Raw genomic sequence first — 57671 nt, 5'->3', positions numbered from 1 at the left:
GCGAGCGGTCACGCGCGAGAAACACATTCTCCCCATTGGGAAACTGTCCGGCGCGAAGCGTATCACCCCAGCGGGCCAGGAACTTGCCACGGTTTATACCCTGCCAGGCCTTGACGCCGGAGGACTCGTCCGTACCACTGGAAACACCTTCGTAATGCACAACCACGGACGCAGGCTGCATGTAGACCTTGAGACCATGTGCCCGGACGCGGAACGCGATGTCTGTGTCTTCGTAATAGGCCGGCGCAAAGTGGTCATCGAAACCGTTGAACTCACGGAAGAGCTCTGCGCGCATCATGATCGAGGCGCCGGAAACGTAATCCGCCTCCTTCAAATAACAGTACTGCGGCTTGGTTGGGTCATCCAATCGGCCGAAGTTCCAAGCGCTGCCGTCTGCCCACACGATGCCGCCGGCCTCCTGCAGCCGTCCGTCCGGGTAGATGAGCTTCGATCCGACCAGGCCCGCATCGCTGCGTTGACTGAAGACGTCTACCAGCGCATCCAACCAGCCCGGCGTCACTTCGGTGTCATTGTTCAGCAGACAGATGTACTGACCGCGGGCCAGCGTAAGCGCTTGGTTGCACGAACGCAGGAAGCCAAGATTGACTGGATTGTGGTGGTATCGAAGGCCAGGAATCAGCGCAAGCTTTTCGATCTCTTTATCGCCAGACGCGTCTTCGAGAATGAGAACCTCGAATGAGACGTTTGCACCGGCCTTGGCGATGGACGCAACGCACGCCAAGCTTTGTGCGTAATTTCCATAGGTAGGGATGACGACGGAAACAACAGGCGCGCTTTCGCTCGTGAAGCTTACGGTGCGAAGCGTTTCCTCGGGATTCTGCTGCACCTGTTCAAATGCAAGACCCTCAGGCGGTACAACGCGAGCCTCTTCCTCCTGGCGGAGAAGAAGCCGTTTGACGAGCGGCACGAAAGGCTTCGCCAAGGGATGACGCGCCATGCCGGATTCACGAAGCGACCTGATCACCATGCTCCATTCGCCACGCAGAACCCGCGCTGCAAATCGAACAGGTCTGGTGATCTTCCACGACCGCGAGCTGATGAGGTTATCTGCAAACTTCTGCAGCGCATCAAGCTCTGCCTGGTAGCGCCCGATCAGCTCGGCCACTTTGTGCATGTCTTCGGACGAGGTCACCCCTGCGCGCGGCGACAAGGCGCCGACCTTACTCATGAGTCGCCCGATCTCCTCACGGTGTGTTTGAAGCTCCTCATGGCCGGCATCAGTCAAATCGCTTACAAGGTGTCGCTCTGCCTGTAGCTCATTGCGCTTTTCCCAGAGCTCTGTGAGCGCTTTTTCAAGATTTTTCGCATGCTCCCGCTCACGAGTCAGGTCCGCGGTCAGTTCGGCGACTGCTTTTTTGAGCCCCGCTTCCTGCTCAGCCCCCACACGAAGCGTCTCGCGCAGCATCGCCGTCTGCTCTGACAAACGCGCCGATTCGTCCCGCGCATCACTCAATGCGCTCAACAAGCGGTCACGCTCAATCCCTGTCTGGGTCGACACTTCTAGCTTCTTATTCAGAGCTGCGATTTCTTCGTCTTTCCGGCTGGACAGATTGCTGAGCTCGGCATAGTCCTCGCGCGCACGCTTGATCGACTCCTGCAGCGCCTCCAAGCCGCCCTTCTCCACAGCCAGTTGATGTTGCAGCATGCCCGCAACGTCTTTCTCCCGCTGCAGTGAAGCCATGAGTTCAGCTTCGGCGCCCTCGCTCTTGGCCAGCCTTTCAATCAAGTTCTGGAGGTTGGTCCGGAGATTTTCCTCATTGACCCTCTTCAGCCCCAGCAACTCCTGGTGCTGCTGCAGTGAACTGCGCAGCGATATTTCCTCGCTCCTGTGATGCGCAAGCGTCTCGGACGCCAGGCGCAGCGCACTCCTGAGAGCGCCTTCGTCCTGCGGCCCCGGAGCGGCCACCTGACCCGACGCCGCGTCAACCACATCTCCGCTGCGTTGGCGGACAACGCTGTCCGCAGATGTTAGACCACCCTCCGCCAGAAGCCTGTTGAGACGGCCGACTTCCGCCTCTTCGCTTGCGAGCCGCTGCTGAAGTTCCGAGATCCTTTCGTTAGACGCCCCGAGATGTTCATGCAGGCGATTGACCTCGGCCTGCTCCCTGGCGACATGCGATCGAAGACTTGCAATATCCTCGTCTTGGGCCTGGGCCCATTTTGCAACCTTACGATGGTGCTCGAAGAGATCTTCCGACTCCGCATAAAGGATCGAGGGCGCCAGCGTTGGCAGCAACTCCTTGCGTGCCGCTGCCACAACAACGAAATACACGGCGTCAGGCATTGATGCGACCCGGTTTTCGATCGTCTCGCCAGTGTCCGTCAATGCTTCGTACGCCCCCGTCAGTCCCGCAACATCCAAGGGCACGATCGTCGAGCAGACCGACATGCGATGTCCGCTCATCTGCCACGCAGGAAAATGCCTGGAGATGAGGTCCGTGAACTCCGTCAAATAGAGCTCTTTGACGTGGTACTCGTTATGGTAACCAGCCCTGTCAGAGTAGACCTCTTTATTGGGCGAAGACATTACGAGTACGCCATCCGGCCTCAGAACACGACGGATCTCGGACAGCATCTCTTCCTGCCCACGGAGGTGTTCGATCGTCTCGAACGATACGACAACATCCACGCTGTCCGACGCAAGCGGGATGGCAGCCGCAGAGCCCTGCACGTAATCGAGGTTCGAAATCGATGCGTACCGTACGGCGGCGTGCTTGACCGCCTCATTGGAGATGTCGACTCCGACGACAGACTTTGCGCGCGCAGCAAGCATCGCGCTGCCGTAGCCTTCGCCGCTGGCGATATCAAGCACAGCCTTGCCCTCCACCAAGGGAAGACAGCATGCATAACGATGCATGTGTTCCTGCCTGATGACGCCGTGTTCTGTAGGAACGAAACGCTCCCCAGTGAAGTTAATCATTTCTGCTCCTTGCAAACATCAATATCCATCATGGGGATCCCCATCAACCCAAATCGCATCGTTTCGTCAATTGCCCGGAACTCCAACGCATCGTGGATCCAGTGCTGCTGCGTGTGATCGTGCTGATCGCCGGAAGCAACAGCAGCGTCGATCATGTAGGAGCCAGATGGCATCACGGGCATGCGGAAGGTGAAAGCGCCCGAAACAGTGTCGCCCGCCTGCCCCGACACAGGGGTGTCCCTGCAGGCCAAGTAGCTGTTGTCACCAAAGAGTCGTTGTCCCAGCCGATCCTTGACGTAGAAGCCGACAATCAGATTACTGAGATCGCGCTTCAGCTCCACACGGATCTGCAGGCTTACAACTTCACCGCCTTCCAGAATTTGAACCTTTTCACCATCCTCGCGTGCAAGACTGACCTCGACGATCTGGGCACCCATTGCACCGAATTCTGGTCCGACGTTATCCGGATCAAATTCAAATACCGCCAAGCGGTTCGGGACGGCTCTCGGCTCCGCGCCGCGCATCGATACATCGGCCAGTTCGCCTGAGCGCCGCCTGACCTTCCGTGTGACCACCAGGCCTTCGTCGCCCAGCTCCTTACGGCCGACCACATGCTGCTCGGCCATATAGGCCTCAACGACTTCCTGCGACGTTCCACCCAGCCGCATGCGCCCAGACTCAAGCCAGACGGCGCTTTCGCAGAGATTTGTCACGGCGGCGGCGTCGTGACTGACGAAGAGCAGCGTTCCGTTCTTCTGGAATTCACGCAGAAAGCGCATGCATTTCTGAGAGAAGAACGCATCGCCAACTGCCAATGCTTCATCGATGATGAGAATGTCGGCATCCACGTGCACTATTACCGCGAAGGCGAGCCGAACAGACATTCCGCTCGAGTAGCTGCGCACCGGTTGATCGATGAACTCGCCGATGTCGGCGAACGCCAGAATTTTGTCGATCCGCTGGTCGATCTCGCCGCGCGAAAGGCCCAGGATCGCAGCATTCAGATAGACGTTCTCACGTCCCGTGAACTCCGGATTGAAGCCACTTCCGAGCTCGAGCAAGGCCGCAACGCGTCCGCGAACATTGATCGACCCCTCCGTTGGCGTCAGGGTGCCTGCGATCATCTGCAGCAGTGTCGATTTCCCCGAGCCGTTACGGCCGACGATACCGACTGTCTGCCCACGTTTGATCGAGAAACTGACGTCACGCAGTGCCCAGAAATCCTTGTAGAACGATTTTCGCTTGCCTGCCAGAGCCTGCCACAATCGATGCGACGGGCGCTCGTACATGTGGTACGCCTTCCCTACGCCCTTTACGTCGATCACGATTTCATCGCCTGCTACGTCAAAGGACATCGGCAAACCCCGCGCGCAATTTGCTAAACACTGCGTATCCGAGGCCCGCAACAGCGCAGGCGATCAAGGTGTACATCCCAAGGCCTGCCCAATCGGGCATGCGCCCCCAGATCACCACCTCACGGGTCTGATTGATGATGAAGGTGAGCGGATTGAGTTCGAAGACGATTCGATAGCTTTCGGGCACCGATTCCACCGGGATGATGGCGGACGAAAGGAACAGCATCGCGGTTGCCACGACGCCGGCGATCTGTCCGATGTCCCGGAGATAGACGCCCAGGGCAGAAACGATCCAGCCAACCCCAACCGTGAGGATCGCCAAAGGCGCCAGCACCAGAGGCAGGAACGCGGCCGTAGGGTGGACGTACCCCTTCAGACACAGATAAAGCACCAGCAACACGAGCATGTTCATTGCCAAATGGAACAGCGCAGAGAACGTCATGCTCCACACCAGAATATCCAAGGGGAAAACCACCCGTTTCACGTATCCGGTGTTGCCAATGATCAGCTGGGGCGCGCGAATGAAACACTCGGCAAAGAACCCGTGCACCGTCAGACCGGCGAACAGGATCAGCGCGAAGTCTGTAGTCGAGCCTGAGGATCCAGGCCATCGCCCTTTCATGATGAAGCCGAACGCCAGCGTATAGACGAGCAGCATCAGGAACGGGCTGATGAGCGACCAGAGCAGCCCGAAGCTCGCGCCACGATACCGTCCCAGAACCTCTCGCTGTGTGAGCTCGTAGGTGAGCGACCGATGCTTTCCGAAGGCTGAAAGAATTCCCATATCAGCCGCCTTGCGACAACGCAGCTTCCAGATCCACCATCAGATCCCCCACCTCCTCCACACCCACACTCAACCGCACCAGCGCATCGCTGATCCCCAGCTGTTCCCGGCGTTCCACTGGAATCGACGCGTGCGTCATCACCGCCGGATGATTCACCAGGCTTTCCACGCCGCCCAGCGACTCGGCCAGCGTGAACAGTTCGGTCTTCTCGCAGAACCGCTTCGCCGCCTCGAACCCACCCTTCAGCACGATCGAGACAATGCCGCCGTAGCCGTTCATCTGACGCGTCGCCAGTTCGTGCTGCGGATGGCTGGTCAGCCCGGGGTAGATCACCTTTTCAACCGCCGGCTGCTTCTCCAGCCACTGCGCCAGGGCCAGCGCGTTCGCGCAGTGCGCCTTCATGCGCAGCGGCAGCGTCTTCAGGCCACGCAGCGCCAGGAAGCTGTCGAACGGGCCCTGCACGCCACCGATGGAGTTCTGCAGGAAAGCCATCTGCTCAGCCAGTTCGGCATCGTCACCCACCACGACCATGCCACCGACCATGTCGGAGTGGCCGTTGAGGTACTTGGTCGCCGAATGCAGGACCAGGTCCGCGCCCAACTCCAGCGGACGCTGCAGCATCGGCGAGGCAAAGGTGTTGTCGACCACCACAATGAGCCCATGCCGCTTCGCCACGGCGGCAACCGCGGCGATATCCACGATCTTCAGCATCGGATTGGTCGGCGTCTCCACCCAGACCATCTTCGTCTGCGGCGTGATGGCGGCCTCGAAGGCTTCCAGATCGGTCAGATCCACGAAGCTGAAGTCCAGCCCCGCCGTGCGCCGGCGCACGCGCTCGAACAGCCGGAACGTCCCGCCATAGATGTCATCCATCGCCACGACGTGGCTTCCGGCATCCAACAGTTCCATCACCGTGGAGGTCGCCGCCATGCCGGAAGCAAACGCGAAGCCGCGCGAGCCCCCTTCCAGCGAAGCCACGCAGCGCTCGTAGGCAAACCGCGTCGGGTTGTGCGTACGCGAGTATTCGAACCCCTGGTGCTCGCCGGGGCTGCTCTGCGCATAGGTCGAGGTGGCATAGATCGGCGGCATCACCGCGCCCGTGCTGGGATCGGGCGACTGACCGCCATGGATGGCCAGCGTGGCCAGCGACAGCACGCGGTCGCTGCCGTGCTTGGAAGGATCGGACATGGATGGGGCTCCTGCAGGCGCCCGGAACGGTCGCCATCAAAGGTGGGGGAGTCTATCAGCGGTGGCTTAATCGGAATTGACGCAATCAGACAGCCAGTTGAGTCGAGCCGGAGGCCGCAGCCGCGCCTTACTGGACGCGGCGTCGCAGGTAGTTGAGCAGGTCGATGCGGGTGATCAGGCCCAGGAACGCATCACCGTCCATGACGATCGCCACCTGCCCGCGATCAAACACCGGCAGCAGGGCCTCGATCGGCGACTTCACGTCCAGGCGATCCAGCTTGCTGACCATTGCGGTGGACACGGTGTCGCGGAAACGCGACTCGTCGCCATACACATGCAGCAGCACGTCACTCTCATCGACGATGCCGACCAGCTGGTCGCCCTCCATCACCGGCAGCTGCGACACGTCGTACAGCTTCATGCGCTGATAGGCCGTGGTGAGCAGGTCGTTCGGTCCGATGACCACGGTGTCGCGCTGGCCATACGGGCGCAGGATCAGGTCACGCAGATCGCCGTGCTGGGGACGCTCAAGGAAGCCGTTGTCCAGCATCCAGTAATCGTTGTACATCTTCGACAGGTACTTGTTGCCGGTGTCGCAGACCAGCACGAGCACCCGCTTGGGCGTCGTCTGCTCCTTGCAGTATTTCAATGCGGCGGCCAGCAGCGTGCCCGTGGAGGACCCGCCGAGGATGCCCTCCTTCGCCAGCAGATCGCGGGCGGTGTGGAAGCTTTCGGCGTCGCTGATGGCGTACGCCTTGGTCACGCGGCTGAAATCGGCGATCGAAGGCAGGAAATCCTCGCCGATGCCCTCCACCAGCCAGCTCCCGGACTTCTCGTTGAGATTGCCGTCATTGATGTATTCGGCCAGGATCGAGCCGACCGGATCAGCCAGCACCAGTTCGGTCTTCGGCGACTGGGAGGCAAACGCGCGCGACAGGCCGGTCATGGTGCCGGAGCTGCCGCAACCGAACACGATGGCATCCAGATCGCCTTCCATCTGCTCGAGGATCTCCGGCCCAGTGCCGAACTCGTGCGCGGCCGGGTTGTCCGGGTTGCCGAACTGATTGATGAAATACGCCCCCGGCGTCTGGTCGGCGATGGTCTTGGCCAGGTCCTGGTAATACTCCGGGTGGCCCTTGGCCACGTCGGAGCGGGTCAGCCGGACCTCCGCCCCCATCGCCTTCAGGTTGAAGATCTTTTCCCGGCTCATCTTGTCCGGCACCACCAGGATCAGGCGATAGCCCTTCTGCTGTGCCACCAGCGCCAGCCCGAGCCCGGTATTGCCGGCCGTGCCTTCCACCAGCGTCGCCCCCGGCTTGAGGTCGCCTCGCTTTTCTGCTGCCTCGATCATCGACAGACCGATGCGATCCTTGATCGAGCCACCCGGGTTGGCGCTCTCAAGCTTCAGGTACAGCTCGCAGAGGCCGGTGTCCAGGCGCTGGGCCTTGATGATCGGGGTCTTGCCGATGAGGTCGAGGACGGAAGCATGGATGGGCATTCGGGGGGACTTCGGTTCGCGCCACGCAGGGCCGGACCGTTGATTATCCGCTGGTTGCCTGTGAATGTCAGTCGGAATCGCCCCGCACAGTCGGTCCCGGTCACCGGGCGTCGTACTGGACTTGAAGGTGACGCGGGCCGCGACGATCGACGAGGAAGTCGGCGCGGCCCGCGACGGTGAAACGGTTGCAGGCCTGAGGCCGCAGCGACGCGGCGTTCAGGCCACGGAGCCGAGGGCGGCTCCGTTTTCGGCCCGGTTCAGCGGGCCCTGATGCGCCTTCCCGGCGCAGGGTGGAATCAATGCGCGGGGGAGGACGCGGGCGACGACCCTGCTTCGTAGAGGCTCTGCAGGCGTTGCTTGGTCTGCAGCTTACGGCGTTTCATCTCGCCCAAGGTGGCATCGCTGACAGCAAACACGCCAAGCTCGGCATCCATACATTGCCTGTTCAACTTCCGGTGTTCGTCATGGAGGATCCGGAATTCCGGGTCACGGGCGCGGCGGGCCTCGATCTCGCTCTGGGGCTGATCTTCAAACATGAGTTACCTCCTGCAGCTGAAACACGAACGCCCCGGCCGGTCGGCACGGGGCGCTGTCTGGGAAGGACGGCAGGGCGGCACGCAGGGTCGCATCGCGTCCGGCTGACCGCAGCACATCGCGGTTGTATGCCTTGTTCGGTTCGCGCCCCGATTGCATCGGCCCGGCCCTCCTCTTCGTCCGGTCCGCGGAATGCGTCCCGGACGATTGACCCTACGCGCGGCGAGGTGCCCTATCAAGCCCTATGCGACAAAAATGCCAGCTCTGTCGACGAGCGGTTCAGGCTGACCGCCACCACCGCCGGAAATCCGCTCATTCATTAACGAAAACAATACTTTAAGGTGAAACAATCACCTCGGCGGAACGGGCTTTGGTCGCCGCAGCCTGCTTGCCCGCCACCTGCAGTCGGGAACCGCTGACGCCCGCTGCCACCAGCGCGTCACGCAGGGCTTCGGCACGTCGCTGCCCCACGCCCGCTGCGGCATCCCAGGCTTCGATCCGGACCCGGCCCTTCTTGCCGATGTTCAGATACTCCGCAAGCGCCTTGACCTGGTTCTTCGCTCCACCGGAAAGCGCTGCCTGACCGCCGCTGAAGGCATCACCTGACAGCGTGAACACCTCACCGCGGCTTTCGAAGCGGCTGGATGGCAGCTTCTGGCCCGACACCAGCTCGGCTTCCTCGCGCGCCAGCTTGGCCGCGTTCTGCTGGGCGCTGCTGAGCCGCTGCTGCTGGCGACCGGCAACGGTGGTCAGCGCGTTCTCGGCGTCCTGGCGCGCCAGGGCCTCGGTTTCCGCTGCCAGGCGCAGGCGTTCGCTTTCCTCGGCCTGGATCTGCGCCTGTACCCGGAGGCGCTCGGCTTCCTGGCGCGCGCGGGCGGCTTCGCGGCGGCTGGCTTCGATCAGCAGATCGCTCCGCGTCCCTTCCAGCTGGCGTGCCTGGCGCTGGGCCAGCGACGCCCGCACGGCGGTCTCTGCGATCTCCACCCGGCGCTCGGCCAGATAGGCAGCCAGCTCGCGGTCACGACGCTTGGCTTCGGCCAGCGCGCCGATGGCCTGCTGCGCCTGCACACGCTCGAAGGCCGCCAGTTCGGAGGTCTCGGGGTTGGCGTTGATGCTCATCAGGCGCTGGTTCAACTGCAGCACCAGGGGATCGTCGGCCGCGACAGCCAGCGCAGGAGATGCCATCAGGCCGGCCAGCAGGATCAGGCGGGGGGTGCGCATCAGCGGCCCTCCCCGGTCTGCAGCTGCTTTTCCAGCTGGCTCACTTCGTTGCGACGCAGCTGCAGCTGGGCGACCGCCGTGGCCTCTTCGCTGCGCGCCCGCGCCAGGTCCGCGTCGGCCGCGGCACGCTGGGCCAGCGCGGGCGCATTGCGGCGCTCGCTGCGGCCTCCGTTGGCGGCAATCTGGGCCCGCTGCAGGCCCTGACGGGCCAGCTGCACCAGATCCGGTGCGTACTGGTCGGCGTCGGCCTGGGTGGCCTTCTCCACCGCCTGGCGGGCCTGGGCCAGCTCCTGCGCCCCGTCCTGTGCCAGGGCGGGTGCGGAGAGCGCGAGGGCCAGCGCCATGACATACAGGCCGTGGCGCATTTGTGCGAAGCTACGTCGATTCATTTGGGGAGGCCGTGCCGGAGGATTGTGCACGGCCATTGTCGTCAAGCCGGCACCATGCTTGCAACTTGGATGGCCGGCCCGTCGTTTTTGGGGAAAAACGCGTATGGATATCGGCTACTTCCTGAAGCTGATGACCGAGAAGAACGCCTCGGACATGTTCCTGACCACCGGCGCACCGGTCTACATCAAGATCGAGGGCAAACTGTACCCGCTCGGCAACACCGGGCTGCCTCCGGGGATGGTCAGGAAGATCGCCTACTCACTGATGGACGAGGAACAGGTGCCGCAGTTCGAGCGCGAGCTGGAGCTGAACATGGCCATCGCGCTGTCCGACGCCGGACGGTTCCGCGTGAATGTCTTCAAGCAGCGGGGCGAGGTCGGCATGGTCATCCGCGCCATCCGCAGCCGGATCCCGAGCATCGAGGAGCTGCATCTTCCCGAGGTGCTCAAGGACGTCATCATGACCCCGCGCGGACTGGTGCTGGTGGTGGGCTCGACCGGCTCGGGCAAGTCGACCTCGCTGGCCTCGATGATCGATCACCGCAACAGCACCACGACCGGCCACATCCTCACCATCGAGGATCCGATCGAGTACCTGCACAAGCACAAGCTCTCCATCGTGAACCAGCGCGAGGTGGGGCTGGACACGCACACGTTCCATCACGCGCTGAAGAACGCCATGCGCGAGGCGCCCGACGTCATTCTGATCGGCGAGATCCTCGACGCGGAGACGATGGAAGCGGCGATCGCCTTCGCCGAAACCGGTCACCTGTGCCTGGCGACACTGCACTCGAACAATGCCGACCAGACGATCGAGCGCATTTTGAACTTCTTCCCGGAAAGCGCGCACCGCAACGTGTTGATGAACCTGTCGCTCAACCTGCGGGCGGTCATCAGCCAGCGCCTGGTGAAGGGCAAGGACGGCCGCCGGCTGCCGGCGACGGAGGTGCTGATCAACACGCCGATGATCCGCGACCTGCTGCGCCGCGGCCAGGTGCACGAGATCAAGGCCGCCATGGAGGCCTCGCTGGAGGAAGGCATGGAGAGTTTCGACCAGTGCCTGTTCCGCATGGCCAAGGACGGCACCATCGAGATCGAAGAGGCCCTGCGTGCCGCCGATTCCCGCGATGGACTGGCGCTCAAGTTCCGTCTTTCCGAGGGGGGCAGTGGCGAGCATGATCCGTACGCCGACTTCTCCGGCAGTCCGGGCGGCATCACCCACGGATTCTGATTGCGTTCGGGACGCAGGGGATCATCGGATGATCCGCTGCGTCCTCTGGGGTTTCGACCGCGTTGGCCGGGCAGCGCCCGGCGCTCCGGCCTGCGTTACTCGACGGTGACGCTCTTGGCGAGGTTGCGCGGCTTGTCGACGTCGGTCCCGCGCGCCAGCGCGGTGTGGTACGCCAGCAACTGCACCGGAATGGTGTGCACGATCGGGCTGAGCAGACCTGCGTGGCGCGGCGTGCGTATGACATGCACCCCTTCCGACTCCACGAAATTACTGTCCTGATCAGCGAATACGAACAGTTCGCCCCCCCGTGCACGCACTTCCTGCATGTTGGACTTCACCTTCTCCAGCAGAGCGTCGTTCGGGGCGATCACCACGACCGGCATGTCTTCGTCCACCAACGCCAGCGGGCCATGCTTGAGCTCGCCGGCCGGGTAGGCTTCGGCATGGATGTAGGAGATTTCTTTCAGCTTGAGCGCACCTTCCAGGGCAATCGGATAATGCAGTCCGCGGCCGAGGAACAACGCATTGGGCTTGCGTGCGAAACGCTCCGCCCACGCTGCGATCTGCGGCTCCAGATTCAACGCATGCTGCACGCTGCCCGGCAGGAAACGCAGCTGCTCCAGATAATCCGCCTCCTGTGCCGCGTCGATCCGGCCATGCAGCTTGCCCAGCACGACCGTCAGCTGGAACAGCGCGGCCAGCTGGGTGGTGAAGGCCTTGGTCGACGCGACACCGATTTCGGCGCCGGCGCGGGTGTAGCACACCAGCTCACTGGCGCGCGGGATGGCGCTCTCCGGCACGTTGCAGATTGACAGCGAGTGCACGTGCCCCAGTGACTTGGCGTACTTCAGCGCTTCCATCGTATCCAGGGTTTCACCGGACTGCGAAATGGTCACGATCAGGTGCTTCGGGTTTGCATAGGCGGCGCGGTACCGGTATTCGCTGGCGATCTCCACGCTGCACGGCAGGCCGGCGATGGATTCAATCCAGTAACGCGCGGTCAGCCCGGCGTAGTAACTCGTCCCGCAGGCCAGGATCTGCACGCCTTCAATGCCGGCAAGCACCGCTTCGGCATTCTTGCCGAACAGCTCGGCCGGGAACCCACCGGCGTCGATCGCCGCCTCGATGGTGTCGCCCAGCGCGCGCGGCTGCTCATGGATTTCCTTCTGCATGAAGTGCCGGAAGGGCCCCAGCTCCAGGGACGCCAGCGACACGTCCGACAGGTGCTCATCGCGCTGCACCTGGACATCGTCCGCGCCGTAGACCTGTACGCCGTCGCGGCGGATATCGGCGGTATCACCTTCTTCGAGGAAAATGACCCGGCGCGTGGCGGAAATGATTGCCGATACGTCGGAGGCCACGAAGTTTTCACCTTCACCCAGGCCTACGAGCAGCGGGCAGCCCATACGCGCGCAGACGAAATGCTCCGGCTCGGCACGGCTCATCACCGCCAGCGCGTAGGCGCCGGTGAGCTCCTTCACCGTGCGCTGCAGGGCGACGAGCAGGCTGCAGCCATCGCTCAGGTTGTGGTGCATCAGGTGGGCGATGACTTCGGTATCGGTCTGCGACTCGAAGGTGTATCCGAGCCCGCGCAGGCGCTCACGCTGCTCTTCGTGGTTTTCGATGATGCCGTTATGGACCAGCGCCACGCCCTCGCTGATGTGCGGGTGGGCGTTGGCTTCGGTGACGCCGCCATGCGTCGCCCAGCGCGTATGGCCGATGCCCAGGTGGGCCTCGAAGCCCTCGGCGAGTGCCGCCGATTCCATCTCCGAGACGCGGCCGGTGCGGCGGACACGGTGCACCTCGGCCTGCACGCCCTGCTTCAGCACGGCAATGCCCGACGAATCGTAGCCGCGGTATTCCAGACGCTTCAGTCCTTCGATGAGAACCGGCACCACATTGCGATCAGCGATCGCACCCACGATTCCGCACATTAACGTTGTCTTCCTGGGGACCAATTATGGACATTCTAGCGGTTCGACAGGACAACAGATGACCGGGTGTTACATGTCAGGCCGCGTCCGCCTGCCGCTCCGGCCGGGCCGCGTCGAACGCCGGCAGGGCCAGGCAGGCCGCCTCGACCCGTTGCAGCAGCGGATAAGGCGTGAGGTCCAGGCTGACCCGGCGGGCGTTGTACAGCTGCGGCACCAGGCACGCGTCGGCCAATCCGGGCTGCTCGCCATGGCAGAACGTGCCGGTGGCCGGGCTGGCCGAGAGCATTGATTCCAGCGCGCCCAGGCCCTGCGCCATCCAGTGCAGCGTCCACGCCGTGCGTGCCTCGGCCGGCACCTCCAGCGAACGCTCGAGATACTGCATCACCCGCAGGTTGTTGAGCGGGTGCACATCGCAGGCCACCAGCTGGGCCAGGCCACGAACGCGCGCGCGCCCGGCCGCGTCAGGCGGAAGCAGCGGCGCCTCCGGGAAGGCCTCGTCGAGGTATTCCAGGATCGCCATCGACTGCACCAGGATCTGCTGACCGTGCTGCAGGGTGGGCACCAGCTGCTGGGGATTGAGTTCACGGTACGCGGCGGCGTGCTGCTGCCCGCCCTCGCGCACCAGATGCACCGCACGGGCCTGCCAGGTCAGGCCCTTCAGATTCAGGCCGATGCGCACGCGATAGGCGGCGCTGGAGCGCCAGTACGTATGCAGGACGAGCGGATCGCCTGCTGCGGCGCCGGCCACACCCGTATTCACGGCGCGCTGGCCTGCTCGATGCGCTGCTCGATGGCACCGAAAATGCTCTGCCCCTCGGCAGACAGCATCTCGATGCGCACCACGTCGCCGAAGGACATGAACGGCGTGCTCGGCGCGCCATCGCGCAGCGTCTCGACCACGCGCTGTTCGGCAAAGCAGGAGGCGCCCTTGCTCGTGTCCTCGTTGGCGATCGTACCCGAGCCGACGATCGTGCCAGCGCTCAACGGCCGCGTCCTGGCCGCATGCGCCACCAGCTGGGCGAAGTTGAACTGCATGTCCACACCGGCGTCCGGCGCGCCGAACCACTGCCCGTTGACGTGGGTCAGCAGCGGCAGGTGCACCTTGCTGTCCTGCCAGGCCGGGCCCAGCTCATCGGGCGTGACGAACACCGGCGACAGCGCCGAGCGGGGCTTGGACTGCAGGAAGCCGAAGCCCTTGGCCAGCTCGCCCGGGATGAGATTTCGCAGGGACACGTCGTTGACCAGACCGATCAGCTGGATGTGGCCGGCGGCCTGGGAGGCGCTGACCGCCATCGGCACATCGTCGGTGATGACCACCAGTTCCGCCTCCAGGTCGATCCCGTAGTCCTCGCTGACCACCTTGACGGCATCGCGTGGACCGTAGAACGCCGCGCTGGTGGCCTGGTACATCAACGGATCGCTGTAGAAACTCTCTGGCACTTCCGCGCCGCGGGCACGCCGGACGCGCTCGACGTGCGGCAGGTAGGCGCTGCCGTCCACGAACTCGTAGGCGCGCGGCAGAGGGGCCGCCAGCGCCAGCGGATCGAGGTCGAACACCCCATCGGCGTCACCCGCCTGCAGCGAGGCCGACAACGCCATGAGCCGCGGAGCGGCCTGGCTCCAGTTTTCCAGCGCCTGCTGCAGCGTGGTTGCGATGCCGGTCGCGCGCACCCCGTGCCGCAGGTCCCGCGAAACCACGATCAGCGTGCCATCGCGGCCGCCTTCCTTCAGAGACCCAAGCTTCATGCGTGCAACTCCGCCGTCCAGAAACAAGTTTCAAGTGTAATGAAATAACCCGCCCCGCCAAGCTGCGCTGCGGCACGCGCCCGGCCCGCAAGGCTTCGGTCGCTTGCCGCGCCAACCTGAACGACTCACTTTGCGTCACCTCCCGATCATGCTCTAGACTAGGCCGGTCTGCAGCGGCCGTCCGTTTCCCTTCGGGATCGCCGGCGAGCCAGGTCACCCGACCCCTCGCCCGCCCCCACTCCGACGCCGTACGTCACGCATTCCAGCCTGCGCACCGCGTCGGTTGACCCCAATTTCTCGCAGCGCGGTTCACGGGAACGCTCCGAGTCAGCCGATCTCAACGATCAGCCCCCGCCTCGCCAGTCGGCGATGCGTTACTCATGTTTTTCTGGAGTTTCCTCTGATGTCATTTGAATCCCTGGGCCTTGCGCCCTTCCTGCTGCGTGCGCTTTCCGAGCAGGGCTACGAAAACCCGACCCCGATCCAGGAGCAGGCCATCCCGCTCGCCCTGGCCGGGCGCGACCTGCTGGCCGGCGCCCAGACCGGTACCGGCAAGACCGCGGCCTTCGGCCTGCCGCTGCTGCAGCACCTCGGCACCCGCTCGCAGGAAGTCTCCAGCGGCGGTCCGCGCAAGCCCCGCGCCCTGATCCTGACCCCGACCCGCGAGCTGGCCACCCAGGTGCATGACAGCCTGCGCGGCTACAGCAAGTACCTGCGCATTCCCAGCGCCTGCATCTACGGTGGCGTCGGCATGGGCAACCAGCTCGATGTGCTGCGCCGTGGCGTGGACCTGCTGGTGGCCTGCCCCGGCCGCCTGATCGACCATCTCGAGCGCCGCAGCATCGACCTGTCCGGCATCGAGATCCTGGTACTGGACGAAGCCGACCGCATGCTCGACATGGGCTTCCTGCCCTCGATCAAGCGCATTCTGGCCAAGCTGCCCAAGCAGAACCGCCAGACGCTGCTGTTCTCGGCGACGTTCGAAGAGAGCATCAAGCAGCTGGCCATGGAATTCATGCGCAACCCGGAGCAGATCCAGGTCACGCCGAAGAACACCGTCGCCGAGCTGATCACCCACCGCGTGCACCCGGTCGATGGCCACCGCAAGCGTGACCTGCTGCTGCACCTGCTGGCGCAGGACAGCCGCGAGCAGACGCTGGTCTTCGCCCGGACCAAGCATGGCAGCGACAAGCTGGCGGCGTTCCTGGACAAGTCCGGCATCAAGACCGCGGCGATCCACGGCAACAAGAGCCAGGGCCAGCGCCTGCGTGCACTGGCCGATTTCAAGGCCGGCCGCGTGACCGTGCTGGTCGCTACCGATATCGCCGCGCGTGGCATCGACATCAACGAGCTGCCGAAGGTGATCAACTTCGACCTGCCGATGGTGGCCGAGGACTACGTGCACCGCATCGGGCGTACCGGCCGCAACGGCGCCACCGGCGAGGCGATTTCGCTCGTCGCGCAGGATGAAGTGAAGCTGCTGCGCCAGATCGTGCGCATGCTCGGCCGTGACATGGACATCCGCGATGTGCCGGGCTTCGAACTGCAGGTACCGATCCGCTGGGGCAACAGCGCCCCGGGCAAGGCCGACAGCGATATGGGCGAGCGCGCCGTGCGCAAGCCGACGCACTCGCGTCGTGCCCATGGCGATGCGCCGCGTCATGCGCATGCGGGCCCGAAGAAGCCGGGCGGCGGTCGTCGTGACGGCGGTGCGGGTGCCGGCCAGGCGCGTGCCGCGCAGGGCCAGGGCCAGCGTCGCGGCGGCGGCGGCGGTGCCGCTGGGGCCGGCCGCGGCCGCAGCCCGGGTGGCAACGGCGGCAGCCATCGCACGGTCTGATCCGCGCGGCGGGCACGCCCGGGCAGTGCCCGGCAACCGCTGAAGGCAGATGAAAAAGGACGACGCGCAGGCGTCGTCCTTTTTTGTGGGTCCGCCAGGGATGCGCGTTACCCGCGCGGCTTGGTCGGGTTCAACAGGTTGCCGAAGAACACCGCGTTCACCAGCAACCGCTCCGTGCCATGCCAGTACTTGCGGTGCGCCGGATCATCGGCGAACAACACCACGTTGCCCTGGCCTTGCGGGGACACCAGCAGCCAGGCCGAGCCACGCACGCGCTCCCGGTTGCGCGCGGACAGGTACCCGTTCACCCGGGGCTGCGCATCGATCCGCACGACAGTCGAGAACCTGTTCGCGCTGGGCTGCAGCACCACCGGCGTTTCCTTGGGAACGGCCAGCTCACGGCGCGGCGCGCCAAAGCCCAGCGGGTGCGAGATGTCCACGTCCGCGCTGAGGATGTTGCCGCTCACCCGCTCGATCGCCGCCAGGTCACGCTGGTCCCCGAACGCCTGCCGCTCGGCGTCCTCCGGCACTTCGGGAGCGCCCAGCGTCTCGCCCTCGGCGAGTTTCTTCTCGATCGCCCACTTCGATGCCGTGCCGTAGGTCACCAGCGAGCCGCCGGCCTGGATCCAGCGTTTCAGGGCCGCGATGGCCTTGTCATCCACGGCGTCATAGCGGCCACCGGCCAGCACGATGCTCGTGTAGCGGTCCAGCGGCACCTTGCCCAGCTGCGATGGATCGATCTTGCTCGCAGGCAGCTGCAGGTGCTGGTCGAGCAGGAACCACGCCGAACCGATCTCCGTAGCGTTGACCCCTTCGCCCATCACCAGCGCTACGGCGGGCCTGCGCAGCGCCTTGACGCCATCGCTGCCCAAGTCGATGCCGGCGCGGCTGTGCCCGCTGGCCAGCGCATGAACCCGCACCGGGGCCGCCACGGCCACCGAGTGCACCGCATCCAGCAGCGCGGCGCCCTGCAGCGGCTGGCCGGCGACGGGCACCACGATGCTGCCTGCACCGAAGGCGACGTCGCCGGCCGGCGTTGCGGCCGTGAATGGCTGGAAGGCAACGCGCGTGGCCAGTCCTTTCGCCTGCAGCGCCTGCAGCCCACGCGCTGCATTGCGATCACGCCAGTCCAGCACGTAGGCAAATGCCGCCTGCCCGCCAATGACTCCGCCCTGCACCTCCGGCACCGCATCCACGCGGCTCCCCGCGGTGATGCGGCCCTTGCTGCCTGCAAAGGCGAGCCCGTACGCCGGTGCGATCGCATAGGACGTGCTGCCATAGAACACATCGCCCTTGATCGGCGGCGTGTCCGCGAAGATGGCATGCACGAGGCGGAACTGCGGCTGCGCGGCGTGCACCACGTACGCATGGCCCGGCTCGAACCGGCGCCCCTCCAGCGTCACCGCCGTGCTGAGCGCGTGCACTTCGATCCGGTGCAGCAGCAGCAGTTCGAGCAGCTGACGGGTCAACGCCGGATCATGTGCGTCGCCGAAGACGAAGCTCTTCCACGGCTGCTGACCGGCCTGCTTCACCGCGGACTGGAAGAAGGACTTCTGCAGGTCCAGCAGCCCTTCGCGCTCGGCCACCGCGCCACGCACCGTACCCAGCCCGGTCGCCACCTGGTTGCGGATGGTGAAGGGGAACGTCAGCAGGCCATTGGTCGACTCCTGCACGCGCCCGCGCGAACTGGCCTGCTCCACCGTCACACCCACTGCCCCGTGGAAATCGGGGTAGGTGGAGCCGTAGACAGGAGAAAAGTTGTCGAAGTTCTCGCCGGTGTAATACAGCGAACCCAGTGCATCGAGCGAAGCGGCGTGGTACTTCGCCAGGGTCCTGTTGAACGCGTACGAGGCAGCGGGAATCAACGGACTGTGCATGCTCCTGGGCGAAGGCTCGAAGTAGTACGTGCTGTCCTTGCCCATTTCGTGGAAGTCGATCTGCACGTTGGGGTACCACTGGTGGAAGACCTCGATCTTGGGCCGGCTGTCCTGCTGCGTGAGTGCCAGCCAATCGCGGTTGAGATCGGTGAAGTAGTGGTTGGTGCGCCCCTGCGGGAAGGGTTCCACATGCTCCTTGTCGGCGGGGTCGGCCGATGCCGGGGAGGAGGCCCACGCGTTGTGCCAGTCTGCCGCGCGGTCGCGCCCGTCCGGGTTCTGCGCAGGGTCGAACAACACGACGGCGTTCTGCAGCCACTGCTGTGTCTCGGCACTGCGGTTGGCGACCAGGTAGTAGGCCGTGAGCAGGGCCGCCTCGCCGCTGGAGGTCTCGTTGCCATGCACGCTGTAACCGAGCCAGACGACCACTGGGCTGTCGCCCGCCGCGCTGCGTGGCTGCGCCGGATCGACCAGCGTGGCGTGCTGCTGGCGCAGGCTTTCCAGTCGGGACTGGTTGCCGGCCGCGGTCACCGTGGCGATCAGCAGGGGGCGGCCTTCGTAGCTGCGACCGATCTCCTTGACGCTGATCTTGTCGGAGTGGCGTGCAAGCTCCTTGAAATAAGCGACGAGCTGGTCGTGCCGGGTGTACCGGCTACCGATCTCATAGCCCAGGAACTGCTGTGGCGTGGGGATGGCCGGGTCGAATTCGCCGGCCTGCGGGAAGTAGTAGGCACTCTGCGCCAGCGCCGGCGCGGCGGGCAATGAAAGGGCCGCGGCGGCGGCGGCGAACAGCGGAAGAAAGAGACGACGATGGAAAGACACTGCGATTCCCCGGTTGCGGCGTCATGCCAGCTGATGCGAAAGCGCCCGGCATGACGCAGGGCCTGCCGCGCCACGCGCGGCCCGGCAGACGATTGAAAAGGCTAGAAGCGGTAATCAAAGCCGAGCGTGAAGTAACGCCCGCGCAAGTCGTACTGGCTGAAATCGTACGGCGCGCGGATGCCAGGGAACGAGGCGTCGTAGGGCGGCTCCTCATCGCCCAGGTTCTGCACCTTGGCGTACAGCGTGAGCTGCTCGAAACCGGCATAGGCCGCGTAGAGATCGAACTGGCTGTAGCTGTCCACGCGCTGCTGTACAGTGCGCGCGGCAGCCGTGCGCTGATCATAGCCACCGGTGTAATACCAGGTCAGCGCCGTGCGCCAGTCGCCGTATGCCCAATCCAACGTGGTCGTGGCCTTGTTGCGCGGCAGGGTGGCACCCAGGTTGCTGCCGGCGTAGTCCACCAGAGGTCCGCCGGTCACCGCGGGACGACGGTAATCGCGCACGTGGGTGAACCCGGTGGTCAGGTTGAAATCACCGACGCGTTCCGTGGGAAGCCGCTGGCGCAGCTCCACGTCGACGCCGGAGGTCTTCAGGTCGGTCAGGTTCTGGTAACGGTTGTAGACCGCCAGCAGCTTGCCGCGCTCATCGCGCAGCACGGCACCGGGCACATTGTTGGTGACCAGCGTCTGCGTGTTGTTGGTGCCGACCAGATTCTCCAGCTCGATCCTGTAGTAGTCCACGCTGAGGTTGGTGTTGCGCCACGGCGACAGCACGATGCCCAGGTTGTAGCTGCGCGTGCGCTCGGGCTTGAGGTCGGTATTACCGACGGTGAAGAAGGTCGGGTTCTGCCGCGAGCCGGCAAGGTCCGGATCGAACGGATCCACCACGCTGCCGTAGGCGATGCTGGTACTGTCCGAGTTCTCGGAAAGCGACGGTGCACGGAAGCCCTTGGACGCCGAGGCACGCACCAGCAGGCTGTCCAGTGGCTGCCAGCGCAGGCCGATCTTGGGTGAGAACGCATCGCCGAAATCATCATAGTGGTCGGCGCGTGCGGCCACGGAAACGTCCAGTTTCGAAGCGAGCGGGAGGTTGGCCTCCGCGTAGGCGGCGGTGACCGTGCGCTCGCCGTGCACTTCGGCGATCGCCGGCCGCACCTGCAGGCCCGCATCGATCTGCCACGGGTTGTTCGAGTCCAGCTTCTCGTGGCGCCACTCAACGCCGGAGGCGAATCCGATGTCGCCGGCCCACGTGCGCCCCAGTGTGCCGGACAGCTTCGCGTCGAGGCCCTGCAGTTTGGATTCGGCGGGGCGCAGCGTCGCGATGTTGATGGCATCCCGCACCGCCTGCGGCGTGGCCGAAGGATCCAGCAGATTGTAGCTGCCCGAGGCCAGTGCATCGGCCAGCGCCCAGCGGTTGGCGAAGCCACCCGAGACCGTTTCGCGCTCGCTGCTGCGCGCACCAAACGCGCCGACCTCCCAGTCCCAACGCTCGGTGCTGCCACGCAGGCCGACCAGGCCGCGATAGGACTGCGAGCGGTTGGTCTTCACCGTGCCCCCGAGGTTGAAGAAGGTGTACTCGATCGGCACCGCACGCCCATACGGGTTGTACGGATTGCCCGCTGGCAGACTGGAGGAGACCGGCTCGGCCAGACCCGTGTCGGCGTTGAGCGCGAAACGCCCGCTTTCCAGAGTGAAGTAGGGGCTGCTGCCGAACCACGCCACGCCCTTGACCTCGCTGTACAGGACTTCGCCGAAGGCCTCCACGTTGTCGCCGAGCCTGACGGTGCCGTTGGCATAGGCCTGCCAGCGCTTGGTCGAAGGGATGAGCGTGGTGAACGGTGCCTGGTTGAACCCGCAGGTATCGCCGGCGAGGCCATCGATCGGTGCGCTGGCCACGCGCGTGGTGCCTTCCGGGCACTGCCCGTTGGCATCGAGCATCGGTACGGAGGTGCCGTTGATGAGATAGCGCGCGCCCTTGGCCGACCAGCCGTTCCAGCGCCCGCCGGGCTGATCGCTGTAGATGCCGGAGCGGGTCAGGTCACGCTCGTCCTGGTCCAGCCGGTCGCGGTTGTAGCCTTCCAGGCTGACCAGAATGTTGTAGCCATCGGTGTCGAGATCGCCGAGGCCGCCGACGAACTTGAATTTGTGTTCGTCCAGGCCACCCTGGTCGGCCGTGCCCACGCTGCCGCCGATCTCGGCGCCTTCGAAATTCTGCCGCGTGATGATGTTGACCACACCGGCCACGGCATCGGACCCGTACACGGCCGAGGCACCGTCCTTGAGCACCTCGATGCGCTCCACGGCCACCAGTGGCAGCGCGTTGAGGTTGACGAAGGTATCCGAGAGGCCGCCTGCCGGGAAGCCGTAATTGGCCAGCCGGCGCCCATTGAGCAGCACCAGCGTGTTCTTCTGCGAGAGGCCGCGCAGGCCGATGCCCGCAGAGCCGGACGCCCACCCGTTGTTGGTGGTCTCGTTGGCCGCATTGCCGGTGTTGGCGGAGATCGAACGCAGCACGTCGGCGACCGAGGCCTTGCCCGTGGCATCGAGCTGTTCGCGGCCGATGACCTGGACCGGGTTGGCGGCTTCGGTGTCGGTGCGCTTGATGTTGGAGCCGGTCACCCGGATGGCGGCGAGTGTGCTGGCATCGTGGGCGGGGGCCGTGGCGGGAGCGGTTTCGGCAGCGGCAGACAAAGGCGCGGCCAGGGCGGCGGCCAGGGCCGCCACGAGCAGGGTGTGCTGGGGCATGGACGAAATCTGTGAGGTGGTGGAGGCGTGACCCGAGTAGGACATGCCGGGCGCTGAACCGCCCAATAACATCTCTTCATACGGATATAAGTGAAGTTATCATCTCTTCATCGCGATGGAAAGAGATAAGGGGTGACGAGGCCGCCGGGCAACGGCGTGGCCCGGTACAATCGGCGCATGGAAATCTTCAAAGTCTTCATGGTCGAGGCAGCCCATCGTCTGCCCAACGTGCCGCCTGGCCACAAATGTGCGCGGCTGCATGGGCATTCGTTCCGCATCGAGCTCAAGGTGGAAGGCGAACCCGGCGCCGAGTCGGGCTGGATCATGGACTTCGGTGATGTGAAGGCGGCCTTCCAGCCGATCTACGACCGGCTTGACCACCATTACCTCAACGACATTCCCGGTCTGGACAACCCGACCAGCGAAAACCTGGCGGCGTGGATCTGGGGCGAGCTCAAGCCTGTCCTGCCCGCACTGAGCGAGGTGACGATCCACGAAACCTGCACGTCCGGCTGCCGCTACCGCGGTCCGGGGGGTCTGTGAGGGGCTGAGCTGACTGGCGGTTCAACCGCTCGTCAGAACCTGCCCAGCCCCTGTTGCAATGCAGCACGAAAGGCGTATGCTGCACTGCAACAGGTCGCCACCGGGAGTCATCCGGGCGTGCAGACCCGCCGGACACTGCATGGGTCCCTCCCCCCGTGCAGTCGCAGGACCCGACAGATCCCTCCCTCTGTCGGGTCCTTTTTTTTTTCAGTTCATCGCGGCGACGTGTGCCTGCAGTCCTTGCTGTGACGGGTCATCGCGCAGCGGCTGGGCCTGCTGATCCGCAAGCGCGCGCTGCTGCGCCTGCTGACTGACCTCCTCAAGCTGCTGCATGGACGCCTCCACCGGCGTCTGCGCGGCCTGCGCCGTGGGCATGGAAGCGCGCTTGTGCAGGGGATCATCGAGCGCGCCGTTGACGAGGAACAGCGTGTGGCCGGCCGGCTTGTCACGGGTGGCCGTGCTGACCAGCACATGATCCACCCGGTCCAGATCATTGGCCTTTGCCAGCACCAGCAGGCTGGCGCTCATCCGTTCGCTGAGCGCATCGAAGGTGCGCCCGTGTTCTGCATCCAGCGTCGCGACGCCCTGGCGTATCTGCTCGTAGAGCGTGTGGTCGGGGTGCGAGGCATGCGTGGGAGACAGCGGGAGGCCCGGGATTTCGTCCCTGCCGGGCGGCTCGACCGACGCCGCGCGGGCGGGCATTGCCGTGGGCAGCTCGGTGGGGGACGGCGCCTGATCGACCGGCTGGACAGACGGCACGATCTCACGTGCCAGCAAGGCCTGCTGCAGCTCTGCGGTCGAGGTGACCGCGGCCTTGACCACCACGCCATCGATGCGCTGCAGATGCGCGATCGGGCTGTGGACATCCCACGTGCCGTCTTGCCGTGGTTCCAGGGCCAGCGACGTGGTGCCTGCCTGGATGCCGTGAGCGACGCGGGTCTTCTCGACCGCGTCCAGTACGGCGTCCAGCGTTTCCGGAAAAGGCTGCACGCCGTGCTGCAGATAGGTGGCTGCAAGGTTGGCGCGTTCCTGCGCGTGGGAATCCAGCGGTGCAGGTGGCTGGATCGCGGCTACCTGCGCGTGGTGCAGCGCCAGCGCCGGTTGCAGCACTGCGTGGGTGGCGTCCAGCTCGCGCTGCAGATTCTCCGTGGCCACACGCTCGCCTTCGTGCCACTGACCTTCCGCATCGCGCTGGTACTGCCGGCCGTCGGAAGCCACCAGGGCGTCGGGATCCAGCGCCGTCCGGACGGCGGACGGCATCTCGCCATGGCGCTGCCAGTCCTGGGCGGTGTAGACCGCTTCATACCGTGCCGCAATGGCCGCACGGCTCTCGGCCACGTTGCTCTCCACGATCTGCGCGGACTGCCGATCCAGCTCTGCAGCCCGCTCAGGGCTGGCGTATACGCGCTCGTAAAGCGGGAGGTTCTTTTCCTGGTAGCCGATAGCCACCACCCGCGACCACTGCGCCGTGGACGCATCCTGACGCCAATCGGCCGGGCGCAGGCTGCTGCGGTCGGCATCGTTGGCCGGCAGGGTATAGGGATCGCGTGGCCGAGGCACCTCGCCCATTGCCAGTGCGGCGGCCACATTGCTGGCCCGGTAATTCAACTCGGCGGCTTTCTCCGGCAGCGCGGAAAACTGCTGCGGTCGCGGATCGGCCGCTGTGCCTGCCGCATCGCCATTGCCGCTGCCCGCATCGGAAAGATGGGCCAACTCCTCACGCAGCCATTGTGAGCCGTTGTACGACCACGCAACGCCCTCGCGATCGGTCTGGTTGAAGATCCGGTGCTGGTCCCAACGTTCGGCCAGTTTCTCACCGAGGGTATCGCCCACCAGCGACCCATAGGCGATGAAACCCAGGGCAACCGGGCCGCTCACGCTGCCCAGGGCAAGCCCCGCAGCGCTTCCCCCGGACCACCCTCCCAGCCCGCGGCTCATGAAGTGGCGCTGCTCGGACGACGCGCCCTCAGGATTGCTCTGGCCGTGCAACAGATTGATCCGGCCTTGAACCTGGGAGGCCTCGTACAGCGTGCCTGCCGCGCCCAGTGCGCCCAACGCGCCAAGCGCGCGTACGTGCGGTCGTTGCACCAGGGCAGGCTGATACGGCCGGAGCTCGACCTGCTGGGCGGCGAGTCGTTGCTTCAGCGATTCGGCCGGGTCCAGGGACGGCGGAACAGGGTCGGCACCTCGAGCGACTGGCTGACGCACAAGCGCTTTTTCCATGCCAACGGCCAGCGGCTCCGGCATCTGCAGAGGCAGGTCCACCACCGTTCCGGGGGGACTGTGCCACGAGGGATCGGCAACGAGCTGATGAACCTGTCCAGCGACAGTGGCGCGGTCCACCTTGGGCGCGACGCGAAACAGCATGTTACCGTGCTCGGAGTGGTGCACCACGTTCAAGCGTGGGTCCTGCGGCTCGTGCAGGCGTTGCAGCAACGGCTCACCGAGCAGCGCGTTGTGGTAATCCGTCATCAGGTTGAAGCTGCGCACGCCGAGTCCATCGCGCAGATAACTGCCACCGATATCCGAATGCGCGCCCGCCACGGTGACATGCAGGAATCGGCCATCGGCCGAGTGGCCCTGCGGCAGGATCTGGTCAACCGGAAACAGCCCACGTCGTTCGTTGGCGGCGCTGATCTGGAAGCCCGAGACCACCGACGGCGGCAGGCGTCGATCCATCAATTCCATGTAGCCGGTGGGAACAGGGTCGTACAGACCGACCGACATCGGCGTCTTTCCGGGCGGCTGATGGTAACGGCTGTAGACCGTGTGCAGTTCGCCGTCGGCATTGCGGACCTGGGTGGCACTCAGGAAGTCCGGAATGCCGCGGTCTTCAATCATTCGTGCCAGCAGAGGCACTTGGCTGGCGCCGCGGCTGAAGCCTTCCAAATGTAGGCTGAGCCGCGCGGATGGGTCTTCGTCGAAGATGGATTGGGCGCGCTCCACCATCTTCGCGTACGTCTGTTCTGCTCGCTCCAGGCTCGTGCGTCCGAGTGCGCCGTCCAGTGTCCGCGCCATTGGATTTGACTGTGTGCCGGGACCGGGAGTGTATGTTGAGAAAATACGCGTTGCGCTTGATTCGTCCAAATGCTCAATCTGATTGAATACTCGGCCAATATTGGTGGCATGGAGCGAATCCTGACCGATGTCGTTGCCCGTGCCGTCCATCAGCGCTACGATAAGATGTGAATGCGAATCCGTGCGATCAAATAAAACCGGCGCCTTAAAGCGCAACAACGCCTCAGATGCATTTGTATAACTCCGCAGATGACCCTCATCGGCGCTGAAGTGCGGGACATCATCAGGCGGCATACCGTCGGCAGCGAGTGGAAGTGACATACGCCGCTTGTTGGAGACCTCGGGCAACCGCTGATCATCGGCCATCGCGCGCTCCCTCAGGCCAGGTCCGTGTCCACGCCAGCATCAAGTCACGCCGACTGCAGCTCCTCGGATTGGCTGGATCCTGAAGATGCTTGGTGACCACCCACGCCCGCATATACACATTGACTGTTCGGTCGTTGACCTCCAGCAGGATTTCTACGTCGCGTACCCAGTGAGACCCCTTCCAATCCTCACGCACCTCATCTTCCGGCACATTGTGCAGGATCAGGCGCTCCGGAAAGACGGTGTCCAGATCAAGCGCGATTTCACGCTCGACACCGTCCAAAGCGGTCCATCGGATATCGACCGGACTGGGGAAGCCGTGCCGCTGGAAATCCTCGCCAGTGCTGAAACCCGCGCGCCAAGTCTTTTTCCAATCAGGTGCACGGGGAGCTCCGGAAGGATGATCGAGATGTAATGAAAATTGATGTCTACGGAATATGATGCTGCAGCGCACGGTGTGATAGCAGCGGGCCCCGAAGGAGTACTCATGAAACCACAACGGCCAATCCGGGCGTCCGACATTGGCGCCGAAAGGCGCATACATCTTTTTCAACAAGTCACTGGGGAACACATCATTCTCCACGTCGCGCAAGGGAAATTGGGTATGTGAGCTGGCCGCCCGAAGACTGCAGTATGCGTGCTTCCCGCGGGTGCAGGAAAGGTCGAATGCGTCGCCCATGCCGTTCAAGAGGCTAAATAGTTTTCTGCCTTCAGGCAGCCAAATGAACGGAATAGCGTCACTGATCTTCGTGCGATCACCTAGGCGAACCTTGGGCTCAGATGCCCTTCTACATTCAAAGGGTCAATGATCGCCGGAGCCTGTGCCCTCCTCAGGCCACGTCCGTGTCCACGCCAGCATCAGGTCACGCCGACTGCAACTCCTGGGATTGGCTGGATCCTGAAGGTGCTTGGTAACCACCCACGCCCGCATGTACACATTCACTGTGCGGTCGTTGACCTCAATAAGAATCTGAACCCTGCGCAGCTGGCGCGACGCCTTCCAGTCTTCGCGCACCTCATCTTCCAGGACGTTGTGCAGGATCAGGCGCTCTGGAAACACGGTGTCCAGGTCAAGCGCGATTTCACGTTCGACACCGTCCAAAGCGGTCCACCGGATATCGACAGGGCTGGGAAAGCCGTGCCGCTGGAAATCCTGGCCGGTGCTGTACCCCGCGGTCCAAGTCTTTTTCCAATCAGGCGCGAATGGGGTTCCAGACGGCCTATCCAACCGTATCGAATGCTCACGTCTGCTGAAGATGATGCTGCATCGTAACGTGTTGTAACAGGTCGCGCCGAACGCGTAATCATGAAACCACAACGGCCAATCCGGGCGTCCGACATTGGCGCCGAAAGGCGCATACATCTTTTTCAACAAGTCACTGGTGAACACATCATTCTCCAAGCCGCGCAAGAGAAAGCGGGTGTGTGAGCTGGCCGCCCGAAGGCTGCAGTATGTGTGCCTATCACGGGTGCGGGAAAGGTCGAATGCGTCGCCCCTGCTGTTCAGGAGAGGCTGAACAGTTCTTCCACCTGCAGACATCCAAATGAAAGGAATAACGTCACTGATCTCTCCACGCCATCTCATGGGCAAACCTTGGGTTCAGATGCCCTCCTACATTCGGATGGTCAATGATCCCCGGACCCCGTGCCCTCCTCAGGCCACGTCCGTGTCCACGCCAGCATCAGGTCACGCCGACTGTTGCTCCTGGGGTTGTCTGGATCCTGAAGGTGCTTGGTGACCACCCACGCCCGCATGTAAACATTGACTGTGCGGTCGTTGACCTCCAGCAGAATCTGCACTCTGCGCAGATGCCGCGACACCTTCCAGTCCTCGCGCACCTCCTCTTCTGGCACGTTGTGCAGGATCAGGCGCTCAGGAAACACGGTGTCCAGGTCAAGCGCGATTTCACGCTCTACACCGTCCAAGGCGGTCCAGCGGATGTCGACCGGGCTTGGGAAACCGTACCACTGGAAATCCTCACCAGTGCTGAACCCAGCGTACCAGCCCTCTTTCCAGTCAGCGTCGTATGGTTGTCCTGACGGTGAGGAAAGATGCGAAGTCAACGCATGTTGATGCCGAGCAAATACGATGCTGCATTTTAACGTGTTGTAACAGGTCGCCTCGAATGCATAGTCATGAAACCACAATGGCCAATCCGGGCGTCCGGCATTGGCGCCGAAGCGCGCGTACATCTTCTTCAACAGATCATTGTTGAACACAACGGCCTCCAATGGCATCCGCACTATTCCGAACTTGGCTGATGAGCAGACGTGCCCCTCGCCTCAGGCCAGGTCCGTGTCCACGCCAGCATCAGGTCACGCCGACTGCAACTCCTAGGGTTGTCTGGATCCTGAAGGTGCTTGGTGACCACCCATGCCCGCATGTAAACATTGACAGTGCGGTCGTTGACCTCCAGCAGGATATCCACGTCGCGTACCCAGTGAGCCCCCTTCCAATCCTCGCGCACCTCATCTTCCGGCACGTTGTGCAGGATCAGGCGCTCCGGGAACACGGTGTCCAGGTCAAGCGTGATTTCACGTTCGACACCGTCCAAAGCGGTCCACCGGATATCGACCGGACTGGGAAAGCCGTACCGCTGGAAATCCTGGCCGGTGCTGTACCCCGCGGTCCAAGTCTTTTTCCAATCAGGCGCGAATGGGGTTCCAGACGGCCTATCCAACCGTATCGAATGCTCACGTCTGCTGAAGATGATGCTGCATCGTAACGTGTTGTAACAGGTCGCGCCGAACGCGTAATCATGAAACCACAACGGCCAATCCGGGCGTCCGACATTGGCGCCGAAAGGCGCATACATCTTTTTCAACAAGTCACTGGTGAACACATCATTCTCCAAGCCGCGCAAGAGAAATCGGGTGTGTGAGCTGGCCGCCCGAAGGCTGCAGTATGTGTGCCTATCACGGGTGCGGGAAAGGTCGAATGCGTCGCCCCTGCTGTTCAGGAGAGGCTGAACAGTTCTTCCACCTGCATACATCCAAATGAAAGGAATAACGTCACTGATCTCCAAGCCATCTCATGGGCGAGCCTTGGGTTCAGATGCACTCCTACATTCAGATGGTCATTGATCGCCGGACCCCGTGCCCTCCTCGGGCCAGGTCCGTGTCCACGCCAGCATCAGATCGCGCCGCTCGTCGCTATTCGGGTCGCCAGGGTCCTGTAGGTGCTTGGTGACCACCCATGCCCGCATGTAAACATTGACTATGCGGTCGTTGACCTCAATAAGAATCTGAACCCTGCGCAGATGCCGCGACGCCTTCCAGTCCTCGCGCACCTCATCTTCCGGCACTTTGTGCAGGATCAGGCGCTCCGGAAACACAGTATCCAGATCAAGCGCGATTTCACGCTCTACACCGTCCAAGGCGGTCCATCGGATATCGACCGGGCTCGGGAAGCCGTGCCGCGGGAAATCCTCACCAGTGCTGAATCCCGCGTACCACGTTTCTCTCCAATCCGCTGCACGGGGAGCTCCGGAAGGATGATCAAGATGTAATGAAAATTGATGCCTACGGAATATGATGCTGCAACGTAACGTGTGATAGCAGCGGGCCCCGAAGGCGTAATCATGAAACCACAACGGCCAGTCCGGGCGTCCGGCATTGGCGCCGAAGCGCGCGTACATCTTCTTCAACAGATCATTGTTGAACACAACGGCCTCCATGGCATCCGCACTATTCCGAAGTTGGCTGATGAGCAGACGTGCCCCTCGCCTCAGGCCAGGTCTGTGTCCACGCCAGCATCAGATCGCGCCGTTCGTCGCTGTTAGAGTCGCCAGGGTCCTGTAGGTGCTTGGTGACCACCCACGCCCGCATGTACACATTCACTGTGCGGTCGTTGACCTCCAGCAGAATCTGAACTCTGCGTAGGTGCCGCGACGCCTTCCAGTCCTCGCGCACCTCATCTTCAGGCACGTTGTGCAGGATCAGGCGTTCCGGAAACACGGTGTCCAGGTCAAGCGCGATTTCACGCTCCACACCGTCCAAAGCGGTCCATCGGATATCGACGGGGCTCGGGAAACCGTGCCGCTGAAAATCCTCGCCAGTGCTGAATCCTGCGTACCAGTCTTTTTTCCAATCAGGATCGTGTGGTTGCCCTGACGGTGAAGAAAGGTGCGGAGTCAATGCATGCTGATGCCGCGCAAATATGATGCTGCATCTCAAGGTGTTGTAACAGGTCGCCTCGAATGCATAATCATGAAACCACAACGGCCAGTCCGGGCGCCCGACATTGGCGCCGAAGGGCGCGTACATCTTTTTCAACAAATCATTGTTGAACACATCATTCTCCAAGCCGGACGAGGGAAAGCGGGTGTGTAAGCTGGCCGCTCGAAGGCTGCAGTACGCGTGCCTACCGCGGATGCGGGAAAGGTCGAATGCGTCGCCGCTGCCATTCAGCAGATGCTGAACAGTTCTTATGCTTGCAGACAGCCAAATGAAAGGAATAACGTCACTGATCTCCACGCCATCTCATGGGCAAACCTTGGGTTCAGATGCACTCCTACATTTGGATGGTCAATGATCGCCGGACCCTGTGCCCTCCCCAGGCCAGGTCCGGCTCCAAGCGAGCATCAGATCGCGCCGCTCGTCGCTGTTCGGGTCGCCAGGGTCCTGTAGGTGCTTGGTGACCACCCACGCCCGCATGTACACATTCACTGTGCGGTCGTTGACCTCCAGCAGAATCTGAACTCTGCGCAGGTGCCGCGACGCCTTCCAGTCCTCGCGCACCTCATCTTCCGGCACGTTGTGCAGGATCAGGCGCTCTGGAAACACGGTGTCCAGGTCAAGCGCGATTTCACGCTCCACACCGTCCAAAGCGGTCCAACGGATATCGACCGGACTGGGGAAGCCGTGCCGCTGGAAATCCTGGCCGGTGCTGTACCCCGCGTACCAATCTTTTTTCCAGTCAGGAACGCGCGGAGTTCCAGACGGCCTGTCCAACCATATCGAATGCTCACGTCTGCTGAAGATGATGCTGCATCGTAACGTGTTGTAACAGGTCGCGCCGAACGCGTAATCATGAAACCACAATGGCCAATCCGGGCGTCCGACATTGGCGCCGAAAGGCGCATACATCTTTTTCAACAAGTCACTGGGGAACACATCATTCTCCAAGCCGCGCACGGAAAGCGGGTGTGTGAGCTGTCCGCGCGAAGACCGCAGTATGCGTGCCTATCACGGGTGCGGGAAAGGTCGAATGCGTCGCCTCTGCCGTTCAGGAGAGGCTGAACAGTTCTTCCACCTGCAGACATCCAAATGAAAGGAATAACGTCACTGATCTCCACGCCATCTCATGGGCGAGCCTTGGGTTCAGATGCACTCCTACATTCAGATGGTCATTGATCGCCGGACCCCGTGCCCTCCTCGGGCCACGTCCGTGTCCACGCCAGCATCAGGTCACGCCGACTGTTGCTCCTAGGGTTGTCTGGATCCTGAAGGTGCTTGGTGACCACCCACGCCCGCATGTAAACACTGACTGTGCGGTCGTTGACCTCAATAAGAATTTGAACCCTGCGCAACTGGGGCGACGCCTTCCAGTCCTCGCGCACCTTATCCTCCGGCACGTTGTGCAGGATCAGGCGCTCTGGAAACACGGTGTCCAGGTCAAGCGCGATTTCACGTTCGACACCATCCAAAGCGGTCCACCGGATATCGACAGGACTGGGAAAGCCGTGCCGCTGGAAATCCTGGCCGGTGCTGTACCACGCGGTCCAAGTCTCTTTCCAATTAGGCGCGCGTGGAGTTCCAGACGGCCTGTCCAACCGTATCGAATGCTCACGTCTGCTGAAGATGATGCTGCATCGTAACGTGTTGTAACAGGTCGCGCCGAACGCGTAATCATGAAACCACAACGGCCAATCCGGGCGTCCGACATTGGCGCCGAAAGGCGCATACATCTTTTTCAACAAGTCACTGGTGAACACATCATTCTCCAAGCCGCGCAAGGGAAAGCGGGTGTGTGAGCTGGCTACCCGAAGGCTGCAGTATGCATGCCTGTCATGCGCACGATAAATGTCGAATACGTCGTCGCGGCCATCCAGCAAGCGCTGAGCATGTCTTCCATCTGCGGGCGCACAACGGCAACCGCTGTCACCATGGATCACCGGGCATCGCCCGTCCCGTCAGGCGAGATCGGCCTCTCTGCCACCATCAGGTCGCGCGCCGCGCGACGCTCGCCGCTCTTTATCCTCAGGCGAAAATGGCAGGACGGTTCGCCGCAGGTCAGCCCCGCGCAGGCGGCAGGCAACGGTTGTGCTCGAACCACTGCATGTACATCAACACCGTCCACAGGTGCGGGTGCCAGCGCCGTTCACCGGCCAGGAACCGCGACCACATCCGGCCGATGATCTGGGGATCTGCGAGGCCACTCGCCTGCAGCCGCGAGGGCGTCAGCAAGGCATCGGCCCATTCGCGCAGCGGGCCACGCAACCAACTGGCAATGGGGGGACCAAACCCCCGCTTCGGGCGCATGACCAGCGCTTCGGGCAGGTAGCGGCACAACAGCTGTTTTAGTATCCATTTCTGCTGTCCTTCGTGCAGCTTCAGGCCCGTGGGCAGCTGCCATGCGAAGTTCACCAGCCGGCGGTCCAGCAACGGCGACAGCGGCGACAGCCCGGCGAGCCGTCCGGCGTGCTCCACCTTGGCAAGAATGCCGTTGCCGAGTTCCATCCGGAAATCCAGCTGCTGCACGACATCTGCTGGATCTCCCCCCGCGAGCAGCAGCGGTCCATCGCGGTACGCCGTGCGCGGTTCGATCACGCCGGGCACCAGACGCCAGGGTGCGCGCCAGCGCGAGACACGCATCAGGTAATGGTGCGCCACGCCGGTGGCGGAAGCCTCGGCGAGGAGTGCACGCAGCCCGCCTTCGCGCCAGCGCTCCGGCTCCTGCGCATCCCACTGCGCCAGCCATGCCTGCAACGGCGACGGCACCCAGTGGCTGAGGCGCGCGTTGCGGATCGCGCGCACGTATGCCGCGTGACCAAAGAAAAGTTCGTCGCCGCCGTCGCCCGTCAAGGCCGCGCGACACTCCATGCCGAGGGCATCGCTGGCCAGAAGCGTGGGAATCTGCGAGGTGTCGGCGAACGGTTCGTGCCAGGCCTGCGGAATGCGTTGCACCTGTTCCAGCACGTCTCGCTCACTAAATACGTGTGTCTGGTGCCGCACGCCAAGGTGGCGGGCAACGCCCTGCATCCACGCACGCTCGTCGTGACAGGGATGTTCGAAGCCTATGCCCAGCGTGTGCACCGGCAGGGAGCGCTGTGACTGCAGGACTGCACAGACCAGCGATGAATCCGTCCCGCCGGACAGAAACGCGCCTGTATCCTGCGTCCCGGCGCTGGCGATCGAGGTAGCCACTGCACGCTGCACGTGACCGTCAAGCGCGTCCAGCGCCTCCTCCACGCGCCATGTCCTGCGCTGCCCCAGCGCGCGCTCGTGTGCTTCGCGCACCGACCACCAGGGGCGCTGGTCAACGCCCGGTAGATGGTACTGCGGCCCACGCAGCACCTGTGCGCGTGTCAGCGTGAGTACGTGTCCCGCATCGAGCTTGTACACATCCCGGTAGATGCAGTGGGGCGCCGGCACGTAGCCATGCCGCAGGTACAGCGCCAGTGCACCGCCTTGGACCACCGGCTGGAAGGCGGGTAGCGCGCGCAGAGCACCGAGCGTGTCGGCGAAGACGAACGCCCCGTCCACCCAGCCGTAATACAACGACCGCTGCCCGGCCGGATCCCGTGCAAGAATGAGCTCTTGTCGCTGTGCGTCCCAGCAGACCAGTCCAAAGGCTCCATCCAGCGGCTCCAGCACGGCATGCAGACCCTCCCGCGCCATGCGGTCGACCAGTTCGTCGGCACGCACCCGACCGCCGCCACGCGTCACCCCCGCCGAGCCAGCGAATGCAAGTACGTGCCGGCCACAGGTTGAACGCGCGTTTGCAGCGTCCGGCGACCAGACGGGCACGTCACCGTCCGCGTCCGGCCGCCAGCGGCCGAGGAGGTTCGATGCAATACGCGTAGCGTCCTGCGCGCTTGCGATGCGCTCGAGGTCATTGTGGCGGGAAGAAAACACGGTGAAGGCACGGGATGCAAGGCACACCACGATGCCGCCCGATCTTCATGAAGGCCATGAACGATGTTGTAAACCCAAGCGCCTGCCATCACCTCGGCGTGGAACTGCCCTGTTCACCGCAGGTCAGGCCCCGGAGTGCCCCGCGCCCGCTTCCGGCCGATGTGCCGCATCCGCGCGCGGCACCACGAACTCGAACACGGCGCCAGCGGACCCGTCGAGCAGGCGGATCGTCCCACCATGCAGTTCGACGATGCGGCGCACGATCAACAGCCCCAAGCCCCCCTGGTTTCCGCGGTTGGAGCCCAGCGCCGACGGCGCATGGAACAGCGTGGCACGCAGCGGCTCGGGCACGCCCGGTCCGGTGTCCTCCACGCGCACCTGGATGCCGTCGGGAACTGGCGCCAGCGACACGCGCACGCTGCCGCCGTCAGGGGCGTGGCGCAGTGCGTTGTCGATCAGGTTGGTCAGCACGCGCTCGATCAGCGCCACGTCCGCACACACCAGCGGCAGGCCCGCCGGGCTCACCGGCTGCAGCTGCTGCCCACGCGACTGCGCGGCAAGTTCGAACTTCTGCAGGACATCCTGCACCAGCTCGGGCAGCGCGAAGGTCTCCCACTCCAACTTCACCCCGCCGTGTTCCAGGCGCGCAAGCTCGAACAGCGAGCGCGCCAGCGCACCGACCTTCGCACTCTGTGCCAGCGCGATGGCAAGGTAGCGCCGGCGATCCTCCATTGAAAGGCTGGTTTCCTTCAGCGCCATCGTTTCCAGATAGCCATGCAGTGACGACAGCGGCGTGCGCAGGTCATGGGAGATGTTGGCGACCAGTTCGCGGCGCTGCAGGTCCTGCTGCTGCAGCTGCTGCCACTGTTCACCCAGGCGCTGGGTCATCTGCGCGTAAGCATGCTCCAGGATCACCAGCTCATCGCGTTCGCCAGGCGCCAACGGGCCGGGCGGCGGCATCACGGCCGGCGCCTGCAGGTCCAGCGACTGGATCCGTCCGGTCAACACGCGCAGCGGCCGGGTGACCCAGTAGAACGCGGCCAGCCCGGCGAGCACCGCGAGCACCAGAACCACCGAAGCACCCAGCAGCAGCGTGCGCCATTGGCTGCTGGCGGCCAGGTCCTCGGCAAGCATCTGCCGCTGCTCGCCCACAAGCACCACATAGACATAGCCGGCCGGGCGTCCCTTCACGATCAGTGGCGCGGCACTGAACACCTTGCGCCGGTCTACGCTGCGCGGGTCATCGCCCAGGATCGGCAGTGGCTGCCCGGACAGCAGCGCCTGGATCGGTGCCAGGGCGACATGGGTCCGCAGCACGTGGCCTTCCGGCGCATCATGCCCGACGATGCGGCCCCGGGTGTCGAGCAGATACGCTTCCACGCTGGGATTGACCGCCATCAGCTGCCCGAACAGCGCACGCACCTGCGGCTGGCGCATGCCACTTTCATCCATCACTTCACTGCGCTGCGCGATGTGCGAAGCCAGCCCCAGCGACAGCCGCTGCACCACCTCCTGCTCGTGACGCACCGACATGCGCATCTGCATCGCCAGCAGCACCGCGCCACACACCAGCACCAGGGCGCAGAACACCACGGCCAGCTTCTGCCACAAGCGAAGGCCGATCATGGCGCCGCTCCCGCAGGCACCACGAGTTTGTAACCACGCCCCCACACCGTGATGATCCGCTGCGGGTTGGCGGCATCGTGTTCGATCTTGTTGCGCAGGCGGTTTATGTGCGTGTTGACCGTATGTTCGTAGCCTTCGTGGCTGTAGCCCCATACTTGATCCAGCAGCTCCATGCGCGAGAACACCTGGTCGCGATGGCGCGCGAAGAACAGCAGCAGGTCGAACTCACGCGGCGTCAGCTCCAGTTCGCGTCCATCCACCAGCACCGTGCGTGCCAACGGATCCACCTGCAGCCCGCCGACCTCCAGCACGCCCGCGTCGAGCCGGGCGGACTGCGCCATGGCCTCGGCGCGCCGCAGCAGCGCACGCACGCGCGCCACCAGCTCAGGAATGGAGAAGGGCTTGGCCAGGTAATCATCGGCGCCCAGTTCCAGGCCGACGATGCGCTGGGTCTCGCTGCCGCGCGCACTGATGATGATGATCGGCACGTAGCGGGTCAGCGCCCGTGCCCGCCTGCAGATCTGCAGGCCGTCCACGCCCGGCAGCATGACGTCCAGCACGAGCGCATCCCAGGGACCTTCCTGCTCCAGCAGCCGCATGCCCTCATCGCCGGTGGCGGCATGCTGCACCTGGTAGCCCTCATCGCCCAGGTGCAGGCGCAGCAGGTCGGCGATAGGGGCATCGTCTTCAACGATCAGGACGCGCTTGCTGCTCATCGTGGTAATCCGCCTTGAGACACCGCTGCATTGTCACCGGCAATGGCCCGGCAATCCTCACGAAACATTTAACCCTGCGTGAGGACTCGTTGATGCGGACCGGCGCAGCATGCCTCCATCGACCCCCTTGGAGTTGGACATGCCCCTGACCCGCCGCAACCTGCTTGGCCTGAGTGGTCTGGCCGCTGCCGCCGGCGTGCTAGGCGTCACCGCCTGCAGCCGCGCCGCCGCCCCCGCCGCCGCGGCCACGCCAAGTGAACGCTTCGAGATCGAGCGCACCGACGCCGAGTGGCGCGCCCGGCTGACGCCGGCCCAGTTCGCCGTGCTGCGCCAGCATGCCACCGAGCGGGCTGGCAGCAGCCCCCTGGATCGCGAGCACCGCACGGGCACCTTCCATTGCGCAGGTTGCGCCCTGCCGCTGTTCGCCTCGCGGACCAAGTTCGACAGCGGCACCGGTTGGCCCAGTTTCTGGGCGCCGCTGGACAACGCCGTCGGCGAGACCCGCGACCGGACCTTCGGCATGCTGCGCGTGGAGGTCCACTGCCGCCGCTGCGGCGGCCACCTGGGCCATGTCTTCAGCGACGGCCCGAAGCCGACCGGGCTTCGTTATTGCATGAATGGTGCGGCGCTGGCCTTTACCCCCAGCAGTCAGGGCGGTGCCGGGGGCGGTGGCGACGCGCGTTGGCGGGTACCGGTGTGATGACCTTTTCCTTCTGCAAGGAGCGTTGCTGATGTTGCTGCTGCTGGCCTATCTGGGAGGCGTGCTGACCCTGCTCAGCCCCTGCATCCTGCCCGTGCTTCCGTTCGTGTTCGCACGCGCGGGCGGGTCGTTCCTGCGCAGCACCCTGCCGCTGCTGCTGGGCATGGCGCTCACCTTCACCGTGGTGGCCAGCTTGGCCGCAGTGGGCAGCGCGTGGGTCGCGCAGGCCAACCAGGTGGGGCGCTGGATCGCGCTGGCGGTGATGGCGGTGTTCGCGCTGGCGTTGCTGTGGCCGGCCCTGGCCGATCGCCTGCTGGCCCCGTTCCAGCGCGTCGGTGCCCGCCTCAGCGCGCGCGCCGACGCCGCCGATGACGCCGGTCGTGGCGGCGTGGGGACGTCCCTGCTGGTGGGCATCGCCACCGGGCTGCTGTGGGCGCCCTGTGCCGGCCCGATCCTCGGGCTGGTGCTGACCGGCGCGGCCCTGAACGGTGCCAGCGCTAGCACCAGCAGCCTGCTGCTGGCCTATGCGCTGGGCGCGGTGACCGCTCTGGCGCTGGCCTTGTGGCTGGGCGGACGCGTGTTCAACGCCCTCAAGGCGCGGCTGGGCCTGGGCAATACACTGCGGCGTGGGCTCGGCGTGGCAGCGCTGCTGGCCGTGGTGGCCATCGCCATGGGCTGGGACACCGGCGTGCTGACCCGCTTGTCCACGGTGAGCACCGCGCGGCTCGAGCAGGGCCTGCTGGATGCCGTGCCCGGGGTGCAGCCTGCCGGTGCGATGAGCAGCACCGCCGCCGCTGGCGATGCCCCGCTGCCCGTGGAGGGCGAGCTGCCCGCGCTGGACGGTGCGACCGGCTGGCTCAACAGCCCGCCGCTGACCCGCGAGCAGTTGCGCGGCAAGGTGGTGCTGGTCGATTTCTGGACCTACTCCTGCATCAACTGCCTGCGTGCCATGCCGTACGTGCACGAGTGGGAACGCCGCTACCGTGACCATGGCCTGGTGGTGCTCGGTGTGCACACCCCGGAGTTCGCCTTCGAACGCGACCCGCGCAACGTCATGCGCGCGGTGGAGCAGCTCAAGGTGGGCTACCCGGTGGCGCTGGACAACGAATACCGCATCTGGCGCGCGTTCGAGAACCGCTACTGGCCCGCGCATTACTTCATCGACGCGCAGGGTCGGATCCGCGCGCATCAGTTCGGCGAAGGCAACTACGCGCACTCCGAACAGGTGCTGCGTCGCCTGCTGCAGGAAGCCGGGCAGCGCGATCTGCCCCCGCCGGTGGATCCCGCCGCGGCGGGCCTGGATGGTGTGGAGATGCAGGCCGACATGGGCAACCTGCGCTCGCCGGAAACCTATCTGGGCCATGCACGTGCCGAGCACTTCGCCTCTCCTGGCGGGCTGCGGGCCGACGCCGTGGCCGACTACACCCTGCCCCCGGCGCCGGCACTGAACGAATGGGGCCTGCAGGGGCGCTGGAAGGTCGGTCGCGAAGACGCGGAACTGCAGCAGGCCGGCGGGCGCATCGCGTTCCGTTTCCATGCGCGCGATCTGCATCTCGTGCTGGCCCCGGCGGATGATCGCAAGCCCGTGCGGTTCCGCGTGCTGATGGACGGCAAGCCCCTGCCCGCCGGTGACCGCGGTGGTGATGTGGCGGACGACGGCACCGGGGTGGTGGACGAGCATCGCCTGTACCAGCTGGTGCGCCAGCGCGACAGCATCGGCGAGCACCTGTTCGAGATCGAGTTCCTGGATGCGGGTGTCCAGGCCTATGCCTTCACATTCGGCTGAGGAGTACGCATGAACATTTCACTGGAAAAAGGGGTGGCCGCAGCGGTTGCCGCGCTGGTGATCGGCGGGCTGGTGTCCTTCTGGGTGATTGCCGATGCGCCGGCGGCTACTGCCGCTGCTGCGTCGGCGCGGGTCAGCGAGGAAACCCGCGTGCTGCCGGCGGCAACCGGCGCGGCGGCGTTCAAGGACGAGCGCACCCAAGCCAGCGTGGTCTTCGCAGGTGGGTGCTTCTGGGGCGTGCAGGGGGTGTTCCAGCACGTCAAGGGCGTGAGCAACGCCGTGTCCGGCTACATCGGTGGTGATGCCTCCACGGCGCATTACGAGCGCATCACCAGCGGCCGGACGGGCCATGCCGAGGCGGTCAGGGTGGACTACGATCCGCGCCAGGTGAGCTATGGTCAATTGCTGCAGGTGTTCTTCTCGGTGGCCCACGACCCCACCCAGCTCAACCGGCAGGGACCGGACCGGGGCACGCAGTACCGCTCGGCGATCTTCACCGATGATGCCCGGCAGCAGGCCGCCAACCGCGCCTACGTGGCACAGATCGCCCCGGTGGTGGGCGCACCGGTGGTGACCGAACTCGGCAGCGGCAAGCGTTTCTTCACCGCCGAGGGGTACCACCAGAACTACATGGCACGCTTCCCGGAGGCGGCCTACATCCGCTACTACGACGCGCCCAAGGTGGCGGCTCTGCGCCAGCAGTTCCCCACCCTGTACCGCAGCACGCCAGTCCTGGTGCCGATGAAATGAGCGGCACGCAGCGTTGCGGGCATGGGCCAGTGGACGCGCCGGTGCGGCTTGCTAGACTTGCCCCATGTTCGCCACCTCATCGCTGACCGGCAGCAAGCCGGAACAATACGCCCAGCTGCTGGACCAGGCGCGTGCCCTGGTCCACGGCGAGGGAGACCGGATCGCCAACGCGGCCAACCTGGCGGCGCTGGTGTACCACGCCCTGCCCGATCTGAACTGGGTGGGCTTCTATCTTTACGACGGCAGGGAACTGGTGGTCGGCCCGTTCCAGGGACTGCCGGCCTGCGTGCGCATTCCGCTGCACAAGGGCGTGTGTGGTGCAGCGGCGACCCAGCGGCAGACGCAGCGGATCGAGGATGTGGACGCTTTCCCGGGACACATCGCCTGCGATTCCGCCTCGCGCTCGGAGCTGGTGGTTCCGCTGGTGAAGGGCGATCAGCTGATCGGCGTGTTCGATATCGACAGCCCGGTGCTGGCGCGTTTCGATGCGGACGATCAGGCCGGGCTGGAAGCGATCGCGCAGGCCTTCGTCGACGCGCTGGAATGAGCACCACCACGCTGCGCAACATCGGGCCCAAAAGCGCGGCATGGCTGCGCCAGGTGGGCCTGCGCAGCCACGAGGACCTGGTCGCTGTGGGTGCGGTGGGCGCTTTCGTGAAGGTACGCCGCGCCGGCTTCAAGCCGAGCCTCAGTCTGCTGTATTCGCTGCAGGGGGCGTTGCTGGACTGCCACTGGCAGTCGCTTGACGAGGCCCAGCGCGCTGCGCTGGTGCAGGCCTACGAAGCGGAGATCGCGCTCCAGCCGCTCAAGCCGACGGGTCCTGCGGCAGGACCCGTGCGCGAAGAGCGTTTCCGCTAGCGCCGGGGGCACGACCCGGCACCGATCCCGGCCCTGAGCGGGGCAGCGCCCCGCTGCACGCCGGTTACTGCGGCTGGTAGCGAAGCCGCAACTGGTATTCACGGCCCGGCTGGTTGTACCAGGCCACCGTTTCGTAGGAGCGGTCGAACACGTTCGCCACCCGCGCCAGCACCGTCCAGTCAGGGCCCAGGGCATATTCGGCGCGGACATCCAGGGTGCCATACCCCCCCAGGCGCACGGTGTTGGCGGCATCGTCATAACGCTGCCCGACACCCTGTGCGGTCAGGCCCAGGCGCAGCTCGCCGAAGCGCCGGTCGACATCCACGCGCGCGGTACGTTGCGCGCGCCGTGCCAGCCAGTTGTCGTACTGCGTGCTGCCGCTGGTGCGGTTGCGCGGGTCGGTCCAGCTCAGCTGCGCGGACACGTCCAGGCCAGCCACCTGCATGCCACCGGTCAGTTCAGCCCCCACGATCCGCGCCTTCTCCACCTGCTGCATCATGAAGGTCGACGCGTCGTAGGTGATCAGGTCGTCCACGCGCGTTTCGTAGGCATCAAGGGCCCAGCGCCACTGCGTGCCCTGCTGCCCGATGCCCACGTTGGTGCTTCGCGCCCTCTCCGGATCCAGCGTCGGCACGCCGCTCCACGGGTCATACAGATCACTGAAGGTCGGCGCCTTGAACGCCGTGCCGTGGGTGGCCGTGAGCCGCAGCCCATGATCCAGCGTCATCGCCCAGCCCACGCTGCCGGTGACATGGCCACCGAACTGCGCGTTGTCGTCATTGCGCAGGCTGGCCTGCAGCTGGTGCGGCCCGAACTGGCCCTGGTACTGCACGAACACGCCGGTGTTGTCGCGGCTCTCGACCAGGTAGCCGGCACTGCTGCCATCCAGGCTGTCATCGCTCCAGTCCACGCCCGCGGTAAGCAGCTGTCCTGCGGCAAGCTGGGCGTCGGCCTGCAGCGAGGCGCTGTCGCGGTGTGTCTGCGCGCTGCCGGTGGCATCGAAGGGACCGCTGTTTTCCGCTTCGTTGTCACTGCGGCCGGCCGAGGCGGTCACGGTCAGGCGCGCGGAGGGCGTGTAGCGCAGCTTCGCCGCAAGCACCTGCTGCCGCGTTTCGGCGTAGTTGTAGTAACCGTCGTAATGGTTCTCGGCGTCGGCGCGCAGCGCGCTGGCCTCGGCGCTCCACTGCGGATTGAACGTGTAGCCGCCGCGCAGGCTCTTGGAGACGTTGCGATACCCGTCCCGGTCAGGTTCATCCGCGCCGCAGCCGGCGAACGGAGAGAGCGAGCCGCGGCACGCATTGATGCCATCGCTGTGCTGGTAACCGATATCGGCACCGAACCAGCCCTGCGCGGTGCCGCCGCCGATGCCACCGCTGGCTTCGCGCAGGCCGTTGCTGCCTCCCCCGAGCTGCAGGTGCGGTGCGAAGCCGCCCTGGTTGCGCCGGGTGAAGATCTGGATCACACCACCGATGGCATCGGCACCGTACAGGCTGGACTGCGGTCCGCGCACGATCTCCACGCGCTCGATCTGCGCCAGCGGCAGGTCCTGCAGCATGGCCAGGCCGAAATCAGCGGTATTGATGCGCACGCCATCCACCAGCACCACGGTGTGCGCGGAATTGGTGCCGCGCAGGAACAGCGAGGTCTGCTTGCCGAGCCCGCCGGTGTTGGTGAGGTTGATGCCCGCACGACCCTGCAGCAGCTCCTGCAGCGAGCTGGACTGGCTGGCCTCGATCTCGCTGCGGCTGATCACCTGCGCCGGCGCAATGCTCTGCGACAGCGGAATGGCCGTGCGGGTCGCGGTGACCAATACTCCATCCAGTGCGGTTGCGTCATCCTGCGCCTGCGCTGAAGCGAGCGAGGGCAGTGCGGCGAGGATGGCCAGGGACAGCAGGGGGAACGACTTGTGCATGCATAACTCCGTTGCCGCGCACGCCCGCGCGGACCTGTGGGGAAGCGGCGATGCAGGAGACAGGACGCGGCGCACCGCATGCAGGCGATGGCCGTCGCCGATGCCCGCCGCATCGCAACCGAAGGCTTCCAGGCCGGTCTCCGGGCTTGCCGTCGGTGGAGGTCCACCGGGCGGACGCCTTCCCATGCCATGGCACAGTGGCGCAGTGTCCGCTTTGACGTGCATACCGTTGCGGGGGCAGCGCCGGCATGGCATCGAGCGATGCGTCACCGGCTTCCCGTTTCAACCTGCCAGCCTTGGCCACAGGTCACCTGGAAGAGCGCGCAGTCTATGCGAAAGCCGGGGCTGCTGCAGGCCGCAGGTGGGCGTGGGGACCGGCAGCCACTAGAATGCAGCTCGCTCTGCGGATGTTGCTGCCATGTTTTCCTGCATTACCGATGCTGTTTGCCGTCACCCCGCGCCAGCCGGCGGGCGTCCGTCATGATCCTTGACCTGGTGCGCCACGCGGCGACCGGTCGCGAGGCGTTCCTGGATGGACGCACCGATCCACCGATGCTGCCGGCGGACCAGCAACCCCTTGTCCACGCGTATGCACAGCCCTGGGAACGGGTGGTGAGTTCGCCCCGCCTTCGGGCGCTGCACACGGCCTTGGCACTGGCCGCGCCACACGGCCTGACCGTGGTGCCGGAGGAAGAATGGGAAGAACTGGATTTCGGCGACTGGGATGGCCAGCCGCTGCTGGAACTGCCTGAAGACGCGCTGGCCGCCTTCCACGCCGACCCCCACGGCAACCCACCGCCCAACGGCGAAAGCTGGGGCCACTTCGAACGCCGCATGGCGCGTGCTCTGGCGCGGCTGCTCGACGATGAACAGCCACCCTCGACGCTGGTGGTCACCCATGGCGGCCCGATGCGGATGGTGCTGTCCCAGGTGTGCGGATTGCCGCTGTCGCTGTGCTGGGCCCTGCGGATCGATCACGGTACGCGGTTGCGGCTGCGCGTGGAGCGCAATGACGACGGCGCGATCTGGGGCGAACTGCTGGAACTGCAGCAGCCCTGAACCTTCCGATCTGCGTGGCTCGGCCCGGTGGCGTCTACAGGCCCGGCAGTTCGCGCAGGTCGTCGAGCACCGCCACGGCATTGGCGTGCTCCAGATCCAGCCCGCGCGGATAGCCATAGCGCACCAGTGCGACCGGCATGCCGGCGTCCTGGGCGGCACGGTAATCGGTGAGCGAATCACCCACCATCAGGCACTGCCCGGGCCGCAGGCCGAAGGCGCGGGCCAGGTGGCGCAGGGGCTCGCCGTCCGGCTTGCGCTGCGGCAGCGAGTCGCCCCCCAGCACCTGCGCGAACACCCCGCCAAGCCCCAGGTGCTGCAGCAACGGCGCTACCAGGGCCACCGGCTTGTTGGTGCAGATCGCCAGCGGCACGTTGCGCGTGCGCAGCACCTGCAACGCTTCGGCCACCCCATCGAACAGCCGCGGGCTGCGCAGCAGGCATTCGGTGTAATGCACCATGAAGCCCGGCATCACCATGTCCAGATCCACCTGGCGGCCAGCCGCATCGAACGCCTGCTCGACCAGCCGACGCACGCCGTCGCCGATCCAGCCGAGCACCGTGGCTTCGGGCACGCGCGGCAGCGACCAGTCGTCCAGCGTGCGGTTCAACGCCTCGGCGATGTCGCCCGCGCTGTCCACCAGCGTCCCGTCCAGATCAAAGACCACCAGCGGATAACGGTAAGGCGCAGAATCAGTCACGGCGTGCACGCGGTTCTTGAAGGGAACTGCATTCTACGAGTGACCCGGTGAGTGTCGGCGCAACGGCATCAGCAGTACGCGGCGAAGGCCTCGCTGCTGAAGCGCGCGTGCAGGAAATCAATGAAGCTGCGCAGCAAGGGCGACTGCTGCCGGCGCGAGGTGTAGACCGCATACAGCGCCATCTCCTCCAGCGCGTAGTCGGGCAGCACCTTCACCAGTTCGCCGGAGCGCAGCAGCGGATTGACCTGGTAGGCGGGCAGCATCGCGATGCCGGCCCCTGCGCGGACCGCCTCCAGCAGCAGCGAGGCATCGTTGGCGGTGATGGTGCCGCTCACCCCTACCGCAACCACGCGCTCGTCCCGGCCCAGCCGCCACTCGCCGCGGCCCACGTAGTGATGGCTCAGGCAGTTGTGCGAGGCCAGCGCTTCGGCGGTTTCCGGCACACCGTGCCGGCCCAGATAGGCCGGAGCGGCGCATAGATGCGAGGCACAGGGGGCCAGCCGCCGCGCGATCAGCGCCGGATCGACGGCGCGGGTGATGCGCACCGCAAGATCGATGCGCTCCTCCACCAGGTTGACGATGCGGTCCACCATCTGCAGGTCCACGCGCGTTCCCGGAAACGCCTGCACATAATCGGCCACGGCGCCGGCCAGGTGCAGCTGCCCGAAGGACACGCTGACGGTCACCCGCAGCAGGCCATGGGGCCGTGGATCGGCACTGCCCAGTTCGGCCTGCAGCGCGTCGCCGACGTGGCGCAGTTCACGCAGGCGCTGCAGCGCCAGCTCGCCCGGCCCGGTCAGGCTGATCCTGCGCGTGGTCCGGTGCAGGAGGCGCGCGCCAAGCCAGCGCTCCACCTCGGCCAGGTAGCGCGTCACCATCGCACGAGACATGTCCAGGTGCTCGGCGGCCGAGGTCAGGCTGCCACGCTCGGCGACAGCGATGAAAACCTCAGCAGCGGTCAATCGGTCCATTTGTTCGATCCAGGCAACAAACTTGTCCCTTATACGCTGTTTTTCGGACGTAACCGCGCGCCTAGAGTGGTCGCACCTGCTTTCCCACGGAGTTCAACCATGAAAATCGCGCTCGTTGGCGCCACTGGCAACATCGGCCGTCAGATCGCCCGCCACGCCTTGGCCCATGGCCACCAGGTCACCGCCCTTGTCCGCAGCGAGCGCGTCCTGGCGGACGAACTCTCCGGGGCCGCGGCGGTCATCGTCGACCTTGCCGACCCTGCCGCACTGGCAGCGGCCGTGGCCGGCCACGATGTGCTGGCCAGCGCGTACGGGCCCGGTCCGGGCGATGACGCGGCGCAGATCGCAACCGTCGCCGGGCAACTGCTGGACGCTGCGCGTGCGGCGGGCGTGCCGCGCCTGGTGGTGGTCGGCGGCGCCGGCAGCCTGGAAATCGCCCCCGGCGTGCAGCTGGTCGACACGCCGGACTTCCCGGCAGCGTACAAGCCCTTCGCACTTGCCGCGCGCCAGGCGCTGCAGCACCTGCGCACTGCCGATGACATTGAGTGGACGTTCTTCTCGCCCGCGGCGGAAATCGGCCCCGGCGAGGAGCGCGGACAGTACCGCGTGCAGGCCCGCACGTTTCTCGCCGATGCTGCAGGCCACAGCCGGATCAGTTACGCCGATTATGGAGCGGCGTTCGTGGCCGAGCTGGAGAACCGCGCCTATCCGCGCGAGATCATCACTGCGGCGTACTGAAGGCGCATGGCCAGACCGCGCAGGGGCCGGCCGTACCTCAACGCTCGAACAATTCACCCTGCTGCACCGGCTCAGGCGCCCGGAAGCCTCCCAGCCCCACCCCCACGAGCCGATAACGCGTCTCCGGCGGCAGGTCCACGCGTGCGCGCAGGGCCAGCGCGATATCGCGCAGCTGCTCCATCGACTCCGGCGCCCGCTCCGGCGTGAAGCTGCGCGTGAGTTGCCGGAACTGCGCCGTCTTCAGCTTGAGCACGACCGTATGGCCGACGCGTTCAGTCTTGCGCGTCGCCGTCCAGGTCTTCTCGGCGAGCTGCACGATCGCCGGCGCCAGCTCATCCAGCAGCAGGTCCTCGGCGAAGGTATCTTCCGAAGAAATCGACTGCACCACATGGTCCGGCTCCACCGGGCGTTCATCGATGCCGCGGGCGCGGTTGTACAGGCTGCGGCCGAAGCTGCCGAAGGCTTCCTCCAGCGCCGCCAGCGGCCAGCTGCGCAGATCGCCGCAGGTGGCGATGCCACGCTCGGCGAGCTTGCCTTCCATCACCTTGCCCACACCCGGCACGCGGCTCACCGGCAGGGTCAGCAGGAACTGCTCCACCCGCTGTGGCGGGATGGCGAACTGGCCATCGGGCTTGCGCCAATCCGAAGCGATCTTGGCCAGGAACTTGTTCGGCGCGATGCCGGCTGAAGCGGTCAGCGCGGTTTCCTCGCGGATCTGCGCACGGATCTGGCGCGCGATGTCCGTTGCCAGCGCCGCACCGCCCAGATGCGACGTAACGTCCAGGTAGGCCTCGTCCAGCGACAGCGGCTCGACCAGCTCGGTATGCCGCAGGAAGATCTCGCGCACCTGCCGCGACACCGCCTTGTACCGGGCGAAGTCCGGCGGCACGAAGATGGCGTCCGGACACAGGCGCTCGGCACGCATCGCCGGCATCGCCGAACGGATGCCGAAGACACGCGCTTCGTAGGACGCCGCGCACACCACTGAGCGGGCACCCCGCCAGGCCACCACGACGGGCTTGCCGCGCAGCGTGGGATCGTCGCGCTGTTCCACCGACGCGTAGAAGGCGTCCATGTCCACGTGGATGATCTTGCGCACTGGGCTCATTGGGCGCGGGTTACCGGTATTGGACATTGGTAGGCCACACGCCGAAGTATGGTCTTTGCACATCAACAGGATGCGCGTTTTCCCTTGAAAACTCTACGCTTGCGTACGGTGCAGCGATTTGATTGCGGGTCTGCCGCTCGGGCATGCTCGGGAACTTGCCTTCTGATTTTCTGCTTCCAGGACAGCGTTTTCCATGACCCGTCTCAACGCGTATTCGCGTGACCAGCTGCTGGCCAGTGCCCGCGGCGAACTGTTCGGTGCCAACGCCGGCCGCCTTCCCAACGACCCGATGCTGATGTTCGACCGCATCACCGACATCAACGATGACGGCGGTCCGCATGGCAAGGGCATGGTACGCGCCGAACTGGATATCCGGCCGGATCTGTGGTTCTTCGACTGCCACTTCATCGGTGACCCGGTCATGCCCGGCTGCCTTGGACTGGACGCCATGTGGCAGCTGACCGGCTTCTTCCTGACCTGGCTCGGTGCGCCGGGCCGCGGCCGCGCGCTCGGCTGCGGCGAGGTGAAGTTCACCGGCCAGGTGTTGCCCGATGCGAAGCGGGTGACCTACGAGGTCGACATCTCCCGCGTTATCAACCGCAAGCTGGTGATGGCGCAGTCCGACGCCCGCATGCTCGTGGATGGCCGCGAAATCTACGCCGCGCGTGATCTGCGCGTCGGCCTGTTCACTTCTACCGAGAACTTCTGATGCGTCGCGTCGCCATTACCGGAATGGGCATCACCTCGTGCCTGGGCAATGACCTGGACACCGTTTCCAGCGCATTGCGCGAAAGCCGTGCGGGCATCACCGCCCTGCCCGACCATGCCGAGGCCGGTCTGCGCAGCCAGGTCGGCGGGCGCGTCGATCTCGATCTGGATGCGTTGATCGACCGCAAGCTGAAGCGTTTCATGAGCGATGCCTCGGCCTTCGCCTACCTGGCCGCCCGCGATGCGATCACCGATGCCGGCCTCACCCCCGAACAGGTCAGCCACCCACGCACCGGCCTGATCGCAGGCTCCGGCGGCGGCTCCAGCGAATGGCAGGTGGAAGCGGCCGACATCCTGCGCAGCCGTGGCGTGCGCAAGGTCGGTCCGTACATGGTGCCCCGCACGATGTGTTCCACGGTATCGGCGTGCCTGGCCACCGCGTTCCAGATCAAGGGCCTGAGCTACTCGCTCTCGGCCGCTTGCGCGACTTCGGCACACTGCATCGGCGCGGCCGCCGACCTGATCCGCCATGGCGCGCAGGATGTCATGCTCGCGGGCGGCGGCGAGGACCTGCACTGGTCCATGAGCGTGATGTTCGATGCCATGGGCGCGTTGTCGACCAGCTTCAACGACACGCCGGCGACCGCCTCGCGCCCCTATGACAAGGACCGCGACGGCTTCGTCATCGCCGGCGGTGGCGGCATGCTGGTGCTGGAAGACTGGGACCACGCGGTGGCCCGCGGCGCGCACATCCACGCCGAGCTGCTCGGCTACGGCGTGACTTCCGATGGCGCGGACATGGTGGCCCCGTCCGGCGAGGGTGCGGTGCGCTGCATGAAGATGGCCATGGCCACCGTGGAGCGGCCGCTGGACTACCTCAACACCCATGGCACCTCGACCCCGCTGGGCGATGTCACCGAGCTGGGCGCGATCGCTGAAGTGTTCGGCGAGGCGATTCCACCGTTGTCCTCGACCAAGGCGCTGTCCGGGCATTCGCTGGGGGCAGCGAGCGTGCACGAAGCGATCTACTGCCTGCTGATGATGCGTGATGGCTTCATCGCCGGTTCGGCGAACATCGGCGAGCTGGACCCGAAGGTGGACGGGTTCCCGATCGTGCGCGAGAGCCGTGCGCAGACGCTGGACACGGTGATGTCCAACAGCTTCGGCTTCGGCGGCACCAACGCGGCGCTGGTGTTCGGCCGCGTGTGATCCGGCGGGGCACTGCCCCGCGGGTTTGCCGGCGATAGGTCTGGCCGCCGCTAGGCGAGCAGTGCGCGCACGTCGTGCAGCGAGTCCACGATGCGATGCCCCAGCGCACGCTGGGCATCGTCCGGGATGATCAGGTCCGGCACCTGGATGACCGTCATGCCCGCCGCCAGCGCAGCGCGCGTGCCGGTCGGCGAGTCTTCCAACGCCAGGCACCGCGGCGGCGCGATGCCCAGCCGCTCGGCCGCCAGCAGATAGATGTCCGGCGCCGGTTTGGGCAGGCGCACGTCGCTGCTGGTCACCACCGTCTCGAAATAGCCGATCAACCCGCAGGCTGCCAGCTTGCGCCCCGCGCGGGGCTGCCGCGTGGAGGTTGCCACGGCCCGCGGTATCCCACGCGCACGCAGCAACTCCAGCAGTTCGATGATGCCCGGCCGCAGCGGCAGCCCTGCCTGCGTGCGCTGCTCGTACAATGCATGGCTGCAGGCCTGCAGGTTGGAGATCAGGCTGGCATCGTCCACCTGCGCCTGCAGCAGCGCCAGGCAGTCCGCATCGCCCAGGCCCACCATGCGCAGGAAGAAGCCCTCGGGCAGCGGTGTCCCGAGCGCAACCGCCGCCTCGCTCCAGCAGGCCACCGACACACGTTCGCTGTCGATCATCAGCCCGTCCATGTCGAAGATCACCGCCTCTGGGCACAGGGCCGGTGCGGCGGCCGCGCGCCCATCCGCCACGGCGACGTGCCCGGCCTCAGCCATTGAACAGGGTGCGCAGATCGGCCTCGTCCAGTGTCCGCCACTGGCCTTCTTCCAGCCCGTCCAGGCCCAGCCCGCCCACCCGGCTGCGGTGCAGTGCCTGCACATGGTTGCCGATCGCAGCGAACATCCGCCGCACCTGGTGATAGCGGCCTTCATGCAGCGTCAGGCGGGCCTGACGTGGGCCCAGCACCTCCAGCTCCGCCGGCAGCAACGGGGTCTTCTCCGATTCCAGCATCAGCGTGCCGCTGGCGAAGGTGGCCGCCTCGCTGCCACGCAGGTCCTCGGCCAGCGTCACCTCGTACACCTTGGCCAGACGGGCCTTGGGCGAGATGATCCGGTGCAGCAGCCCGCCATCGTCGGTGAGCAGCAGCAGACCGCTGGTCTCGCGGTCCAGCCGGCCCACGGTGGACAGCACCGGATCGCGGTCGCGGTAACGCAGCGGCAGCAGGTCGTACACCAGACGCCCCTTGTCCTTGGTCGAGCAGGTCACGCCCGGCGGCTTGTGCAGCGCGATGGTCAGGCCGACGGGCGGGTCCAGCGGCTCGCCATCGACGCGCACGTTGTCATGGGCGACCGCATCATCGGCGTACAGCACCTCCCCCGCGGCGTCGGTGATGCGTCCCTCGCGGAACATCCACTGCACCTCGCGGCGGCTGCCATAGCCGAGGTTGGCGATCAGCTTGACCAGCTTCATCGTCCGCCCCCACGCACCGCTTCAAGCAGTTTGAAGCCATCACGCTCGGCCAGTACGCGCACCGTGCCGAAGCTGTCGTTGAGGATTTCCTCGTACGGCAGGTGGCGATTGGCCACCACGTACAGGCGGCCACGCGCACGCAGCGCGCCGGCGGCCACGGCGATGAAGCGCCGGCCGATGTCCGGGCGGTTTTCGCGCGAGGGCGTGTGGAACGGCGGATTGCTGACGATGACGTCGTAACCCGAATCGATCCCGGCGGTCACGTCCTGCCACAGCAAGCGCAGGGCCACCGGCCGCGGCAGCGTGGCCAGGTTGGTTTCGGCCAGCGCCAGTGCGCGCTGCTCGGCTTCGTAGAGGTCCAGCGCGGTGATGCCCGGGCAGCGCTCGAGCAGCTCACGCGACAGATAGCCGTAGCCGGCGCCGAGGTCGGCCGCGCGGCCGGCCAGGTCGGCAGGCAGGTGCTCGGCCAGCAGGGCCGACGCCGGATCGATGCGGTCCCAGGCGAACACGCCCGGGCGGCTCATGTAGCGGCCACCCAGAATCGCACGGGGTGCATCCAGCGCGGCCCAGCGGGCCATGAGCGCGGCATCGTGCGCTTCGCCCAGCGGCGGGCTCCAGTACACCCGGCAGTGGAACTTGGTCAGGCTGCCACCGATGCCGGCGATCTGCTTGAAGTCGTCCTGGCCTGAACGCGCACCCTCGTTGTTGTGCTGGCAGGCCACCACGATCCCGCCCGGCGCGAGCAGGGAAAGCGCCTTGGCGAACAGTGCGCGGGCTTCATCGCGCTGCCGCGGCGGCAGCACCAGCACCATCGCGAAGCGGCCTTCCTGCCCGCTCTCCAGCGACGGCGAGACGGTCCAGCCGCCGGCTTCCAGTGCCTGGGCGAAGGGTGCGAAGCTCTGCTCACAGATCAGTTCGCGGCCTTGCGCATGCTCGCGCAGCGGCCAGCCGTCACGCGCCCGCAGGAACGCGACCGGACCCTCGGGCCAGCGCAGCGCCCCTTGGGCGAAGGGAAGGAACAGGGACTGCAGGGGGGCGTCGTCGCGGGCGGCCATCGGGCGCAGGGTGCCTTGGTGTTCGGGGGAGGCGTCCATTGTACCGGCTGCCCGCACGCGGCCTGAAACCGGCCCGCTTTGCGAAATTCCAACACGCCATTGATCGGGCGCGAACACCGCAGGGGTCAGGGTAAAGGACCCAACTGATGGAGATACCGCATGCGTGCCTTGTTTGTCGGTGGCGTGGTGGACAACAGCGAGATGGATCTGGAGGGCAGCAAGCCGCCGGTGCACTATCCCGAAGACACGGGCGGCGGCCACGCCCGCTACCAGCTGCACCAGCTTGGCAAGGCAAGCGACGGCTCGGTGGTGTATGCGGTATACGGGGCGCCTGACTGGACGTACGAACGCGTAAGCGAGGTGGCTCAGGAGCGCAAGTACGCCACGCGGTTCGACGCGGAAGCCAGCGCCTACGAACACTGACCCCCTACGACCCTGCCCTGGCCGTTGTCTGTCTGGCAGGGGCCTCCAGGCAAACATGCCGGCCCTGGTGGCCGGCATTTCCCTGTCTGGGGTGGGTATCCGCAGCGGAAGGTTCAGCCTTCCACGGCGTCCGCACTGCGCACATGACGCACTGCGGCCACCAGCTGGGCCACCGAATACGGTTTGGCCACGTGCTCCTGGAACCCCGAGGACAGCGCGCGGCGGCGGTCGTCGGCACGTGCCAGCGCCGTGACCGCAACTGCCGGTAGCGCCGTCGCGCTCACCGCAAGGTCATCGCGCAGGGTGCGCACCAGTCCGTAGCCATCCATGCCGGGCATGCCGATGTCGGTGAGCATCACATCGAAGCGCTCGTGCTGGTTTCCGCTCAACACCGCGAGTGCTTCGCCTGCATTGCCCGCCGTGGTCACGGTGGCACCCTGCTCTTCCAGCATGCGTCGCAGGTAGTCCAGCACTTCGGGCTGGTCTTCCACGGCAAGGACGTGCAGCCCGCGAAGCGGATACGGTTCGATCACGCGTTCGATGATCGGGCCGCCACTGATGACCTCGCGCAGGGGCCGTGGACCCGTTTCCGGCTGGTAGCACGGCAGCCGCACGGTGAACGTGGCGCCCAGACCATGGCCTTCGCTCTCGGCCGAAACGGTACCGCCGTGCAGTTCCACCAGCTGCTGCACGATCGCCAGGCCCAGCCCGAGACCCCCGTGGCGACGCGTGGTGGTGCCGTCGGCCTGGCGGAAACGCCCGAACAGGTGGTGCAGGAACTCCGGTGCGATGCCATCGCCGCTGTCCTGTACCGAGACCACCCAGTGGGTGTCCTGCTGCTCCAGGCGCAGGGAAATCGTTCCCTCCGCCGGAGTGAATTTGATCGCATTGGAGAGCAGGTTCCACAGCACCTGCTGCATCCGCGTGGCGTCGCCGAGGATCAGGCAGGGGCGCTCGGGCACCGCCACGCTGACATCCAGCGCCTTGCCTTCTGCCACCGGCTCCTGGGCACCCACGGCCTGGCGCAGCTGCTGGCCCAGATCCAGCACCTCCACTTCCAGCTGCACCTTGCCCAGCAGCATGCTGCTCAGATCAAGCATGTCCGAGATCAGGCGCTTCTGCGCGGTGGCGCTGCTGGCGATCACGCCCAGGCCCTTGTAGAGCGGACTGGTGGCATCCACGCGCTGCAGCAGCAGTTCGCTCCAACCCAGGATGGTGGTCAGCGGCGTACGCAGCTCATGCGAGAGCGTGGCCAGGAACTCATCCTTCAAGCGCGCCATGTTCTCGGCCGCGCTGCGCGCGGCACGCTCGGACTGCAGCAGCTCCTCGCGCGCAAGCTCGATCTCACGCCGCTCGGTGACATCCGGGCTGCTGCCCGCCAGCCCGATGAAGCGCCCCGTGCGCGAGAAACGTGGGCGGGCATTCATTTCCAGCCAGCGCCATTCGCCGTCCGCGCGCCGCGCCCGTACCAGCGCCTGCATGGATCGCTGCGCCGCCAACGCTTCGCGCAGCTCGTAATCGAACACCGAGGCATCATCCGGGTGCACCAGTCCGCGCCACACATCTTCCGGCACGCGGTTTTCATCGCCGCCGAAAAATTCCGAAAACGCACTGTTGACGAACCGCGCATGCCCCTGTGCGTCGAGCACCCATACCGGCATCGGCAGGCCGTCGGCCAGCGCGCTGAAGCGGGCCTCGCTGTCGCCCAGCTCGCCTTCCATGCGCTTGCGTGCACTGACATCGAAAAAGAGCACTGCCACGAGGTCGTCACCCGACGCCCCCGCCTGCACCGCATCCACCGAGAACGTGCGCCCCAGGGCCCGCGCCTCCAGCTCGAACTGCGCGGGACGGCCCGTGCGGGCCACCTCCCCGTACATCCGGAACCACTCTGCCTCGTGGTTGGGCTCGATCTCCGTCATCCGCCGACCGAGCACGTCAACCAGCCCGGTCTCGCGCTCGAAGGCGGCGTTGACCTCCACGAACACGTAGTCCACCGGCCGCTCGTCCTCGAACAGCACCTTTATCACGCAGAATCCGGCCGTGATGCGCTCGAGCACGGTACGGTGGAAATCGCCGCCGAGCGCTGTCATGGCGGCCATCGGCGGAGCATCGAATGGCGAAGTCAGACTGGACAAGGGCTGGATAGGACCGGTTGCAAGAGAGCCAGCATGTTCCAGAGGACGTAGTGACAGCGTCAAGCGCCGTGCGTCATGGGGGATGAATTGCGCCTGAGCCGGGGCGATGGCACCGGAGGCACCGCCTTGTCCGCCGCCCCCCACGACCGCACACTGCGTCCAACCCCCCAGATCGCCGCATGCCGGCGTTGGAGCTGCAGATGAAGCCTCGCCTCCTTGCCGGCGCTTTGCTGAAGGGCATGCTGTCGGTCGGCATGCTCTCGGCCGGCGTACTGTCCACCACCGCCCTGCTCGCGGTTCCCGCCAGCGCCGCACCCCGCAGCGTGACCGATCCGCAGGCACCGCGCGAACTGCCTGCCGATGGCCCGGTGAGCGTGCGCTGGAACGACCCGGCCACCTTCTCCGAGCTGCGCAACAGCCCGAACCGCTTCGAGGCGCAGCGCGGTGACTGGGTGAACCAGATCGCCACCCACCTGCGCACCTCGGCCACCGCCGCCCTGCAGCCGGGGCAGACGCTGGAGGTGACCCTCACCGACATCAAGCGCGCAGGCGATTTCGAACCGTGGCAGGGGCCGCGCGCCACCGACATCCGCTTCATGCGGGACATCTACCCGCCGCGCCTGACCTTCCAGTACGTCCTCAAGGCCGCCGACGGCCGCGTGCTGGACGAAGGCGAGGCGCAACTGCGCGATACCGGCTACCTGCACGGCAGCGGGGGACTGGCCAGCAATTCCGATCCGCTGCGCTACGAGAAGAAACTCATCGACGACTGGCGCCGCCGCGTGCTGGCCAAGGCGGCGGCCGGCGGCTGAGCCCACCGCGAGCGCCCCGCCGGCGTCGGCTCAGGCGCCGACGTACTCGCGGCGCACGCGCTTGACCGCACAGGGCAGCTGGTAGGCGCTGACCCCGCACCGCGGGGCCAGTTCGGCCAGCGGCAGGGCATCTCCGCCCCACAGCTGCACATCGCTGCCCACGCCGGCCTGCGCGTGCGGTGTGAGGTCCACGGTCAGCATGTCCATCGACACCCGTCCGATCAGCGCGCCCGCAGCGCCGTCGATCACCACCGGCGTGCCATTGGGCGCGAACTGCGGGTAGCCATCCGCATAGCCCATGGCCACCACACCCACGCGGGTGCGTGCCGGGGCGACGAAGCGCGCACCGTAGCCGACCGGCTCACCGGCCTCGATCCAGCGCTCGGCGATCACCCGCGAACGCATGTTCATCACCGGCCGCAGGCGTGAGGTCAGCGCCGTGCCAGCCGGCAACGGATTGCCGCCGTACAGCATCAGCCCCGGGCGCACCCAGTCGCTGCGCACCCCGGGCCAGCCGAGCAGCGCCGGTGAGTTGCAGACGCTGGTCTGGCCCTGCAGCCCATCGATCGCGCTGGCGAAGGTAGCGGCCTGCTCCAGCGTGCGGGCATTGTCCAGCTCGTCGGCGCGCGCCAGGTGGGTCATCAGCACGATCTCCCCCACCTGCGGCAACACGCGCAGGCGTGCATGCGCTGCGCGGAACCCCGCCACGTCCAGTCCCAGCCGATGCATGCCGCTGTCCAGCTTCAGCCATACGGTCAGCGCAACCGGGCTGTCGAAGGCGGCCAGCGCCTCCACCTGCCAGGGCGAGGCCACGGCGGTCCACAGCCCGTGCGCGGCGATGAGTGGTAGCTCGCTGGCCTCGAAAAACCCTTCGAGCAGCAGGATCGGGGCGGCGATGCCGGCCGCGCGCAGCTCCAGGGCTTCCTCGATCGTGGCCACCCCGAAGCCATCGGCCTGTGCCTCCAGCGCCTGTGCGCAGCGCACCGCGCCGTGCCCATAGGCATCGGCCTTGACCACCGCCAGCGCCTTGCCGCCGCCAAGCTCGCGGGCCAGCTGGTAATTGGCGCGCAGGGCGTCCAGATCGATCACCGCACGTGCAGGACGCATCAGCGGCCTCCTGCATGCGCACCGGCCGCGCGGCTGCCATAGCGGAAGATGTCCAGGCCTTCGGTGCTGATTTCAGGCGTGCGCCCGCTCATCAGGTCGGCCAGGTAGCGGCCCGAACCACAGGCCATCGTCCAGCCGAGCGTGCCATGGCCGGTGTTGAGGAACAGGTTGCGCAGCGGCGTGGCGCCAATCACCGGGGTGCCGTCCGGCGTTGCCGGCCGCAGCCCGGTCCAGAATTCCGCACGGGAGAGGTCGCCTCCCTTTGGATACAGGTCACGCACCACCCGCTCCAGCGTCTCGCGGCGTCGGGGCGACAGCGAGAGATCGAAACCGGCCACCTCGGCCATGCCGCCCACCCGGATGCGGTTGTCGAAGCGGGTGACGGCCACCTTGTAGCTTTCATCGAGAATGGTGGAAACCGGAGCCATCGCCGGATCAGTGATCGGCAGGGTCAGCGAATACCCCTTGAGCGGATATACCGGCAGCTGCAGCCCGAGCGGCGCGACCAGCGCGGGCGAGTAGCTGCCGAGCGCCACCACGTACTGGTCAGCGGTCTCCAGACGGCCATCCACGCGCACACCGGTGATGCGGTCACCGTCGCGCTCCACACCCGCGATGTCCACGTCGTAGCGGAATTCCACGCCCGCCGCTTCGGCCATCGCCGCCAGGCGCCGGGTGAACAGCTGGCAGTCACCGGTCTGGTCGCGCGGCAGCCGCAGCGCCCCGACCAGCCCGTCCACGTGCGCCAGGGCCGGTTCGGCGGCGTGGATGCCGGCCCGGTCCAGCACCTCGTACGGCACGCCGTAACGGGCCAGCACCTCGATGTCCTGCGCGGACGCATCGAGCTGCTGCTGGGTGCGGAACAGCTGCGTGGTGCCCAGTTCACGGCCTTCGTAATCCAGCCCGGTTTCCCCGCGCAACTGGTTGAGGCAGTCGCGGCTGTACTCGGACAGGCGCACCATGCGGCCCTTGTTCACCGCGTAATGCGCCTGCGTGCAGTTGCGCAGCATCTGCCACAGCCAGCGGTACTGGGCCAGGTCCATGCCCGGGCGGATCGCCAGCGGCGCATGCTTTTCAAACAGCCAGCCGATGGCCTTCTTCGGCACGCCGGGCGCGGCCCACGGCGAGGTGTAGCCGAACGAGAGCTGCCCGGCATTGGCGAAACTCGTCTCCAGCGCCGGGCCGGGCTGACGGTCCACCACGGTGACCTCAAACCCCGCCTGGCGGAGGTACCAGGCACTGGTGGTGCCGATGACGCCGCTGCCGAGAACCAGAACGCGCATGCAAGTCTCCAACACGATCATTCCCTGCACAGAGGCGCGCCGGGACCCTATACGTAGGAGTATAGAGAGCTCAATCCAGTGGATTTGCGGGATTTTCGATGAAGGCTCAGGATATTCCACCACGAACGTCCATAGACAGGTGAGGCCATGGCCGCCCGCAGCCGCGAACTCGACAAGATCGACCGGAAAATCCTGCGCCTCCTGCAGGCGGAAGGACGCATCTCCTTCACCGAACTGGGCGAGCGGGTGGGCCTGTCCACAACGCCGTGCACCGAACGCGTCAGGCGGCTGGAGCGTGAAGGCATCATCACCGGTTACCACGCGCACCTGGACCCGACAGCGCTCAAGGCCAGCCTGCTGGTCTTCGTGGAGATCAGCCTGGCGTACAAGTCCGGCGACATCTTCGAAGAGTTCCGGCGCGCGGCCCTGAAGCTGCCCAACGTGCTGGAATGCCATCTCGTCTCAGG

At 65.6% G+C, this 57671-nt stretch carries 50 protein-coding genes and 1 riboswitch (2 of these 51 cut by a window edge); of the genes, 15 read left to right on the top strand and 35 right to left on the bottom strand.

Annotation, left to right across the window (positions count from 1 at the left end; genetic code table 11):
- The 8 genes from FHY09_RS00785 to FHY09_RS00745 form a co-directional block, all read right to left on the bottom strand.
- Positions 1 to 2941, bottom strand: partial view of a glycosyltransferase gene (locus FHY09_RS00785; protein WP_456362671.1) — the 5' portion only. Its footprint begins 1139 nt before the window's first position; 2941 of the gene's 4080 nt are visible here — the first part of the coding sequence; the start codon lies at positions 2939 to 2941; its stop codon lies off the left edge, out of view.
- On the bottom strand, positions 2938 to 4296 hold the full coding sequence (locus tag FHY09_RS00775; RefSeq protein WP_166923213.1) for an ABC transporter ATP-binding protein: 1359 nt from the start codon (positions 4294 to 4296) through the stop codon (positions 2938 to 2940). The genes FHY09_RS00785 and FHY09_RS00775 overlap by 4 nt, the downstream gene beginning before the upstream one ends.
- Positions 4286 to 5080 carry an ABC transporter permease gene (locus FHY09_RS00770; RefSeq protein ID WP_166923211.1) on the bottom strand — a complete coding sequence of 265 codons (795 nt, stop codon included), beginning with the start codon at positions 5078 to 5080 and terminating at the stop codon, positions 4286 to 4288. The genes FHY09_RS00775 and FHY09_RS00770 overlap by 11 nt, the downstream gene beginning before the upstream one ends.
- 1 nt (position 5081) lies before the next feature.
- The gene (locus FHY09_RS00765; protein WP_166923209.1) at positions 5082 to 6269 is read right to left on the bottom strand and encodes a cystathionine gamma-synthase; all 1188 of its coding nucleotides are present in this window, start codon (positions 6267 to 6269) and stop codon (positions 5082 to 5084) included.
- A gap of 127 nt (positions 6270 to 6396) precedes the next feature.
- Positions 6397 to 7767 carry a pyridoxal-phosphate dependent enzyme gene (locus tag FHY09_RS00760; RefSeq protein WP_166923207.1) on the bottom strand — a complete coding sequence of 457 codons (1371 nt, stop codon included), beginning with the start codon at positions 7765 to 7767 and terminating at the stop codon, positions 6397 to 6399.
- Between the two features lie 296 nt (positions 7768 to 8063).
- Positions 8064 to 8303: a YdcH family protein gene (locus FHY09_RS00755; RefSeq protein ID WP_166923205.1), complete on the bottom strand. Its 240-nt coding sequence runs from the start codon at positions 8301 to 8303 to the stop codon at positions 8064 to 8066.
- 334 nt (positions 8304 to 8637) lie between these two features.
- The gene (locus FHY09_RS00750; RefSeq protein ID WP_166923203.1) at positions 8638 to 9522 is read right to left on the bottom strand and encodes an OmpA family protein; all 885 of its coding nucleotides are present in this window, start codon (positions 9520 to 9522) and stop codon (positions 8638 to 8640) included.
- Entirely contained in the window at positions 9522 to 9887 is a 366-nt protein-coding gene (locus tag FHY09_RS00745) for a DUF4398 domain-containing protein (RefSeq protein WP_166924311.1), read from the bottom strand. Before FHY09_RS00745 ends, FHY09_RS00750 begins: the two co-directional genes overlap by 1 nt.
- A 127-nt stretch (positions 9888 to 10014) precedes the next feature.
- Between FHY09_RS00745 and FHY09_RS00740 the strand changes: the two genes are divergently transcribed.
- On the top strand, positions 10015 to 11142 hold the full coding sequence (locus FHY09_RS00740; RefSeq protein WP_166923201.1) for a PilT/PilU family type 4a pilus ATPase: 1128 nt from the start codon (positions 10015 to 10017) through the stop codon (positions 11140 to 11142).
- Positions 11143 to 11237: 95 nt separating this feature from the next.
- Here the strand turns inward: FHY09_RS00740 and glmS are convergent, their stop codons facing one another.
- From glmS to FHY09_RS00725, 3 genes are all read right to left on the bottom strand, one after another.
- Positions 11238 to 13076: a glutamine--fructose-6-phosphate transaminase (isomerizing) gene (gene glmS / locus FHY09_RS00735; protein ID WP_166923199.1), complete on the bottom strand. Its 1839-nt coding sequence runs from the start codon at positions 13074 to 13076 to the stop codon at positions 11238 to 11240.
- Positions 13077 to 13152: 76 nt separating this feature from the next.
- Complete coding sequence (maiA, locus tag FHY09_RS00730; RefSeq protein ID WP_456362670.1) at positions 13153 to 13836, bottom strand: maleylacetoacetate isomerase; 684 nt, start codon at positions 13834 to 13836, stop codon at positions 13153 to 13155.
- Complete coding sequence (locus FHY09_RS00725; protein WP_166923196.1) at positions 13833 to 14822, bottom strand: fumarylacetoacetate hydrolase family protein; 990 nt, start codon at positions 14820 to 14822, stop codon at positions 13833 to 13835. The genes maiA and FHY09_RS00725 overlap by 4 nt, the downstream gene beginning before the upstream one ends.
- Before the next feature lie 403 nt (positions 14823 to 15225).
- Here FHY09_RS00725 and FHY09_RS00720 point away from each other — a divergent pair, with 403 nt between their 5' ends.
- Positions 15226 to 16659, top strand: a complete 1434-nt coding sequence (locus FHY09_RS00720; RefSeq protein ID WP_166923194.1) for a DEAD/DEAH box helicase — start codon at positions 15226 to 15228, stop codon at positions 16657 to 16659.
- A gap of 107 nt (positions 16660 to 16766) precedes the next feature.
- Here FHY09_RS00720 and FHY09_RS00715 read toward each other — a convergent pair whose 3' ends face one another.
- On the bottom strand, positions 16767 to 19355 hold the full coding sequence (locus tag FHY09_RS00715) for a M14 family zinc carboxypeptidase (protein ID WP_166923192.1): 2589 nt from the start codon (positions 19353 to 19355) through the stop codon (positions 16767 to 16769).
- 101 nt (positions 19356 to 19456) lie between these two features.
- Entirely contained in the window at positions 19457 to 22099 is a 2643-nt protein-coding gene (locus FHY09_RS00710) for a TonB-dependent receptor (RefSeq protein WP_166923190.1), read from the bottom strand.
- A 177-nt stretch (positions 22100 to 22276) separates the two neighbouring features.
- Here FHY09_RS00710 and queD point away from each other — a divergent pair, with 177 nt between their 5' ends.
- Positions 22277 to 22642, top strand: coding sequence for a 6-carboxytetrahydropterin synthase QueD (gene queD, locus FHY09_RS00705; RefSeq protein WP_166923188.1), 366 nt, complete (start codon positions 22277 to 22279; stop codon positions 22640 to 22642).
- Between the two features lie 207 nt (positions 22643 to 22849).
- Here queD and FHY09_RS00700 read toward each other — a convergent pair whose 3' ends face one another.
- The 12 genes from FHY09_RS00700 to FHY09_RS00645 all read right to left on the bottom strand — a co-directional run bounded on the left by FHY09_RS00700 (position 22850) and on the right by FHY09_RS00645 (position 36447).
- Positions 22850 to 26026 (bottom strand): XVIPCD domain-containing protein, encoded by a 3177-nt coding sequence (locus FHY09_RS00700; protein ID WP_166923186.1) that lies wholly within the window; start codon positions 26024 to 26026, stop codon positions 22850 to 22852.
- Positions 26016 to 26705 carry a hypothetical protein gene (locus FHY09_RS00695; protein ID WP_456362669.1) on the bottom strand — a complete coding sequence of 230 codons (690 nt, stop codon included), beginning with the start codon at positions 26703 to 26705 and terminating at the stop codon, positions 26016 to 26018. The genes FHY09_RS00700 and FHY09_RS00695 overlap by 11 nt, the downstream gene beginning before the upstream one ends.
- Positions 26706 to 26828: 123 nt before the next feature.
- Positions 26829 to 27416, bottom strand: coding sequence for a hypothetical protein (locus FHY09_RS00690; RefSeq protein WP_456362668.1), 588 nt, complete (start codon positions 27414 to 27416; stop codon positions 26829 to 26831).
- 236 nt (positions 27417 to 27652) lie between these two features.
- Positions 27653 to 28246 carry a hypothetical protein gene (locus FHY09_RS00685; protein WP_456362667.1) on the bottom strand — a complete coding sequence of 198 codons (594 nt, stop codon included), beginning with the start codon at positions 28244 to 28246 and terminating at the stop codon, positions 27653 to 27655.
- 23 nt (positions 28247 to 28269) lie between these two features.
- Positions 28270 to 28869, bottom strand: coding sequence for a hypothetical protein (locus FHY09_RS00680; protein ID WP_456362666.1), 600 nt, complete (start codon positions 28867 to 28869; stop codon positions 28270 to 28272).
- A 234-nt stretch (positions 28870 to 29103) separates the two neighbouring features.
- Positions 29104 to 29691 (bottom strand): hypothetical protein, encoded by a 588-nt coding sequence (locus FHY09_RS00675; protein ID WP_456362665.1) that lies wholly within the window; start codon positions 29689 to 29691, stop codon positions 29104 to 29106.
- Between the two features lie 22 nt (positions 29692 to 29713).
- Positions 29714 to 30502 carry a hypothetical protein gene (locus tag FHY09_RS00670; protein WP_456362664.1) on the bottom strand — a complete coding sequence of 263 codons (789 nt, stop codon included), beginning with the start codon at positions 30500 to 30502 and terminating at the stop codon, positions 29714 to 29716.
- Between the two features lie 51 nt (positions 30503 to 30553).
- A complete protein-coding gene (locus tag FHY09_RS00665; protein WP_456362663.1) occupies positions 30554 to 31141 on the bottom strand; it encodes a hypothetical protein in 588 nt (195 codons plus the stop codon).
- Between the two features lie 233 nt (positions 31142 to 31374).
- Positions 31375 to 31962 carry a hypothetical protein gene (locus tag FHY09_RS00660; RefSeq protein ID WP_456362662.1) on the bottom strand — a complete coding sequence of 196 codons (588 nt, stop codon included), beginning with the start codon at positions 31960 to 31962 and terminating at the stop codon, positions 31375 to 31377.
- Between the two features lie 298 nt (positions 31963 to 32260).
- Complete coding sequence (locus tag FHY09_RS00655) at positions 32261 to 34132, bottom strand: asparagine synthase-related protein (RefSeq protein WP_166923184.1); 1872 nt, start codon at positions 34130 to 34132, stop codon at positions 32261 to 32263.
- A 96-nt stretch (positions 34133 to 34228) separates the two neighbouring features.
- Positions 34229 to 35731: a sensor histidine kinase gene (locus tag FHY09_RS00650; RefSeq protein ID WP_166923182.1), complete on the bottom strand. Its 1503-nt coding sequence runs from the start codon at positions 35729 to 35731 to the stop codon at positions 34229 to 34231.
- On the bottom strand, positions 35728 to 36447 hold the full coding sequence (locus tag FHY09_RS00645) for a response regulator transcription factor (protein WP_166923180.1): 720 nt from the start codon (positions 36445 to 36447) through the stop codon (positions 35728 to 35730). The genes FHY09_RS00650 and FHY09_RS00645 overlap by 4 nt, the downstream gene beginning before the upstream one ends.
- Positions 36448 to 36586: 139 nt before the next feature.
- Between FHY09_RS00645 and msrB the strand changes: the two genes are divergently transcribed.
- From msrB to FHY09_RS00620, 5 genes are all read left to right on the top strand, one after another.
- The gene (gene msrB / locus FHY09_RS00640) at positions 36587 to 37147 is read left to right on the top strand and encodes a peptide-methionine (R)-S-oxide reductase MsrB (protein ID WP_166923178.1); all 561 of its coding nucleotides are present in this window, start codon (positions 36587 to 36589) and stop codon (positions 37145 to 37147) included.
- A 28-nt stretch (positions 37148 to 37175) separates the two neighbouring features.
- A complete protein-coding gene (locus FHY09_RS00635; RefSeq protein WP_166924291.1) occupies positions 37176 to 38933 on the top strand; it encodes a cytochrome c biogenesis protein DipZ in 1758 nt (585 codons plus the stop codon).
- 9 nt (positions 38934 to 38942) lie between these two features.
- Positions 38943 to 39683, top strand: coding sequence for a peptide-methionine (S)-S-oxide reductase MsrA (gene msrA, locus FHY09_RS00630; RefSeq protein ID WP_166923176.1), 741 nt, complete (start codon positions 38943 to 38945; stop codon positions 39681 to 39683).
- Positions 39684 to 39747: 64 nt separating this feature from the next.
- Entirely contained in the window at positions 39748 to 40230 is a 483-nt protein-coding gene (locus FHY09_RS00625; protein ID WP_166923174.1) for a GAF domain-containing protein, read from the top strand.
- Positions 40227 to 40541: a TfoX/Sxy family protein gene (locus FHY09_RS00620; protein ID WP_166923171.1), complete on the top strand. Its 315-nt coding sequence runs from the start codon at positions 40227 to 40229 to the stop codon at positions 40539 to 40541. The genes FHY09_RS00625 and FHY09_RS00620 overlap by 4 nt, the downstream gene beginning before the upstream one ends.
- Positions 40542 to 40605: 64 nt before the next feature.
- Here the strand turns inward: FHY09_RS00620 and btuB are convergent, their stop codons facing one another.
- Positions 40606 to 42453, bottom strand: a complete 1848-nt coding sequence (btuB, locus tag FHY09_RS00615; protein ID WP_166923168.1) for a TonB-dependent vitamin B12 receptor — start codon at positions 42451 to 42453, stop codon at positions 40606 to 40608.
- A gap of 114 nt (positions 42454 to 42567) precedes the next feature.
- Positions 42568 to 42783: riboswitch (cobalamin riboswitch) on the bottom strand.
- A 150-nt stretch (positions 42784 to 42933) separates the two neighbouring features.
- Between btuB and FHY09_RS00610 the strand changes: the two genes are divergently transcribed.
- Positions 42934 to 43512: a histidine phosphatase family protein gene (locus FHY09_RS00610; RefSeq protein ID WP_166923166.1), complete on the top strand. Its 579-nt coding sequence runs from the start codon at positions 42934 to 42936 to the stop codon at positions 43510 to 43512.
- A 34-nt stretch (positions 43513 to 43546) separates the two neighbouring features.
- Here the strand turns inward: FHY09_RS00610 and gph are convergent, their stop codons facing one another.
- Positions 43547 to 44209: a phosphoglycolate phosphatase gene (gene gph / locus FHY09_RS00605; RefSeq protein WP_166923164.1), complete on the bottom strand. Its 663-nt coding sequence runs from the start codon at positions 44207 to 44209 to the stop codon at positions 43547 to 43549.
- Positions 44210 to 44277: 68 nt separating this feature from the next.
- Complete coding sequence (locus FHY09_RS00600) at positions 44278 to 45180, bottom strand: LysR family transcriptional regulator (protein ID WP_166923152.1); 903 nt, start codon at positions 45178 to 45180, stop codon at positions 44278 to 44280.
- A 99-nt stretch (positions 45181 to 45279) separates the two neighbouring features.
- On the opposite strand from FHY09_RS00600, the gene FHY09_RS00595 reads away from it, so the two are divergent.
- On the top strand, positions 45280 to 45918 hold the full coding sequence (locus FHY09_RS00595; protein WP_166923149.1) for an NAD(P)H-binding protein: 639 nt from the start codon (positions 45280 to 45282) through the stop codon (positions 45916 to 45918).
- A gap of 37 nt (positions 45919 to 45955) precedes the next feature.
- Here FHY09_RS00595 and dinB read toward each other — a convergent pair whose 3' ends face one another.
- A complete protein-coding gene (gene dinB, locus FHY09_RS00590; RefSeq protein ID WP_166923146.1) occupies positions 45956 to 47026 on the bottom strand; it encodes a DNA polymerase IV in 1071 nt (356 codons plus the stop codon).
- Between the two features lie 193 nt (positions 47027 to 47219).
- Here dinB and fabA point away from each other — a divergent pair, with 193 nt between their 5' ends.
- Together fabA and fabB are read left to right on the top strand one after the other, a co-directional pair.
- Positions 47220 to 47735 carry a 3-hydroxyacyl-[acyl-carrier-protein] dehydratase FabA gene (fabA, locus tag FHY09_RS00585; protein ID WP_166923137.1) on the top strand — a complete coding sequence of 172 codons (516 nt, stop codon included), beginning with the start codon at positions 47220 to 47222 and terminating at the stop codon, positions 47733 to 47735.
- On the top strand, positions 47735 to 48943 hold the full coding sequence (fabB, locus tag FHY09_RS00580) for a beta-ketoacyl-ACP synthase I (RefSeq protein ID WP_166923135.1): 1209 nt from the start codon (positions 47735 to 47737) through the stop codon (positions 48941 to 48943). The genes fabA and fabB overlap by 1 nt, the downstream gene beginning before the upstream one ends.
- A gap of 50 nt (positions 48944 to 48993) precedes the next feature.
- Here fabB and FHY09_RS00575 read toward each other — a convergent pair whose 3' ends face one another.
- The 3 genes from FHY09_RS00575 to FHY09_RS00565 are packed head-to-tail and all read right to left on the bottom strand — an operon-like array spanning position 48994 to position 51444.
- Positions 48994 to 49695 (bottom strand): HAD family hydrolase, encoded by a 702-nt coding sequence (locus tag FHY09_RS00575; RefSeq protein WP_166923133.1) that lies wholly within the window; start codon positions 49693 to 49695, stop codon positions 48994 to 48996.
- Positions 49688 to 50389 carry a pseudouridine synthase gene (locus FHY09_RS00570; protein ID WP_166923131.1) on the bottom strand — a complete coding sequence of 234 codons (702 nt, stop codon included), beginning with the start codon at positions 50387 to 50389 and terminating at the stop codon, positions 49688 to 49690. The genes FHY09_RS00575 and FHY09_RS00570 overlap by 8 nt, the downstream gene beginning before the upstream one ends.
- Entirely contained in the window at positions 50386 to 51444 is a 1059-nt protein-coding gene (locus FHY09_RS00565; RefSeq protein WP_166924289.1) for a class I SAM-dependent methyltransferase, read from the bottom strand. Before FHY09_RS00565 ends, FHY09_RS00570 begins: the two co-directional genes overlap by 4 nt.
- Before the next feature lie 159 nt (positions 51445 to 51603).
- Here FHY09_RS00565 and FHY09_RS00560 point away from each other — a divergent pair, with 159 nt between their 5' ends.
- Positions 51604 to 51867, top strand: a complete 264-nt coding sequence (locus FHY09_RS00560) for a hypothetical protein (RefSeq protein ID WP_166923129.1) — start codon at positions 51604 to 51606, stop codon at positions 51865 to 51867.
- A 113-nt stretch (positions 51868 to 51980) separates the two neighbouring features.
- Here FHY09_RS00560 and FHY09_RS00555 read toward each other — a convergent pair whose 3' ends face one another.
- Complete coding sequence (locus FHY09_RS00555) at positions 51981 to 53966, bottom strand: PAS domain-containing hybrid sensor histidine kinase/response regulator (protein WP_166923127.1); 1986 nt, start codon at positions 53964 to 53966, stop codon at positions 51981 to 51983.
- 236 nt (positions 53967 to 54202) lie between these two features.
- Here FHY09_RS00555 and FHY09_RS00550 point away from each other — a divergent pair, with 236 nt between their 5' ends.
- Entirely contained in the window at positions 54203 to 54814 is a 612-nt protein-coding gene (locus FHY09_RS00550) for a DUF3016 domain-containing protein (protein WP_456362661.1), read from the top strand.
- Between the two features lie 30 nt (positions 54815 to 54844).
- Here the strand turns inward: FHY09_RS00550 and alr are convergent, their stop codons facing one another.
- Together alr and FHY09_RS00540 are read right to left on the bottom strand one after the other, a co-directional pair.
- Complete coding sequence (gene alr, locus FHY09_RS00545; RefSeq protein WP_166923125.1) at positions 54845 to 55921, bottom strand: alanine racemase; 1077 nt, start codon at positions 55919 to 55921, stop codon at positions 54845 to 54847.
- Positions 55921 to 57204 carry a D-amino acid dehydrogenase gene (locus FHY09_RS00540; RefSeq protein WP_166923123.1) on the bottom strand — a complete coding sequence of 428 codons (1284 nt, stop codon included), beginning with the start codon at positions 57202 to 57204 and terminating at the stop codon, positions 55921 to 55923. Before FHY09_RS00540 ends, alr begins: the two co-directional genes overlap by 1 nt.
- A 147-nt stretch (positions 57205 to 57351) precedes the next feature.
- Between FHY09_RS00540 and FHY09_RS00535 the strand changes: the two genes are divergently transcribed.
- Positions 57352 to 57671, top strand: partial view of a winged helix-turn-helix transcriptional regulator gene (locus FHY09_RS00535; RefSeq protein WP_166923121.1) — the 5' portion only. Its footprint extends 160 nt past the window's final position; only the first 320 of its 480 coding nucleotides appear in the window; the start codon lies at positions 57352 to 57354; its stop codon lies off the right edge, out of view.

The organism is Xanthomonas sp. 60 (assembly GCF_011761925.1).
Note: the sequence above shows the minus strand (reverse complement) of the source record. Positions and strands in the feature narration are given on the sequence as shown.

Bases quoted from the DNA above. Each gene is read 5' to 3' on its own strand.
- FHY09_RS00775 (WP_166923213.1), bottom strand. From the start codon at position 4,296: ATGTCCTTTGACGTAGCAGGCGATGAAATCGTGATCGACGTAAAGGGC.
- FHY09_RS00650 (WP_166923182.1), bottom strand. From the start codon at position 35,731: ATGATCGGCCTTCGCTTGTGGCAGAAGCTGGCCGTGGTGTTCTGCGCC.
- alr (WP_166923125.1), bottom strand. From the start codon at position 55,921: ATGCGTCCTGCACGTGCGGTGATCGATCTGGACGCCCTGCGCGCCAAT.
- FHY09_RS00575 (WP_166923133.1), bottom strand. From the start codon at position 49,695: ATGGCTGAGGCCGGGCACGTCGCCGTGGCGGATGGGCGCGCGGCCGCC.
- FHY09_RS00595 (WP_166923149.1), top strand. From the start codon at position 45,280: ATGAAAATCGCGCTCGTTGGCGCCACTGGCAACATCGGCCGTCAGATC.
- btuB (WP_166923168.1), bottom strand. From the start codon at position 42,453: ATGCACAAGTCGTTCCCCCTGCTGTCCCTGGCCATCCTCGCCGCACTG.
- FHY09_RS00725 (WP_166923196.1), bottom strand. From the start codon at position 14,822: ATGAAGCTTGGGTCTCTGAAGGAAGGCGGCCGCGATGGCACGCTGATC.
- FHY09_RS00620 (WP_166923171.1), top strand. From the start codon at position 40,227: ATGAGCACCACCACGCTGCGCAACATCGGGCCCAAAAGCGCGGCATGG.
- msrB (WP_166923178.1), top strand. From the start codon at position 36,587: ATGCCCCTGACCCGCCGCAACCTGCTTGGCCTGAGTGGTCTGGCCGCT.
- queD (WP_166923188.1), top strand. From the start codon at position 22,277: ATGGAAATCTTCAAAGTCTTCATGGTCGAGGCAGCCCATCGTCTGCCC.
- FHY09_RS00770 (WP_166923211.1), bottom strand. From the start codon at position 5,080: ATGGGAATTCTTTCAGCCTTCGGAAAGCATCGGTCGCTCACCTACGAG.
- FHY09_RS00695 (WP_456362669.1), bottom strand. From the start codon at position 26,705: ATGGGCGACGCATTCGACCTTTCCTGCACCCGCGGGAAGCACGCATAC.
- FHY09_RS00740 (WP_166923201.1), top strand. From the start codon at position 10,015: ATGGATATCGGCTACTTCCTGAAGCTGATGACCGAGAAGAACGCCTCG.
- glmS (WP_166923199.1), bottom strand. From the start codon at position 13,076: ATGTGCGGAATCGTGGGTGCGATCGCTGATCGCAATGTGGTGCCGGTT.
- FHY09_RS00625 (WP_166923174.1), top strand. From the start codon at position 39,748: ATGTTCGCCACCTCATCGCTGACCGGCAGCAAGCCGGAACAATACGCC.
- FHY09_RS00560 (WP_166923129.1), top strand. From the start codon at position 51,604: ATGCGTGCCTTGTTTGTCGGTGGCGTGGTGGACAACAGCGAGATGGAT.
- FHY09_RS00550 (WP_456362661.1), top strand. From the start codon at position 54,203: ATGAAGCCTCGCCTCCTTGCCGGCGCTTTGCTGAAGGGCATGCTGTCG.
- FHY09_RS00750 (WP_166923203.1), bottom strand. From the start codon at position 9,522: ATGCGCACCCCCCGCCTGATCCTGCTGGCCGGCCTGATGGCATCTCCT.
- FHY09_RS00710 (WP_166923190.1), bottom strand. From the start codon at position 22,099: ATGCCCCAGCACACCCTGCTCGTGGCGGCCCTGGCCGCCGCCCTGGCC.
- FHY09_RS00555 (WP_166923127.1), bottom strand. From the start codon at position 53,966: ATGGCCGCCATGACAGCGCTCGGCGGCGATTTCCACCGTACCGTGCTC.
- FHY09_RS00700 (WP_166923186.1), bottom strand. From the start codon at position 26,026: ATGGCCGATGATCAGCGGTTGCCCGAGGTCTCCAACAAGCGGCGTATG.
- FHY09_RS00565 (WP_166924289.1), bottom strand. From the start codon at position 51,444: ATGGCCGCCCGCGACGACGCCCCCCTGCAGTCCCTGTTCCTTCCCTTC.
- FHY09_RS00610 (WP_166923166.1), top strand. From the start codon at position 42,934: ATGATCCTTGACCTGGTGCGCCACGCGGCGACCGGTCGCGAGGCGTTC.
- fabB (WP_166923135.1), top strand. From the start codon at position 47,735: ATGCGTCGCGTCGCCATTACCGGAATGGGCATCACCTCGTGCCTGGGC.
- FHY09_RS00760 (WP_166923207.1), bottom strand. From the start codon at position 7,767: ATGCCCATCCATGCTTCCGTCCTCGACCTCATCGGCAAGACCCCGATC.
- FHY09_RS00540 (WP_166923123.1), bottom strand. From the start codon at position 57,204: ATGCGCGTTCTGGTTCTCGGCAGCGGCGTCATCGGCACCACCAGTGCC.
- FHY09_RS00755 (WP_166923205.1), bottom strand. From the start codon at position 8,303: ATGTTTGAAGATCAGCCCCAGAGCGAGATCGAGGCCCGCCGCGCCCGT.
- FHY09_RS00765 (WP_166923209.1), bottom strand. From the start codon at position 6,269: ATGTCCGATCCTTCCAAGCACGGCAGCGACCGCGTGCTGTCGCTGGCC.
- dinB (WP_166923146.1), bottom strand. From the start codon at position 47,026: ATGAGCCCAGTGCGCAAGATCATCCACGTGGACATGGACGCCTTCTAC.
- fabA (WP_166923137.1), top strand. From the start codon at position 47,220: ATGACCCGTCTCAACGCGTATTCGCGTGACCAGCTGCTGGCCAGTGCC.
- FHY09_RS00745 (WP_166924311.1), bottom strand. From the start codon at position 9,887: ATGCGCCACGGCCTGTATGTCATGGCGCTGGCCCTCGCGCTCTCCGCA.
- msrA (WP_166923176.1), top strand. From the start codon at position 38,943: ATGAACATTTCACTGGAAAAAGGGGTGGCCGCAGCGGTTGCCGCGCTG.
- FHY09_RS00720 (WP_166923194.1), top strand. From the start codon at position 15,226: ATGTCATTTGAATCCCTGGGCCTTGCGCCCTTCCTGCTGCGTGCGCTT.
- FHY09_RS00645 (WP_166923180.1), bottom strand. From the start codon at position 36,447: ATGAGCAGCAAGCGCGTCCTGATCGTTGAAGACGATGCCCCTATCGCC.
- FHY09_RS00570 (WP_166923131.1), bottom strand. From the start codon at position 50,389: ATGAAGCTGGTCAAGCTGATCGCCAACCTCGGCTATGGCAGCCGCCGC.
- FHY09_RS00600 (WP_166923152.1), bottom strand. From the start codon at position 45,180: ATGGACCGATTGACCGCTGCTGAGGTTTTCATCGCTGTCGCCGAGCGT.